The sequence below is a fragment of the Streptomyces polygonati genome, assembly GCF_042650325.1.
Taxonomy (GTDB): domain Bacteria; phylum Actinomycetota; class Actinomycetes; order Streptomycetales; family Streptomycetaceae; genus Actinacidiphila; species Actinacidiphila polygonati.
The window spans coordinates 1-57,292 of the sequence record NZ_JBHSBB010000010.1; the positions used below are offsets into that span (position 1 = coordinate 1).

The 57,292-nt window shown below is 70.7% G+C and carries 49 protein-coding genes and 2 pseudogenes; 27 read left to right on the top strand and 24 right to left on the bottom strand.

Translation table 11 applies throughout. From position 1 onward, the window contains the following. Positions 1-223 precede the first annotated feature (223 nt). Positions 224-1,105 carry a DUF5655 domain-containing protein gene (locus tag ACFO3J_RS12695; RefSeq protein ID WP_386429222.1) on the bottom strand — a complete coding sequence of 294 codons (882 nt, stop codon included), beginning with the start codon at positions 1,103-1,105 and terminating at the stop codon, positions 224-226. Positions 1,106-1,626: 521 nt separating this feature from the next. Next, a complete protein-coding gene (locus ACFO3J_RS12700) occupies positions 1,627-2,694 on the bottom strand; it encodes an integrase core domain-containing protein (protein WP_386429224.1) in 1,068 nt (355 codons plus the stop codon). A gap of 124 nt (positions 2,695-2,818) precedes the next feature. On the opposite strand from ACFO3J_RS12700, the pseudogene ACFO3J_RS12705 reads away from it, so the two are divergent. Beyond that, positions 2,819-3,112: pseudogene (locus tag ACFO3J_RS12705) on the top strand (tyrosine-type recombinase/integrase); the annotation flags it as partial. A gap of 132 nt (positions 3,113-3,244) precedes the next feature. On the opposite strand, the gene ACFO3J_RS12710 reads toward ACFO3J_RS12705, so the two are convergent. Further along, positions 3,245-3,559 (bottom strand): hypothetical protein, encoded by a 315-nt coding sequence (locus ACFO3J_RS12710; RefSeq protein ID WP_386429226.1) that lies wholly within the window; start codon positions 3,557-3,559, stop codon positions 3,245-3,247. Positions 3,560-3,561: 2 nt separating this feature from the next. Next, entirely contained in the window at positions 3,562-10,779 is a 7,218-nt protein-coding gene (locus tag ACFO3J_RS12715; RefSeq protein WP_386429228.1) for a polymorphic toxin-type HINT domain-containing protein, read from the bottom strand. A gap of 840 nt (positions 10,780-11,619) precedes the next feature. Between ACFO3J_RS12715 and ACFO3J_RS12720 the strand changes: the two genes are divergently transcribed. Continuing rightward, complete coding sequence (locus tag ACFO3J_RS12720) at positions 11,620-14,595, top strand: hypothetical protein (RefSeq protein WP_386429229.1); 2,976 nt, start codon at positions 11,620-11,622, stop codon at positions 14,593-14,595. On the opposite strand, the gene ACFO3J_RS12725 is transcribed toward ACFO3J_RS12720, so the two are convergent. From ACFO3J_RS12725 to ACFO3J_RS12735, 3 genes and pseudogenes are all read right to left on the bottom strand, one after another. After that, the gene (locus ACFO3J_RS12725; protein WP_386429231.1) at positions 14,588-14,860 is read right to left on the bottom strand and encodes a hypothetical protein; all 273 of its coding nucleotides are present in this window, start codon (positions 14,858-14,860) and stop codon (positions 14,588-14,590) included. The genes ACFO3J_RS12720 and ACFO3J_RS12725 overlap by 8 nt on opposite strands. A gap of 373 nt (positions 14,861-15,233) precedes the next feature. After that, positions 15,234-15,455 (bottom strand): annotated as a pseudogene (locus tag ACFO3J_RS12730) (IS5/IS1182 family transposase); the annotation flags it as partial. A gap of 73 nt (positions 15,456-15,528) precedes the next feature. Further along, positions 15,529-15,960 carry a hypothetical protein gene (locus ACFO3J_RS12735; protein ID WP_386429232.1) on the bottom strand — a complete coding sequence of 144 codons (432 nt, stop codon included), beginning with the start codon at positions 15,958-15,960 and terminating at the stop codon, positions 15,529-15,531. A 233-nt stretch (positions 15,961-16,193) separates the two neighbouring features. Between ACFO3J_RS12735 and ACFO3J_RS12740 the strand changes: the two genes are divergently transcribed. Then, complete coding sequence (locus ACFO3J_RS12740) at positions 16,194-16,616, top strand: hypothetical protein (protein ID WP_386429234.1); 423 nt, start codon at positions 16,194-16,196, stop codon at positions 16,614-16,616. A gap of 191 nt (positions 16,617-16,807) precedes the next feature. On the opposite strand, the gene ACFO3J_RS12745 is transcribed toward ACFO3J_RS12740, so the two are convergent. Beyond that, positions 16,808-17,581, bottom strand: coding sequence for a DUF5707 domain-containing protein (locus tag ACFO3J_RS12745; protein WP_386429236.1), 774 nt, complete (start codon positions 17,579-17,581; stop codon positions 16,808-16,810). Positions 17,582-17,804: 223 nt separating this feature from the next. Here ACFO3J_RS12745 and ACFO3J_RS12750 point away from each other — a divergent pair, with 223 nt between their 5' ends. Beyond that, on the top strand, positions 17,805-18,188 hold the full coding sequence (locus ACFO3J_RS12750) for a PadR family transcriptional regulator (RefSeq protein WP_386429237.1): 384 nt from the start codon (positions 17,805-17,807) through the stop codon (positions 18,186-18,188). Then, entirely contained in the window at positions 18,185-19,171 is a 987-nt protein-coding gene (locus tag ACFO3J_RS12755; protein WP_386429238.1) for a hypothetical protein, read from the top strand. Before ACFO3J_RS12750 ends, ACFO3J_RS12755 begins: the two co-directional genes overlap by 4 nt. A 102-nt stretch (positions 19,172-19,273) precedes the next feature. On the opposite strand, the gene ACFO3J_RS12760 is transcribed toward ACFO3J_RS12755, so the two are convergent. Then, positions 19,274-20,752 carry an MFS transporter gene (locus ACFO3J_RS12760; protein ID WP_386429240.1) on the bottom strand — a complete coding sequence of 493 codons (1,479 nt, stop codon included), beginning with the start codon at positions 20,750-20,752 and terminating at the stop codon, positions 19,274-19,276. An 89-nt stretch (positions 20,753-20,841) separates the two neighbouring features. Between ACFO3J_RS12760 and ACFO3J_RS12765 the strand changes: the two genes are divergently transcribed. Next, positions 20,842-21,252, top strand: a complete 411-nt coding sequence (locus ACFO3J_RS12765) for an ArsR/SmtB family transcription factor (RefSeq protein WP_386429241.1) — start codon at positions 20,842-20,844, stop codon at positions 21,250-21,252. A gap of 222 nt (positions 21,253-21,474) precedes the next feature. Further along, complete coding sequence (locus ACFO3J_RS12770; protein ID WP_386429242.1) at positions 21,475-21,780, top strand: putative quinol monooxygenase; 306 nt, start codon at positions 21,475-21,477, stop codon at positions 21,778-21,780. 77 nt (positions 21,781-21,857) lie between these two features. Here the strand turns inward: ACFO3J_RS12770 and ACFO3J_RS12775 are convergent, their stop codons facing one another. Together ACFO3J_RS12775 and ACFO3J_RS12780 are read right to left on the bottom strand one after the other, a co-directional pair. Further along, a complete protein-coding gene (locus ACFO3J_RS12775; protein WP_386429244.1) occupies positions 21,858-22,694 on the bottom strand; it encodes an SDR family NAD(P)-dependent oxidoreductase in 837 nt (278 codons plus the stop codon). 275 nt (positions 22,695-22,969) lie between these two features. Continuing rightward, on the bottom strand, positions 22,970-23,851 hold the full coding sequence (locus ACFO3J_RS12780; protein ID WP_386429245.1) for a helix-turn-helix domain-containing protein: 882 nt from the start codon (positions 23,849-23,851) through the stop codon (positions 22,970-22,972). 742 nt (positions 23,852-24,593) lie between these two features. Here ACFO3J_RS12780 and ACFO3J_RS12785 point away from each other — a divergent pair. The 7 genes from ACFO3J_RS12785 (at position 24,594) to ACFO3J_RS12815 (ending at position 30,352) form a co-directional block, all read left to right on the top strand. Beyond that, a complete protein-coding gene (locus ACFO3J_RS12785; protein WP_386429246.1) occupies positions 24,594-25,220 on the top strand; it encodes an FMN-dependent NADH-azoreductase in 627 nt (208 codons plus the stop codon). Positions 25,221-25,433: 213 nt separating this feature from the next. After that, a complete protein-coding gene (locus ACFO3J_RS12790) occupies positions 25,434-26,495 on the top strand; it encodes an AvrD family protein (RefSeq protein ID WP_386429248.1) in 1,062 nt (353 codons plus the stop codon). A gap of 150 nt (positions 26,496-26,645) precedes the next feature. Beyond that, entirely contained in the window at positions 26,646-27,359 is a 714-nt protein-coding gene (locus tag ACFO3J_RS12795) for an AAA family ATPase (protein ID WP_386429250.1), read from the top strand. 100 nt (positions 27,360-27,459) lie between these two features. Continuing rightward, entirely contained in the window at positions 27,460-27,720 is a 261-nt protein-coding gene (locus ACFO3J_RS12800; protein WP_386429251.1) for a phosphopantetheine-binding protein, read from the top strand. Further along, the gene (locus tag ACFO3J_RS12805) at positions 27,717-28,388 is read left to right on the top strand and encodes an HAD-IB family hydrolase (protein WP_386429253.1); all 672 of its coding nucleotides are present in this window, start codon (positions 27,717-27,719) and stop codon (positions 28,386-28,388) included. The genes ACFO3J_RS12800 and ACFO3J_RS12805 overlap by 4 nt, the downstream gene beginning before the upstream one ends. 174 nt (positions 28,389-28,562) lie before the next feature. Continuing rightward, positions 28,563-29,666 carry a sensor histidine kinase gene (locus ACFO3J_RS12810; RefSeq protein ID WP_386429255.1) on the top strand — a complete coding sequence of 368 codons (1,104 nt, stop codon included), beginning with the start codon at positions 28,563-28,565 and terminating at the stop codon, positions 29,664-29,666. Then, a complete protein-coding gene (locus tag ACFO3J_RS12815; RefSeq protein WP_386429257.1) occupies positions 29,663-30,352 on the top strand; it encodes a response regulator in 690 nt (229 codons plus the stop codon). The genes ACFO3J_RS12810 and ACFO3J_RS12815 overlap by 4 nt, the downstream gene beginning before the upstream one ends. A 66-nt stretch (positions 30,353-30,418) precedes the next feature. On the opposite strand, the gene ACFO3J_RS12820 is transcribed toward ACFO3J_RS12815, so the two are convergent. Together ACFO3J_RS12820 and ACFO3J_RS12825 are read right to left on the bottom strand one after the other, a co-directional pair. Then, positions 30,419-31,096, bottom strand: a complete 678-nt coding sequence (locus tag ACFO3J_RS12820) for a response regulator (protein ID WP_386429258.1) — start codon at positions 31,094-31,096, stop codon at positions 30,419-30,421. After that, positions 31,080-32,204, bottom strand: a complete 1,125-nt coding sequence (locus tag ACFO3J_RS12825) for a sensor histidine kinase (protein ID WP_386429260.1) — start codon at positions 32,202-32,204, stop codon at positions 31,080-31,082. Before ACFO3J_RS12825 ends, ACFO3J_RS12820 begins: the two co-directional genes overlap by 17 nt. 859 nt (positions 32,205-33,063) lie before the next feature. On the opposite strand from ACFO3J_RS12825, the gene ACFO3J_RS12830 reads away from it, so the two are divergent. The 4 genes from ACFO3J_RS12830 (at position 33,064) to ACFO3J_RS12845 (ending at position 38,934) form a co-directional block, all read left to right on the top strand. Next, entirely contained in the window at positions 33,064-34,452 is a 1,389-nt protein-coding gene (locus ACFO3J_RS12830; RefSeq protein ID WP_386429262.1) for an MFS transporter, read from the top strand. Positions 34,453-34,820: 368 nt separating this feature from the next. Beyond that, positions 34,821-35,813, top strand: a complete 993-nt coding sequence (locus ACFO3J_RS12835; protein ID WP_386429264.1) for a beta-ketoacyl-ACP synthase III — start codon at positions 34,821-34,823, stop codon at positions 35,811-35,813. 24 nt (positions 35,814-35,837) lie between these two features. After that, positions 35,838-37,469, top strand: coding sequence for an FAD-dependent monooxygenase (locus ACFO3J_RS12840; RefSeq protein WP_386429266.1), 1,632 nt, complete (start codon positions 35,838-35,840; stop codon positions 37,467-37,469). A gap of 442 nt (positions 37,470-37,911) precedes the next feature. After that, positions 37,912-38,934, top strand: coding sequence for a TIGR03571 family LLM class oxidoreductase (locus ACFO3J_RS12845; RefSeq protein WP_386429268.1), 1,023 nt, complete (start codon positions 37,912-37,914; stop codon positions 38,932-38,934). A gap of 119 nt (positions 38,935-39,053) precedes the next feature. Here the strand turns inward: ACFO3J_RS12845 and ACFO3J_RS12850 are convergent, their stop codons facing one another. Continuing rightward, positions 39,054-39,833, bottom strand: coding sequence for an MBL fold metallo-hydrolase (locus tag ACFO3J_RS12850; RefSeq protein ID WP_386429270.1), 780 nt, complete (start codon positions 39,831-39,833; stop codon positions 39,054-39,056). Positions 39,834-39,909: 76 nt separating this feature from the next. Here ACFO3J_RS12850 and ACFO3J_RS12855 point away from each other — a divergent pair, with 76 nt between their 5' ends. Further along, the gene (locus ACFO3J_RS12855) at positions 39,910-40,596 is read left to right on the top strand and encodes a TetR/AcrR family transcriptional regulator (RefSeq protein ID WP_386429272.1); all 687 of its coding nucleotides are present in this window, start codon (positions 39,910-39,912) and stop codon (positions 40,594-40,596) included. Positions 40,597-40,636: 40 nt separating this feature from the next. On the opposite strand, the gene ACFO3J_RS12860 is transcribed toward ACFO3J_RS12855, so the two are convergent. Continuing rightward, positions 40,637-41,587: an NADP-dependent oxidoreductase gene (locus tag ACFO3J_RS12860; protein WP_386429274.1), complete on the bottom strand. Its 951-nt coding sequence runs from the start codon at positions 41,585-41,587 to the stop codon at positions 40,637-40,639. 49 nt (positions 41,588-41,636) lie between these two features. Here ACFO3J_RS12860 and ACFO3J_RS12865 point away from each other — a divergent pair, with 49 nt between their 5' ends. Next, positions 41,637-42,260 carry a TetR/AcrR family transcriptional regulator gene (locus ACFO3J_RS12865; RefSeq protein ID WP_386429276.1) on the top strand — a complete coding sequence of 208 codons (624 nt, stop codon included), beginning with the start codon at positions 41,637-41,639 and terminating at the stop codon, positions 42,258-42,260. Between the two features lie 62 nt (positions 42,261-42,322). On the opposite strand, the gene ACFO3J_RS12870 is transcribed toward ACFO3J_RS12865, so the two are convergent. From ACFO3J_RS12870 to ACFO3J_RS12885, 4 genes are all read right to left on the bottom strand, one after another. Beyond that, entirely contained in the window at positions 42,323-43,195 is an 873-nt protein-coding gene (locus ACFO3J_RS12870) for a TIGR03620 family F420-dependent LLM class oxidoreductase (protein WP_386429278.1), read from the bottom strand. A 40-nt stretch (positions 43,196-43,235) separates the two neighbouring features. After that, a complete protein-coding gene (locus ACFO3J_RS12875) occupies positions 43,236-43,985 on the bottom strand; it encodes an SDR family oxidoreductase (RefSeq protein WP_386429280.1) in 750 nt (249 codons plus the stop codon). A 148-nt stretch (positions 43,986-44,133) separates the two neighbouring features. Next, entirely contained in the window at positions 44,134-44,736 is a 603-nt protein-coding gene (locus ACFO3J_RS12880; RefSeq protein ID WP_386429282.1) for a TetR/AcrR family transcriptional regulator, read from the bottom strand. A 157-nt stretch (positions 44,737-44,893) separates the two neighbouring features. Continuing rightward, positions 44,894-45,358, bottom strand: a complete 465-nt coding sequence (locus tag ACFO3J_RS12885; RefSeq protein ID WP_386429284.1) for a nuclear transport factor 2 family protein — start codon at positions 45,356-45,358, stop codon at positions 44,894-44,896. Between the two features lie 300 nt (positions 45,359-45,658). On the opposite strand from ACFO3J_RS12885, the gene ACFO3J_RS12890 reads away from it, so the two are divergent. The 4 genes from ACFO3J_RS12890 (at position 45,659) to ACFO3J_RS12905 (ending at position 47,760) form a co-directional block, all read left to right on the top strand. After that, the gene (locus tag ACFO3J_RS12890; RefSeq protein ID WP_386429286.1) at positions 45,659-46,048 is read left to right on the top strand and encodes a sortase-dependent protein; all 390 of its coding nucleotides are present in this window, start codon (positions 45,659-45,661) and stop codon (positions 46,046-46,048) included. Continuing rightward, positions 46,045-46,710, top strand: a complete 666-nt coding sequence (locus tag ACFO3J_RS12895) for a class F sortase (RefSeq protein ID WP_386429288.1) — start codon at positions 46,045-46,047, stop codon at positions 46,708-46,710. Before ACFO3J_RS12890 ends, ACFO3J_RS12895 begins: the two co-directional genes overlap by 4 nt. Positions 46,711-46,796: 86 nt before the next feature. After that, complete coding sequence (locus ACFO3J_RS12900; protein ID WP_386429290.1) at positions 46,797-47,285, top strand: RNA polymerase sigma factor; 489 nt, start codon at positions 46,797-46,799, stop codon at positions 47,283-47,285. Continuing rightward, positions 47,269-47,760, top strand: a complete 492-nt coding sequence (locus ACFO3J_RS12905) for a hypothetical protein (RefSeq protein ID WP_386429292.1) — start codon at positions 47,269-47,271, stop codon at positions 47,758-47,760. The genes ACFO3J_RS12900 and ACFO3J_RS12905 overlap by 17 nt, the downstream gene beginning before the upstream one ends. A gap of 12 nt (positions 47,761-47,772) precedes the next feature. Here ACFO3J_RS12905 and ACFO3J_RS12910 read toward each other — a convergent pair whose 3' ends face one another. The 4 genes from ACFO3J_RS12910 to ACFO3J_RS12925 all read right to left on the bottom strand — a co-directional run bounded on the left by ACFO3J_RS12910 (position 47,773) and on the right by ACFO3J_RS12925 (position 52,408). Next, complete coding sequence (locus ACFO3J_RS12910) at positions 47,773-48,915, bottom strand: cytochrome P450 (RefSeq protein ID WP_386429294.1); 1,143 nt, start codon at positions 48,913-48,915, stop codon at positions 47,773-47,775. Positions 48,916-49,136: 221 nt separating this feature from the next. Then, positions 49,137-50,702 carry a Na+/H+ antiporter gene (locus ACFO3J_RS12915; RefSeq protein WP_386429296.1) on the bottom strand — a complete coding sequence of 522 codons (1,566 nt, stop codon included), beginning with the start codon at positions 50,700-50,702 and terminating at the stop codon, positions 49,137-49,139. A gap of 195 nt (positions 50,703-50,897) precedes the next feature. After that, the gene (locus ACFO3J_RS12920; protein WP_386429298.1) at positions 50,898-51,617 is read right to left on the bottom strand and encodes an SDR family NAD(P)-dependent oxidoreductase; all 720 of its coding nucleotides are present in this window, start codon (positions 51,615-51,617) and stop codon (positions 50,898-50,900) included. Between the two features lie 161 nt (positions 51,618-51,778). After that, on the bottom strand, positions 51,779-52,408 hold the full coding sequence (locus tag ACFO3J_RS12925; RefSeq protein WP_386429300.1) for a helix-turn-helix domain-containing protein: 630 nt from the start codon (positions 52,406-52,408) through the stop codon (positions 51,779-51,781). A gap of 136 nt (positions 52,409-52,544) precedes the next feature. Here ACFO3J_RS12925 and ACFO3J_RS12930 point away from each other — a divergent pair, with 136 nt between their 5' ends. The 3 genes from ACFO3J_RS12930 (at position 52,545) to ACFO3J_RS12940 (ending at position 56,348) form a co-directional block, all read left to right on the top strand. Continuing rightward, a complete protein-coding gene (locus tag ACFO3J_RS12930) occupies positions 52,545-53,546 on the top strand; it encodes an aldo/keto reductase (RefSeq protein ID WP_386429302.1) in 1,002 nt (333 codons plus the stop codon). A 220-nt stretch (positions 53,547-53,766) separates the two neighbouring features. Continuing rightward, complete coding sequence (locus ACFO3J_RS12935) at positions 53,767-54,468, top strand: CBS domain-containing protein (protein WP_386429304.1); 702 nt, start codon at positions 53,767-53,769, stop codon at positions 54,466-54,468. Between the two features lie 137 nt (positions 54,469-54,605). Then, entirely contained in the window at positions 54,606-56,348 is a 1,743-nt protein-coding gene (locus ACFO3J_RS12940; protein WP_386429306.1) for a sensor histidine kinase, read from the top strand. Positions 56,349-56,377: 29 nt separating this feature from the next. On the opposite strand, the gene ACFO3J_RS12945 is transcribed toward ACFO3J_RS12940, so the two are convergent. Next, on the bottom strand, positions 56,378-57,088 hold the full coding sequence (locus tag ACFO3J_RS12945) for a response regulator (protein ID WP_386429308.1): 711 nt from the start codon (positions 57,086-57,088) through the stop codon (positions 56,378-56,380). Positions 57,089-57,292 lie beyond the last annotated feature (204 nt).

The following is a 57,292-nucleotide window of genomic DNA, read 5'->3' on the forward strand; positions in this document are numbered from 1 at the left end:
CACAGTTCAAGCCGTCACAGCAACCACGAGCGACGCCGGGTTCGATTTCTGACCATAAAAGACAAGCTGAGAGAAGACTCTCCGCGCTCTTCGCGGCGGAGCGGGCCCCAACCCCGCTGCGCCGGGCGATCGGCCAGAGGGCGGCCGAGTGGGAAAAAGCCGGCTCCGGTGTGGCAGCACCGGAGCCGGCACCCCGCACAACCACCCACGGCATCCGGCCCTGCTACGCCGCTGCGTAGCTGAGCCGCAGCAGATCGCCCGCGCGCTCCAGGTCCTTCTCGGTACGCAGACGCAGCTCCAGGGCCCCCGTTCCATGATGGCCCAGGACGCTCACATCGCGCGTGAAGCCGGGCACGAGGTCAACGATCTTGGGGTCGGCCTTGAGGTAAACGACGACCTCGCTGCGCTGGTCCCGTCCGACGCAGGCGAAGTTCCGCAGCCGCCGGTAGGCCCGGTACTGCTTGCGCTCGATCCGCCGCACGTCCTCGCTCATAGCCACCAGCACGTCGTCCAGGGCTCCTCGCAGCTCACCGATCGCACCGCCGGCGCGCTGCGCCTTCGGCATGCGCCCGGCACGACCGGCGCCCGCACCCGGTCCGCGGTCGCGGGGCGCGGAGGTGACGACCGGCTCAAGGCCGAGCAGGCCGCTGCCGAAGAAGCGGTAGCGGACCAGGTCGATGCAGCGGCGGATCTCGCGGACCGCGTGCCGGTCGTAGCGGGTGAAGTCCTCCGCCACGCAGATCAGCCTGGGCGCGCTCCACAGCACCTGGGACGCGGCCGGAACCCCGAGCCGGTCGCGGACCAGGGCCTCGAACTCCGCCCGGTGATCGGTCAGCCACGCCAGGTAGAACAGCCCCTGGGTGATCACCCCGGGGTCACGCCCGCGCTTGTACTCCACCACCACCGGAGCACCGTTCTCGTCGATCCGCAGCGAATCGATCCGACCGCCGTGCACCGGCCCCGTGCTGTACTCCGACGCCAGGAAGCGCACCCCCAGCAGCGCCTCCATGTTCGCCTCGACCAGCCCCTGCAGATCCCGCTCGTACTCCAGCGCATGCGGCACGATCTCGACAGCGTTCCCGTCACCCAGCGTGAACAGCTTCAAATGCGCCCTCCTGCGATCCTTCACACCGTGATCATCGGCATGATGCAACGCCGCGGGGGTGCACAATTATTTCCAGCGCGAGGTTCGCAGCAGACACCTGATGGGTAGTCATTTTTCAGGTCGGAGCGCGTGGCGCATTTGTGGCGTGGCGGACTCAACGGCCCGTCAGATAGTCATCTGACCTGCGGAAACATCTGGGACTGTCACGGCCTCCGGAGCCGTGTGCGCAGGTTCGAATCCTGCCGGGGGCACTCCGGAATCAAGGCTCTGACCAGCAGAAATGCCGGTCAGAGCCTTTCTTGAACCTGCCAAAAGACACACGGTCTTCCGACCTTTGCTCTTTTCGGCGCGAGAACCTTACAAATCTCCATTGAGCAGACTCGGCGTTGCCATCGCCGCAAATCAAGCGGCCAGCGGTCGCGTGACGACTGTACTTCCTCGTCGCCAGGACGCTCTGCGGACCGCATCCTGTGGGGCTCAAATATAGGATCCGGCCTCTGATCTGCGGGTTCTTGGTGGTGTCAACTGGCGATCTGGTACTCGTTGATGAGTCCGCCGAGAACTGCTGTGCGGTGGACTCGGTGCTCGGCGAGGTCGATGGGGCGTGGTGGTCCGGTTTCGGTTTGTGATGGGCAGAGCTGGTTCAGGGCGCGGTGAGGCCGGTGCTCGTTGTAGTGCTCCAGGTAGCTGGTGAGGGTTCGGCGCAGGTGCCGTTCGTTGAGGATGAGCGTTTGATCGAGGAGTTCGCGGCGTAGGGTGCCGATGAACCGTTCGCAGTGTGCGTTCGCTTTCGGGGCCTGGGGCGGGCTTTTCACGACGCGCAGGCCGACGTCGGTGAAGACGGCGTCGAAGGCGTCGGTGAACTGGCTGCCGCAGTTGCGGATCAGGAACTTCCGGTTCGGGGTGTCCATGTCGGTGTCCATGAGAAAGTTGCGGGCAGCCTGGGTTGTCGATGGCCCGGTGGGGTTGGCGGCGACGCCGAGCAGGTGGGCACGGCGGCTGCGTTGTTCGAGCATGACCAGGGCGTAGATGCGTTTGAGGTTGACGGTGTCGACATGCAAGAAGTCGACGGCGACGATGTGCTGCGCTTGGGCTGTGAGGAACTGCTTCCAGGTCGGTCCGGAACGCCGCGGGGCGGGATCGACGCCGGCCTGGTTCAGGATGTTCCACACGGTGGAGGTCGCTATCCGGTGGCCGAGGCAGGTGAGCTCGCCGTGGATGCGCCGGTGGCCCCATCCCGGGTTGTCGGCAGCCATGCGCAAAACCAGGGCTTTGACCGCGGGGTCCGTCGGAGGGCGTCCGGGTCGGCGTCGCTGACTGTAGTCCCATTTCTTCGCTACGAGTGTGCGGTGCCAGGCCAGCAGAGTGGCGGGGGTCATCGGGAAGACCTGGGCCCAGCGGCGGCGCGGCATCAGGTGCGAGAGCGCGGCGAACCACATGCGGTCGGCGGGTTCGTAGCGCACGCGCGGAACCTGCCGGCGCAGGACCGCGTTCTCATGCCGCAGCACCAACAACTCCGCGTCCTTGGCAATGTCACGCCGCAGCAGCAACGCCGACAGCGACAGCAGACGGCGGGTGACGGCGTACACCGTGGACAAGATCACGCAACATGATCCCAGACGAGGAAGAACCGCTGCTCAGGGACCTGGGCTCTGGGTTCCTCACAGCGACGGGCTACAGAACCAGGCGACGATTCGTGTTTTTGAGCCCCACAGGCACTTCAACACCCTGCTCCGCAAGGCCGGGCTCCGCCGCATCCGCTTCCATGATCTGCGGCACTCGGCCGCCGCCCTTCTCCTCGAACCAGGGTGTCGAACTCGTCGTCATCAAGGAACTGCTCGGCCACGCCCACATCAACGTGACCGCAACGGTTTCGCCCACGTCCGGCTCCGCCTCCAGCGCGACGCCATCGATCTCCTCAGCGACGCCCTCCGCGATCCCGCCCAGCCCGTTATCCGACCCGACGACGGCGACGAACCACCACTTCGTGCAGCACCCGTCCGCTGATGCTGCCGTCAACTACTGCCGTCAGATATGCCAGCAGCCCCACCGAAGGTCCTCTTCGGTGGGGCTGCTCCTTTCCGCGAGAAAGGCCCTGCCCGTGAAAAGTGATCACGAACCGAGTGCTTAGTACCGCAGTTACTCGACTCGCCTGAGGGATATTTCATGGTCGCCGTTAGCAACCATTTCCCGCACTGCTGCGAGCATTTCACGGACTCCCGGACGGCGAGTCAACACCAAATCAGGGCAGGCGAAGTACGATCCGTTAAGACATTCACCAGTCGCCTGCCACCTATCCAGGATGCGCCCCAACTCTAGGTACGTCAAGAAGGTCACAGACCACCTTTCCCCACCAGGGAGCACGATCCAACCATCGGCGTTCTCGACCTCGTCTGGCGCATCCTCACCCAGTTCCACCTGGAGAGTCATGCCTTCTTCGCTGATCTCGTACATACCTAGTTTCCGTACATATCCATGAGGCGACTGATGACCTTGGACTCATTCGATTTATCGGCCTTGCCGACGATCTGCATGCCACTATCGGTGTTCCGGAAGAAGACGCGTCCACCATTGCGTCCTCGCAGATAGGAAATGTCCGTTCCGGCAAGGGACTTATTGCCGAGGCCAGGGTTCGTGTTGCCACCCCGGAACTGCACGACCAGTTCGTCCATTTCCTTCTGGATTCGCTGATTCTTTCCGGCCGCTTCCGCCGCCTTCACGAGATACGGGTCATCGTGAATAGCAGAGGTTACTCCACAAAGCCCATTCGAGTTATGGACGAGGACCGGAGTGTCACCGGCGAGTACATAGTACGTGTGGAGTTGGTTGACGGTGAGGTTGTACCTGTTGGCCGCGCCGGGGATGGTGTGGACGGCTTTGACGTAGACGTGGGTGTTGCTGGCGGTTTCGAGGGCGTGGCCGGGGGTGAGGTGGGCGGCGGGGACCCAGGTGTGGGTGGTGTCGTCCCAGAAGGGGTGTTCGGTGGTGGTGTGCAGGATGCTCAGATGGCCGGAGGTGGTTTTCACCATGACGTCGGTGAGGTTGTTGTCGTGGTTGACGATGGTCGCGGTGACGGTGCGGCTGCCGGCGTTCCGGCCGGTCTCGGGGTCGGCTGATTCGACTTTGTCGCCCTGCTGGATCTTGCTGATGGGCTTGGTCTTGCCGTTGCCGAGGAGGACGGGGGTGTCGGGGGCGAAGCTGTTCTTGCACAGGATTTTGGCGGCGTCTTCGGCTGCGGTCTTCTCGGCGATGGTGTCGGCTTCGCGGGCTGCGACGATTTCGAGTTCGGCTTCGCCGCCTGTGCCTACGACGGCCAGCACGGTGAATCCGGCGGCGGCGCATCCGCCGACGGTCGGACCCGTCAGGCAGCCGACAACGTCGGAGGCGCCGCTGAGGTGGTATGCGGTTTTGCCGACCCTGCCGGCTCCGTTGACTGTTGCCTGCACGGCGTGGCGGACGAATCCTGGTACCAAGCTGCTTCCGCCGCCGCTGTGTTTGTGGGAAGAGCCGGTGTTCGTGCTGCTACCGCTGTCACTGCCGTTGTCGCTGTTGTTGTTATTGGGGTCTTCGACGAGGCCTTGGCGGGGGTCGCCGTCGCATTGGCTGTGGCAAGTTGAGCCGTCGGCGTGCGTGACCGCGGTGCCGCAGCTGCTGTCGTCGCCGGTGCCGGCGCCGCATTCGAGGCCGAGCCCGGTGGGGTCGGAGCCGTCGATGGGGGTGTTGTCGGCGTAGGCGTAACCGTTGAGGGACTGGGTGTCGGTGATGTCGAGTTGGGGGTCGACGGACAGGAAGCGGCCGAGGGTGGGGTCGTATTCGCGGGCGCCGAGGTTGGTCAGGCCGGTGGTGGGGTCGGGGGTGCCGCCGACGTAGCCCTGGTCGCCTGGCCAGGTGGCGGGGTTGCCGCCGGTGGTGCGGTCCTGGCCGAAGGGAGTGTAGGCGCGGCGGGTGACCGTTGTGTTGTCGGCCGTGATGTCGGTGGTCGCGGTGCCGTTCGGGTCGGAGGCCTCGAAGTGCAGCGGGGTTGCCGAGCTGCCGGTGGTGGCGGTGCGGACCGCGGTTGGGGCGCCGTCGATGTCGTAGTAGCGGGTGTCCGCGGTCGGGGTACCGGTGGAGTCCAGGGTGAGCTGGTCGTCGCCGAGGAACAGCGTGGTGGTGCTGGTGCCGGTGTCCACGTCGGTGCGGGCGAGGAGCGTGCCGGCGGCGTCGTAGTGGTAGGTCGTGGTGGCCGTGCCGCTGGTGCCGGGCTGGGTGGACGTGACCAGGCGCCCGTTGTCGTCGTAGGCGAATGTGATGTCGTCGGCTGCCCGGCTGGCGGTGAACGTCGGTGTCTTCCACTGGGACACCGAGCTGGTGTTGAAGACGATGAGCTGGCCGTCGTCCTGCAGCTGGGCGAATGATCCGGCTGCCGAGGTACCGGTCGACCACAGGACAGTGCCGGTGGCGGTGTGGACGGTGAGGTTGCCGTCGGTGCCCATGGTGGCGACCGCGCCAGGGTGGCCGGCTGTGTTGCTGGCCCACAGCGCCTGGCCCGACTTCAGCGAGTACATGACGAGGTTGCCGTCGGTCTGCATGGTCAGCCGGACGCTGTCGCTGACCATGCTCGCGCCGGAGGCCAGGGTGGCGCCGGAGGCCAGGACCTTGTTGCCCGAGTCCTGCTTGATCTCCGTGGTGTTGCCCACGGCGTCATAGCTGAAGGTCTGCTTGCCGCCCCCGTTGCCGGTGGTGGTGGCGGTGGTCACGGCGTGCGGGTGGGCCGCGCCGGAGGTGGTCGGATAGGCCTCGGTGGTGGTGGTGTCCTGGCTGGTGCCGCCGGTCGGCGAGTGGTCGGTGGCGGTGACGCGGTTGCCGGTGGCGTCGTAGCCGAAGGCCTGCCAGTACGGGTCCGGGCCCCCGAGGTTCGCGGTGGTGGGTGTGGTGTGGTTGCAGCCGCCCTGGCCCTGGATGGAGGGCAGCGGCGCGGTGGTGGTGCCGCCGGTGTCGGTCCATGCCTGGGTGATGCGCTGCAGGTAGTCGTAGGTGAAGCACTGGGTGTCGGTCTTCGCGGTGCCCCCGGCGTCCTGGACGTCGCTGATGGAGGTGGTCTGCCCGGCGGGGTTGTAGGTGTAGCTGGTGCTGTCGACCGGAGTGGCGCCGGTCTGCATGTCCAGCGCGTCGTTGAGCAGCCGCCCGGTGGACGCTTCCCAGTTGTATGTCTCGTCGATCTGGGTGGGGGTCACGCCCATGTGGGCGCGCAGCGGCTGCCCCAGGTGCGTGTACTCCATCGCCGCCAGATAGGTGTCCTTGCCGCCGACGCTGAGGGTCAGGCCGTTGTCGTCGTAGCTGTGGCCGATGTTCTCCGCGGCCATCGGGCCGGCGGCGGGCAGCGAGGTGGTGTCGGGGTTGCGGGTGACCGGCGTATACGTGGCACCGGTGGTGTAGGCGATGGCGGCGCTGTTGCCGACCGCCCCGGCCGGGATGGTCGTGGTCGATCCGGTGGGCAGGTAGTCCGCTGTGTATCCGGTGACGGCCTGCGTCCACTTGCGGCCCGCGCTGTCGTAACTGATGGTGTCGGCGACCTGGCCGAGCGCGCCGGAGGGATCGTAGTCGGTTTGCGTCAGGTGGACGGAGGTGCCACCCGCGGCCGGTATCGCGTAGGTGTTGGTGACCCGGCCGAGGTCGTCGTAGCTGGTGGTGATGCCGCCGGACGGCGCGTGCAGGGCATCGGTGGTCTCGGCGACTTCCTTGTCATCGTCGTAGGCGGTGAGCGTTGTGCCGGTGTCCGGGTCGGTGGTCCTGACCGCGTCGCCGAGCTGGTCGTAGCTCCTCGTCCAGGTGTTGGCCGAGGAGTCGGTCAGGGCGGTCTGCCGGCCGGCCGCGTCATACGCGTAGTGCGTCGCGTCGTAGGCACCGGCCGGGGTGGCCGCGTGGAACTGCCGGACCTCGGTGTTCTGCCCTCTCGCGTCGGTGATCGTCGCGGTCGGAGTACCGCCGGTGGGCGGGGTGACGTCGGTCTCGTTGCCCGCCGGGTACGCGGTCGTGGTGGTGCTCTGCGGGACGGAGTTGTATTCCTGCGTCGCCGTGGTCACCCGGCCCATGCCGTCGTACGCGGTCAGCATCTCGCTGGGCACCTGCGCGTCAACGGGCAGGACGAAGGTGGAACTGGGCGCGGCACCGGCGTTGAAGAAGGAGGCGTCGGCTGCGACCGTGCGTCCGAGCGAGTCGTAGAAGGTCGCCGAGATCAACCGTGCGCCGGCAGTGTCGTCCGCGGTGGTGGTCTGCTCCTCGCGCAGCTGCAGCAGCGAGTCGTAGATCTTGTAGTCGGGCTGGTAGGTCAGGGCCTCACGCAAGGTCTGGGTCTCCACCCACGATGGCCCGGTGGCGGAGACGTTGTACGTGTACTGCACGTTCGGCGTGGAGGCGTTCGCGGACTTGGGGTGCTGCGCCGACCAGCTCTGGGTCAGCCGCCCGAGGCCGTCGGAGGTCTGAGTGGCGACCTTGTTGTTCGGATCGAACTCGCTGCGTGCGATGCCCCGGGCGACGTCGATGGTGGTGCTCGACTGCCAGCCCAGGGGGTTGGTGACCGTGATCAGGGTGGGCAGGGCGATGGAGTTCGCCGGCAGGTAAGCCGTACTGCTGGTGCGCTTCATCGCGTCGGTCGCGGAGGTGATGCGGCCGTAGCTGTCGTAGACGGTGTCGGTCAGCGCTGTCCACTGGGCTGCGCCGCCTGTGCCGAGGAAGTTCTTCAACGCCTTGACCCCGGTGGCGTCTCCCGCTGCCGGTACCTGCCCCAGGGTGGCGGAGTGGTCGTAGTACGTCCGGACGTCGGAGACCGTGTGCGCGGCGTCCACAGCGCTGCCGCACCCGCCGGTGACGTCGACCACCTCCGCAGGCAGTCCGGTGGCGCCACCGGAGGGTGTGGTCGCGTAGGTAGTGCGGGTGCACTTCTCCGGGGTGGTGCCGCCCGTCACCGGCTGGTCTGAGGAGTCGATCTCGCCGCGGTCGTCGTCGGTCTTGACCAGTCCGGTCGCGTCGTCGAAGGTGCTGAAGGTGCCGGCGGTTCGCCACGTCGAGCCGCTGATCCAGGTCATGGTGTAGGTGGCGGCGGTGTCCGTGTAGTAGGCGTCCTGTTCAGGCAGGCCGCCGGCGCGGGTGTGGCTGGCCGTGGCCGGCGAGATCCAGGGGACAGTGACGACGCGACTGCGCGGATCGCCCCCGTCGTGGTCGTAGGTGACGGTCTGGTACGCGTCACCGGACCAAGCGTCGCGGTCGACGATGGCAGCGCCCCGGGCAGGGGTGACACTGACGGACTTGTGGGTGCCGTCGGCGTTGAGGTCACCGTCCATGCCCTGCAAATACGAGGTGGTGGACTCGGTGATCGGGTCGGGAGTGGCCCCGGTGTGCGTGGTGACCTGTGAGTAACCCCGCCACTGGTCCCAGGTGCGGTACTTGGCGGCGATGATCTCGTCGTCGTCGTGATGCCAGGCCGCCCCGTTTTGCAGGTAGTCGTACGTGGTCACCTGGGGCGGCGACTTGGTGGTGGAGTTGTCGGAGACGTCGACCTCACCAACCAGGTATTTGTTGAACCAGTCAAGAATCGGTGCGGCATACCCGGTGGGCGTCCAGCGCACCGGATAGCAGGTGGTGTGGTCGTTGTCCTCCGACGGCGGACTGGTACGGCTGCAGCTGTCGTTCTTGTACGAGACCGCGATGCTGGCGCCGGTCTGGGTGACGATCACCGTCATCCGCCGCCGAGTGAGTGGCGTGACAGCCGGCTGGATCAGCCCCGGCACCCGGTTGGCGTAGAAGGCGCCCCCGAACTTCACCGGGTTCTCCGTGACAGCGGCCCCGCCGCCGCCGGTGTCGTTTCCGGTGTGCACGATGTTGGCCAGCCACATCGCCTTGGGCGTGGCGGAGTTGTTGACGCCGGTGGTGCCGTCACCCGGGTCGGGGAAGTCCGCGTTGCTCAGCGCGTAGGTGTCCACCGGCCGGTAGCCCGGCGTGCTCAGGCCGCTGTCCCACACCTGGGTGCTGATGGTGATGAGCCGGTCGTTGGTCCAGAAACTCGGCGCGTAGTTGGAGCACGAGGCGGAGCCGCAGTTCTGGTCGAACGGGACGTCGGGCCAGTGTCCCGCGTTGGCCGTGGACAAGGTGGCGCCAGCGCAGGTGAAGCCGGTGGGGTCACAGCGGCCATCAGGCGCCAAGGCGAAGTTGACCTTCGCAGCCGGATTGTGGCCGGCGGTGTAGTCGCTGACGTGCTGACCGTAGGTGATCGACGTGAGCGAGCCGCCGCGGGTGTATGCCTTGGGGGTGTGCGCGGTGCCACGGCCGTAGTAGTTGGTCTCGGCCGCGTAGTTGTAGACGGTGATGTTCTGGTGGGGATCGATGGTGAAGTCGAGGTTCCACTGCCAGCCCGTGGTGCAGTAGGAGGCGTCCAGAGTGCTGGCATGGCAGGGCTCGCCCGCGTCATTGCCGTAGACCGGGGCGCCCCAGGCGCTTTGCGTGGAGGCGTCGGTGCCGGTGCCGCCCTGGGCGGCGGGCAGGTGATCGGCGCCGAACAGGAAGACGGTGCCAGTGCGGTCGGTGACCTGCCAGTAGGTGCCGAAGATGACGCCGTTGTCGGCGTGCTGGACCTCCTGGACGGTCGAGCCGTCATCGTCGGCGAACCGCCAGTTGGCAACGAGGCCGTTGGCATCCGGGGCGCTGACGGGAACCAGTTCGTGGCTGGCGCCGTTCAAGGTGATGCTGGCATTGTCACCGGCCCAGCACTGCTCCTGATCCGTGCTGGCCTCGCCGTCGTCCGCGCACGTGCGGTAGGAGCGGGTCACCGATCCCGACCACAGGGTCCACCCGTCACCCGCCCAGGAACCCTGATTGTTGGTCTGCGAGGTACGCCCGTCGGCGTCCTGCGAGTTGTACGTGAGGGCCAGGTTCGGCGCAGCCCCGCCCAGGGCGGGCGGCACGGCGATCGGGTAGGAGTAGGTGAACGCGCCCGTTGAACCCGAAGCGCCCCACTTCGCCGACGACGACAGCGGGGTTGCCGCGAAGCTGCCGGAGGAGCCCGACGCGTCCGGTGTCGCCGCCAGCACCACAACGGCCGAAGCCGCAGCGGCCTTCCCTGAGGCCGGCGCGGTGCCGGCCGCGTCCGGCAGGTCCGCCGGAGCTGCGGTCGGCGGGAGGGCGACATCGCCGACCAGTTGCTGGTGGGCCGTGTCATTGGCGGAGGCGGGCACCGGGGTGCCGGTCCGGCACGACGCCACCTGGGGGGTGGTCAGGATGCAGCCCGGATACGCCGTCAGGCGCAGCCGCTCACCGTAGCCCGCGCCGAAAGCGTCCTTGATCTGCGAATAGTCCACGGCTACGGACACCCGCTCGGCGCGGCCGCTGGCGTCGGTGCGGGACAGCGATACCAGCAGGCCGTCAACACCCGCGCGCTGGGCTACTGCGTGTGAGGCGACCGCGGCATGCACCGCCTGGGGGGTCGCCGCCGCCGTGTTGGCGGTACGGGCGGCGCGAACGGCCGCTGTCGGCGGCAGGACTTTTCCGTCCAAGCTTCCGGCGGGGCCGATGGTGACCGGCAGGCCGGCTGCGTGAGCCGGCGTGGTCGCCGCGGCCTGGGGTGCGGTGACCGGACCGCTGGTGGTCAGGCGGCTGCTCGTGCGGGACACCATCGAGGACCCGGGCAAGTCAGTGGTCACTGCGGCATGCGTGAGCTGGATGTCTCCGGCCGCGGCGCTGGGCCAGACGACAGGAGCCGGTGCCGAGTGCGCGGCGGGCTTGGCCGCCAGGGCCGCGCGCAGAGCCGCGGGCTGCTGCACCGGGGCTGTCGCAGCACTGGGCTGGACGACCGCGACCGACGGCTGAGCCGGCAGCGGGCCCGGAGACCACAGCGGCGGCTGTACCTCCGCCACGGCACCAGTAGTCCCCAGCATCGCCGAAATCACCGCCAGAACGACGGCACAGGAAACATGTTTCAAACATCTGGCGACACGCTGATGGCGACTCATCGCAAACCCTCCACCGACCGCGTTTCCACGCGGTCCTCCCACCCCAATGGCGAGCTGACGCTAAGGCCTCCAGCCTCTGTGCAGAGCCATGAAAAAGCAAAGAATCCGTATGGGGAGATTGATTCCACAGCAATGTATCCACAAAAATCGTGGAGATCACCTTTGGAATGATCACGACCCTTATTATGGCAAATGCCCGCAATATTCCATTGACCGTTGGAAGAACCACCTTGTCGCCGCTCCTGACGGCGAACTACCGTCCGGGGGGCTCTTGTCCGCCTCTGGATCGAAAACGGAACCGTGACCCTCATGAACCCACCACGCAGCCGGCGCATGCGCTGGCTGACCGGCGTCATCACCGCAACCGGAATGACGGCCTCGCTTTTCGCAGCCGCAATTCCAGCACAAGCCGACGACGCGCCAGCCGTATCACCCGGGCCTCTGCAAACCGCGGAAATAACGGCTGGCACACAAGCCAAGTCGACCGGCCAGCCCGTACAGGTGGATTACGCGACCGATCCCTATTCCCTGTTGACAGCGAATCCGGACGGCACCTTCACCCAGGACATCAGCGCTTCCCCGCAGCGAGTGCAGAAAGACGGATCCTGGATTCCCCTGGATCCGACATTGCACCGCAACACCGACGGCACCTATTCGACCGCGGCCACCAGCGCGACGCTCACACTGTCCGGCGGCGGGACCGTGCCGCTGGCCGCGATGGACGACGCGGGCAAGCAACTCGCCTTCTCCTGGCCGACGTTGCTGCCCACTCCAACGGTGACCGGTTCGACCGCCTTGTACACCAACGTCCTGCCAGACGTGGATCTCTCGGTCCAGGCCGACGCACAGGGCGGATTCAGCGACACGATCATCGTCAAAACCGCCCAGGGCGCCCAGAACCCCGCCCTGCAGACCCTCAACCTGGCAACCACCAGCACGGGGGTGACACTGTCCGCCGACAGTGCCGGCAATCTGTCCGCCACTGATGACAACGGCACCCTGATATTCCACGCCCCCGCACCGGTCATGTGGGATTCCACCAACAGCGCAAACACTCCGCAGTCGCTCAAGGGCGGTGCCCTGGCAACGGAAACGGAAGCGTCTCCGGCCGACGACGGTCCCGCCTCGGGCGCCCAGGTCGCCCCGGTGGCCGTCCGCGTCGCGGACAACAGCGTGCAGCTCACCCCGTCCGCCAGCCTGCTCAACAGCGCCGACACCACGTTCCCGGTGTACATCGACCCCGACACCACACCGACCTGGATATACGGCTCCCGCAACAGCGCCGACTACACCTACATCCAGTCCGGCCACGCCGGCACCTCCAACTTCGACGCGAACACCACTTACGACTCCCAGGGCACCGGCGTCGGCTACCAGGGCTACGAGTCGCCGACCGGCATCGAACGCAGCATCTACCAGTTCAACGTCGGCACCGCGCTCGACTCCAAGATCATCCACAACGCGGTCCTCAGCCTGGATGAGACCTTCGTCGCCAGCCTCGGCTGCGAGACCCACGCCGTGCAGGCATACTCCACCGCTCCCCACATCGATTCCGGCACCACCTGGAACAACTACTCCGGCGCCACCGCCAACTTCCTCGACACCCAGTACATCGGCGGCGCCTACAACACCGGCTGCGCCGGCGCCACCCCCACCACCTTCGACGTCACCCCCGCAGTGACCGCCGACGGCGACGGCACCATCACCCTCGAACTCCGAGGCGACGAGAACACCAGCGCCGCCTTCAAGCGCTTCGCCAAAACCGCGAAACTCAGCTACCTGTACGACACAGCCCCCAGCATCCCCGACCACATCGGATCCACCCCCATCCCCCAGGACGCTCCCGGCCAGCCCAACTACGGGTGCAACACCACCGGCGACTGGGGCTGGATCTCCAACGGCGGCTCCGGCGGCAACGTCATCCTGTCCGGCGTCATCAGCGACCCCGATGCCACCAACGGCGTCTCCAACGACCAAGTGCTTTACGGCCAGTTCGCCCTGTGGGACGCCGACGGCACCGACCTCATCGTCATGGGCGCGGCCGCCAATCCCAGCGCCGGAACCCTGGACAGCAACGCCGACACCAACTGGCAAGCCTCCGGCAGCACCGCCCTCAAACGCGTACCCGTGAGCAAACTCATCAACGGCCACACCTACGGCTACGAGCTGCGCGGCAACGACGGCCTCGCCGTCTCCGCCCCCAGCTACTCCTGCCACTTCCGCTACGACGCCCAAGCCCCCACTGGCGTGTCCATCAACGGCACCGGCACCACCGGCGGCTCCTGCACCGACGGCGGCACTCTGGCCCAGGCCGGCACCGCCGACCACCTCACCCTGCGGGCCACCGACAGCGGCAGCGGCCTGGACCACTTCGACTGGACCCTCGGCGCCGCCTCCGACCTCGCCGGGGACGGCGGCACCCACCTCTCCTCCGCCGGAGCTCTGACCATCACACCCACCAGCTGGGGCAGCTACTTCCTCAACATCGCGGCCGTCGACCAGGCAGGCAACGAATCCGGAGCCGTCTGCTACAGCTTCTACATCCCAGACAACCCCAGCGCCCACGTCACACCAGGTGACATCAACGGAGTGGACGGACTGCCCGACATCGCCGGCGTACCCGCCGCGGGCTCCTACCCCAGCAACCCGGGCCTGCGCTACTACACCACCAACACCACCAGCCCGGCCGGCGCCATCGCCTCCAACAGCACGGACGGCCCCAACACCGACGGCTCCTGGACCGGCGCCATCACCGCCCACCGCTCCACACTCCAACGCTCGGCATCCGGCACCAAAACCGACGATCTGTGGGCCCTGGGCACCAACCACCAGCTCTATCTCTACTTCAACAACTTCAACACCCTCGTCGGCACCGCCGGCCACGACAACCAGTACTACTCCGCGGACAACCGGGCCACCTTCACCCGCCCGGTCTGCAGCACCACCGTCACCACCTGCACCGGATACGCGAGCAACTGGTCCTCGGTCCGGCAACTGCTCGCCCCCGGCGATATGAACGACGACGGCCTTCCCGACCTCGTCACCGAAGAGACCGGGAACCAGCTCTGGTTCTTCCCCGGCACCAGTACCTCCGGCCAACTCGGCACACCCCAGCTCCTCGGCAGCAGTGGATGGGACAGCAGCACCGTCATCACCCCCGGCAACACCCCCGCCGACAACGGCCTCGCCCCCCTGTGGGCACGCAACAACACCACCGGAAGCCTCAGCTCCTACGCCACCACCCTCAACACCACGACCGGCAAAGTCGCACTCGCCACCCCCACCCAGATCGGCGCCAACTACCCGGCCAGTACGTACCCGCTGATCATCAGCGTCGGCGACATCAGCGGCGGCGGCGCACCCGACCTCATCGCCGTCACCACCACCGGGTCCCTCGTCGACCAACTCGGCAGCACCACCCCCAGCACCACTGAATTCGACGGCACGGCCGGAAAACCCGCGACGATCGCCACCGGCGGCTGGGACCAGCTCAGCAACATCAGCTGAGCCACGACCGAACCCGGGAAACCTTCCGGGGGTGGGCATGCTGTCCCGCCCCCGCCCCCGGAAGAGCCGGGACCGCATGCCCGGCCGACAGCAGACTCGCCCCCGGCGCCCGCGCCCGCTCCGCACCGAACTCCCCCGCCACCGCAGTCACACCCCGGTCGCGATCCACCGGCACGTCATGCCGGAACTGACGCTGCTGCTGGCGGCCGATCACCAGCCCGCCACCCGCCCCAGCCAACCCGCCCTGCACCAGCTGCTGCACCATGCCCATTCCCCTCACATCGAGGAGGCAGGACTTCCCACCACCCGCAGCCGCCATCCACACCACCCCCCGAACGGCCCAACCCCGACCCGCCGGTGTCCCCCTGCTGCCAGCGGAAACCAAGGTCACCCAGCGCAACCGGAAAGCACGTGTGCCCGACCGCACACCTTCACGCCCCCAACGCCGGCCCAGGCCAGGGACTGCCAGAGCACTGGCAGGGGTACGAATACCGGGTGACTGAACGACACTGAGCAACCTGACAGCACCTCAGATTTCGGCTCGGAGCGAGCGGCGTATTTGTGACGCAGAGCGCATGATGAAGCGTCAGAAAACGCTCTGACCTGCCGAAATTCCGGAAAGAGCTCCGGACCGTGTCCTATGTGGCGAGTCGGACGAGTCGCTTGTAGCAGCAGAGGGAAGCAGCGAGACCGAGGAAGGCCAGGTAGTTGCAGGGGTGGCGTTCGTAGCGGTGGTTGAGACGGCGGTAGCCGGTCAGCGAGGACATGGTGCGTTCGATGACCCGACGTCGACGCCCTAACTGATCGCTGGACTCGACTCTCTTGCGGGCGATGCGGACGCCGATGCGATTGCCCCGTAGCCCGATCTCTGGACGACGCGCGGAGTGCGATCGCGTGGGGCCCGAGGGCCACCGGGCCGATCGGCGGGCGTCGCTAGAGCTCGTAGTCCTGGGCCAGTTGCTCCCAGTGGATGCTGCGAAGCGCCGGATCGGTGTGCTCGCCCGACGGGACTTCCGGGACGGGCTGGAACCAGATCACGGTGAGGGCTGAGCGGTGCAGCACCGGGTCGAGTTCGGGGGCGACCGCTGTCGAGACGAAGACACCGATGCATGCGACGGGCGGCAGCACCTCGACCGGGCCGAAGACGCCGGCCGTCTGGTCCGGGTACTCGCGGGAGGGCGGGACGAGGTGAACCGGCCGGGAAGGAAAGGCACGTTCGGCCTCCTGCTGGAGGCCGCCGACCTTCATGTCGTTGATGCGCTTGGACGGGTAGCCCGCCAGCATCCCCCCGTAGGTCGAGGACATCCGCAGCTCGGTGAGGTCGATGGAACGACCGGACGAGAGAACCACATGACTCAGCGGCATGCCCACACCCTATGCAGATCATCCGCTTCCCCTACATGCGCCGGCGGATGGGAACGGCCGCCGTGCGGTCAGCAACTGCCGGGGCCTCGCGTAGGCACTCGCCGAGTTGGGCCGTCCGGGCGGTTTAGGGTTCGCATTTCCTTCCGAGCGGCCGGGGGACTCTCAATACGTCCTAGCCTCGCGTATGGGAAATAACTTCCCGTAGTGGACATGCCCCTTGGGAGGAATACACCATGATTCGTGCATTCGGCCACCGGGTGCGGCGCGGGATCGCCGTCGGCGCGGTGTCGGCCGCGCTGCTCGCCGGCGGCGGCGTCGGCGCGGCGGCGACCGCCCACGCGACCGCCGGCCCGGCCGCCCACCACAACGCCCAGGCCGCGACCAACAACCTCCAGGTGACGCCCATCAGGATTCAGGTGGGCAAGAACGTCACCTACTCCGGCAGCACTTCGGGTCTCACCACCGGCACGACGGTGCAGCTCCAGCAGCTCATCGGCGGCACCTGGCAGAACGTGGCCGGGAAGACCGTCAAGACCAAGGCCAACGGCACTTACGGGCCGCTTCTCGACTCCTTCAGGTACACGGGCGAGAAGACTATGCGCACCAACGCCGGCGGCGTCCTGTCCAACCAGGTCCACCTCACCGTCGTCAACTAACCTCCGGCCGGCGGCCCGGCTGCGGCCCGGGCCCCGTCGAAGAATGCCCGGATCCGTGGCGCGACAGTCCCCTTGGCTGGCAGCCTCGCCTCACTCACCCGGGTCCGACTTCCTGGCGAACAAGCCGACAGGCGGCGGGCGGCCTCCGGAGAGGTGCCCGCCGCCTGCCGGCGGTCGTCCTGCGGGGGCGGCTACTTGACCGCGACACCGTCGACGGCGGCGGTGGACGGCGCGACGAGGCTGTTGCCGGCGTAGACGTAGCGGAAGAAGCCGGAGGCGGTCGCCTTGACCGTGGTCTTCAGCTCACCGGTGGACGACGTCTTGACCGACTTGAGCGTCGTGTAGGCGGTGGCCGTGGACGCGCGGAACTGGAGCTGTACGGTCTGCGCTCCGTAGCGGCGCCACGCACCCGTGGACCAGTCGGCGAGGCTGAGGTGACCGGTGACGGTGAGGGTGGCGTTCTTCTTCACCGGCTCGGGGGCGGCGTCCACCGTCACCACGCTCTGGCGGCGGAAGGAGAAGGAGGTGGCCTTCGCGTTGAAGGTGGTGGTGCCGTCCTTGGCGGTCACCAGGACGGCGGCGTACCAGCCGCCGGCCGCGGCGTTGTCCGCCAAGTCGGTGTGCGCGTTGAGCGGTTCGCTGTCGGTGCACACCGAGGTGGTCGCGGAGGACGCCTTGCAGGTCACCTTCGGGTTGGACGGGTCCTTGACGTCGGCCGCCGCCGGCGTGTAGCCCAACTCGGTCTCCAGGAACTTCGGCCAGGGCAGCAGCTGGACGCTCTTGATGCCGGAAGCGCTGGAGACCGTCGAGGAGAAGGTGAAGGTGTCGGTCCCCTGCGGGCTGAAGACCAGCGAGGGGACGGACACCTTGTCGATCGTCGGCGCGGCGCCGGCCGCGAAGGCCGCCGGTGCGGCCAGTGCGCCCAGAGCCAGGGCACCGACGAGGACCGGTGCCGTGATGCGCATTCTCATGATGCTCCATCATTTGGACCGCACAGGACTGAGCGGTTCTTGTGAGAATCATTTATATGACCCGTGAATGACCTGGCTGCACTCAGGGTGCTTCAGAAGCCCACCGACGGCCCCGCCGGTGGAGGGGCGGACATGGATGCCTCGCCCGCCCCGCCCCGCCCCGCCGCTCCCGCCCGGACCGCTTCACATACTTCGACAGTCGATATATGGTCGAGGCGTGAGAAGACGACGGAGCGTGATGAGCGAGGCCACCTACTTCATCCTCGCGGCGCTGCTGGACGGGCCGTTGCACGGCTATGCGGTCATCAAGCGGACGCAGGAGCAGTCCGGGGGCCGGGTCGACCTCGCCGTCGGCACCCTGTACGGGGCGTTGGACAGGATGACGGACGGCGGGCTGATCGAGGTCGACCGCGAGGAGGTCGTCGCGGGTCGGCCGCGGCGCTACTTCCGGATCACGGCTCTGGGACGCGCGTCTGTCGAGGAGGAGGCCGGGCGGCTGGCCGCCGCCGCGGCTGTGGTGACGGGGCGGACAGCGGCGTCGAAGCGCCCGGTGCGCGGCACCGGACCGGCTGCGGCCGCGGGGGGAGCGGTGATCGCATGACGGACTGTCAGCCGGACGGGCGGGACTGGACGGAGCGGTGGTACCGGGTGATGCTGCTCGGCTATCCCGCGCCGTACCGCGAGCGCCACGGCGGCGAACTGATCGGCACGCTGCTGGAGGCGTACCCGTCGCGGCGGCTGCCGTCACTGCGCGAGTCCGCCGGCCTGCTGGACGCCGGGCTGGTCACCCGCCTGCGCACCCGGCTGGACCCGGTCCCGGCGTGGGCGGCCGGTCTGCGGCTCGGCGTCCTGCTGCTGGCCCTGATGCAGGCCGGGTCGCAACTGGCCGTCCAGTGGTCGTGGCTGATGCAGCTGGCCCCCGTGCTGATCGTGGTTTCGCTACTGCTCGGCCGGATGGGCGCTGCGGCGGTGCTGGCGGCGGTTCAGGGGGCGGTCGTGACGTCTCAGGCGTGGGTGGTGAACATGGGCACGGCCTATTTCGGTGAGGAGATGTTCTCCTCCGCAGTGGTCGGGGTCCAGGCGAGGTCGGGGGGCGGCGACTGCTGGATCTGGCCGGGTGTGTTGGAGACCTGGGTGATCGCGGTGGGTGCCGCGGTCCTCGCCGTGACCGGGCGGACCCGCGGTCCGCTGCGCCGGCGGTCGTGGTGGTGGCTCACGATCTCGCTGCTCCAGGCCGCGTTCACCGCCTGCACCAGGGCGCTGGAGCCCACTTGGCCGCAGCCGGGCCATCAGCACATCACCGCCCCCGCCGCGCTCACCGCCCTGTCGGTGTTGCCGGTCGTCGCCGCGGTGGGCTTCCTGCTGTTCGCGCTACGGGCCACGGTGGCGATCGGCGACTCACGGTGGACGATCGCGGCCGGGGTCTACCTGGTCCCCACCGGCATCCTCGCGGCCGCACTCGCCGTCACCGAGCCTTCCGCCGTCCTGACGCTCGACAGCACACTGCCGGCCGTGCTGCTGGCCGCCGCCTGCGCCGTCGCCCTGCTGCGCGGAACCCGGCCCCGGGCCGACCAGCGACCTTGACGGAAGCCCACTGACCCCTGGCCCGCAGGCGGCGCCATTCACACGCTCCAGCCGGGAGCGGCCTTACGCGGTGGGCAGGTGAAGGCCGCGCAGCCCCTGGTTTCAGCGGCGCGCTCTCGCCGACACGGCCTTCCGGGTGTCGGGCGCGGCCTGCGCCCGCTCCGTCCCGTGCTTTTGCCCGGACGCCGAGGGGAGCGCGAAGGCAAGCAGCATCCCCGCTACCAGGCCGAGGCCGGCGATGAGGAAGGCCAGCGCGTAGCCGTCGGTCAGGGCGCGGGGGATGCCGGCGGAGGCGGTGTGCCGGCTCGTCACGCTCGACGCCGCGGTGGCCATGGCAGCGAGGCCGATCGCTCCGCCGACCTGCCGGGTGGCGTTGATCAGTCCGGAGGCCAGTCCGGCCTGGTCCGGCGGTACTCCTTGGGTGGCGCCCATGGCCATCGGGGTGAAGGACAGACCGATCCCGCCGCCGAACAGGATCAGCGGAATGAGCAGGTTCCCCAGGTAGGACTGCCCGGGCGCGACCGTCGCGGCGATCCAGATGAGGCCGGACGCCGCCACGGCGGTGCCGAGGATGAGCTGGTTGCGGACCCCGAGGCGGACGACCAGCCGGGTGCCGATCAGCGCGCCGGTGAAGGCGCTGAGGCCGACGGGCAGGAAGTCGAGTCCGGCCTGGAGCGGGGAGTATTTCTGGACCTGCTGGAGGTAGAGCGAGAGGAAGTAGTAGGTGCCGAAGTTGGCGGCGCCGATGGACAGGGTCACCGCGTTCACGACGGTGAGTGAGCGCCGTTTGAAGACGGAGAAGGGTACGAGCGGGTTTGCCGCGATCCGGGTCTCGGTGATCGCGAACACGGTGAGCAGCGCCGCTCCCACCGCCAGGGTGATCAGGGTCTGCGCCGAGCCCCAGGGGTGGCTGGTGGTGCCGACTATGCCGTAGACGAGGACCGCGAGGCCCGAGGTGACGGTCAGGGCGCCGAGGACGTCGAGTCGCGGCTTGGCCCCGTCCGGGCGGGATTCGGCCATCGCCAGCAGCGCCAGGGCCACCACCGCTGCCCCGATCGGGACGTTGACGAACAGGACCCAGCGCCAGTCCAGCAGGTCGGTGAGTATGCCTCCCACCAGGACTCCGACGGCCGCGCCGCTGGCGGAGGTGATGGACCAGGCGCCGAGGGCCCTGCGCCGTTCGTGCGGGTCGGTGAATCGGCTGGTCAGCAGGGAAAGGGTGGCGGGCGCGAGGATGGCGCCGCCGATCCCCTGCGCGGCGCGGGCGGTGATGAGCCAGGCGCCGTTCTGGGCCAGGCCCCCTATCAGGCTGCAGACGGTGAACAGGACCAGGCCGATCAGGAAGATCCGCCGCCGGCCCCACAGGTCGGCCGCTCGGCCGCCCAGCATCAGGAAGCCGGCGAAGGTCAGCGTGTAGGCGTTGACGACCCACTGCAGTCCGTTGGTGCTCAGGCCCAGGGCGTCGCGCATCTGCGGCAGCGCGACGTTCACGATCGTCACATCCAGGATGACCATGAACTGGGCCGTGCAGCAGGCCACCAGTACGGCCCAGGGCGGTGCGGAACGTAGTTTCAGCGACACGATCGGTGGTCTCCCCAGAAGAGCATGTTCGGAGTTTCCGAACATAGCAGATGTTCGGAAACTCCGAACATGCTGGGTACACTGATGGCATGGCCAGCCGCACGGCGAACGAACTCGTCCACCCCGAACGCGACCACCTGGACTTCACCACCGTGCTCGCCGCGCTCAGCGATCCGGTCCGGCTGGCCATCGTCGCCCGACTCGCCGAGGTCGGGCGGAGCGGCGAACCCGCCTGCGTGAGCTTCGCGCTCCCGGTCAGCAAGTCCACCCAGAGCGCCCACTTCAAGGTGCTCAGGGAAGCCGGCGTGATCCGCCAGCGCGACGAAGGCACCCGGCGGCTGAACCGCCTGCGCCGGGACGACCTCGACGCCCGCTTCCCGGGACTGCTCGACCTCGTCGTCGCGCAGGCGCCCGAGTCGCTGCCGGAGCCGACCCATCGCTCCGTGGCGCCGGCGGACGCGGCGGGCACCGCCACCGTCCCGGGACAGACTCCTTCCTGAATTCCGCCGAGCCCGGTCGGGATTCACGCGAGGCGGGCGCCGGAACAGATCCGAAGTGCCGTGCCGATTGGATCCGGGCGCGGTTGCGGTCGGCGCGGGTGCTTGGGAGAGTCATAAGGCGATCTGCTCGGCCGATTCCCCCTGGCGAACTGGCTCGTTTCACCTTTTCGGCGGGCGATGAAGCCGGTGACCTCTTCATCTTTCACACGATGGGTCCACGCCATGTACCAGATTCTGGTTTCCTTCACCGTCCGGGCCGAGCACCGCGACGACTTCGTTCGGGCGGCGCGGAAGACGGCGCGCGATTCCCTGGCGAACGAGCCCGGCTCCGCGCGATTCGAGGTCATCAAAGATGAGAACGATCCGAATATTCTGTATCTGAACGAGGTCTTCGCGGACGTCGACGCCTTCAACACACACGCCGGCGGCCCCTATTTCGGGGCGTTCTTCGCCGAAGTCGGCAAATACAGCGAAGGCCCTACCTGGCTCATGAAGGGAAACCTGGTCGGCGACAGCGGGGCGGCCTGACGCACGGTCGGCGACGGCACGACGCGGGACCGTACGCGACCGCACGGGATCGACGGCTCAGCAGCGCGCCGCCGGCCTCACCTCTCGGCCGCGGCGGGGGTGAGGGAGAGGGATTCCCAGCGTTCCAGCTCGGCCAGGCGTGAGCGGAGCGAGGCCCGTATGCCTTCGACGGCGTCCGCCCCGACGGCCAGGCGCAGCGGCGGCTCATCCATGGCCGAGACCGTCATGATCGCTTCGGCCACGGCGTTCGGATCGCCGAAGGCCTCGGGCGGCAGGGCGGAGAAGTCAGTGAGGAACTTGCCGACGGTCGGGGCGTAGACGTCGCTGGGCACCACGACGTGCAGGCTGGTGGCGAACCCGGTCGCGAAGGTGCCCGGTTCGATGATCGTGACCTTGACGCCGGTGGGTGCGAGTTCGTGCGCGAGGGCTTCGCTGATCAGTTCCACGGCGCCCTTGGACGCCGCGTACAGGCCGGACGAGGGCCAGGCGAACTGGCCGATGAGCGAGGAGGTCTGGAGGACCCGGCCGTGCGACGCCCGCAGTGCCGGGAGGACGGCCCGCAGGACGGTGAGATTCGCCAGTACGTTGGTGTCGAAGATCGCGCGCGCCTCGCCCGCGCCGATCTCCTCGACGGACCCGAACAACCCGTAGCCGGCGTTGTTCACCAGAACGTCCAGGCCCCCCGCGGCCCGCACGGCGCCGGCCAGGATGTCCTGGGCGTCGGGATCGGTGACGTCCAGCGCGATCGGGGTGAGGCGCCCCAGCGGGGCCCTCCCGGCGCGTTCCGACAGCTCGCCGAGCCGGTCGAGGCGGCGCCCGACGGCGATCACATGGGCACCGGTGGCCAAGGCGCGCTCGGTCACGAGGCGACCGAATCCGGAGGTCGCACCGGTGATGAGCCAGGTGGAAGGCATGGAACTGCTCCCTGCGGTGAGCCGTGCGGCAGGCGCACAGGCGGAGGGGAATCGGACACCGGATGGCGTCCTGTGCTCCAGCCAACCCTGGGAGGGGGCCCGGAAGGAGGCGCCGACTGGCCTGCCCGGTCCTGGGATGCGGAGGACCACCTTCGCCGCCGAACCGCCCGCCCCGAGGAGGTCCTTCAGGAGAAGGCCCCCCGGCGATCAGTGATCTTCGCCCAGGGCCAAGCACAGGCCCAGGCGCCTGGCGCTGCCGCGTAGGGGACGCCGGCTCATTCGTACGGCGCGGTACGGGCCGGTTTCCGGCTGCCGTCGCCGCTGTGGTCCGCTGCCCAGGCGGACAGCAGTGTCAGGGCCTCGTCCGAGGGTGAGCCGGGGTCGGCGAGGAAGGTCAGGAGGGTCTGGTCCGGGTCGCCGGGGAAGGCCAGCGCCTCGGTGCGGAGGGTGAGCCGGCCGACGACCGGGTGGTGCAGGGTCTTGGTCTGATGGCTGAACTGCACCACCTTCTGCCCCGCCCACCAGCGGCGGAAGCGCTCACTGCGCATGGACAGCTCGCCCACCAGCTCCGCCGTCCGCGTGTCGTCGGGGTGGCGGGCGGCGTCCATCCGCAGGGTCCCCACGAACTCGGAGGCGACCTTCTCCCAGCCGTCGCCGAACAGTGAGCGCGCGGCTTCGTCGAGCACGATCCAGCGCGCGGCGTTGCGGTCCCGGGCGGGCATCGCGTCGAAGTCGGCGAGCAGTGCGCGGGCCATCCGGTTGGTCATCAGGATGTCCGCGCGGCGTCCCAGCACCAGGGCGGGGGTCCCCTCCAGCCGGGCGACGAGCGCGTGGATCCCCGGGCGTACCTTCTGCGCCGGGGCGCGACGGCGGCCGGCGGCCGGCGGACGCGCCACCGCGCGCAGATAGCTGCGTTCCGCCGCGTCGAGTTGCAGCGCGTTGGCCAGCGCCTCCAGCACGGAGTCCGAAGGGGTGATAGGCCTCCCCTGCTCCAGCCGCGTGTAGTAGTCCACACTGACCCCCGCCAGCGCGGCGAGCTCCTCCCGCCGCAGCCCGGGTACCCGCCGCGGCGCCGCGTCCCGTAGACCGAGCCGCTCCGGATCCATCGCCGCGCGCCGGGCACGCAGGAACTCACTGAGCCCTTCGTTCCGCTCCATGGCCCCATCGTCCCTCCTGTGGGGGCAGCGCACCGTGGCAGGAGTGGCCCTCGGAATCCCAGGGAGGAGGCGAGCCTGTTTCCCGGGCCGGGGAAGCACGGCTGAGGCGTCGGGCGGGCGATCCGGAGCGACCGGGCCGGGCCCTCGCCGTCTGGCAGCGAGCCCAGCCCACCTTCCGCGGCAAAGTGTCCTCGGCCCCCACTTCGAAGACCACTGCCGCGAATGGGCGCGTTGGCACGCCGCGCCCGGAACGTAGGGCGGCCACCCCGTCCGCGTCACCGCCGGCACCGTCAACGACCCGGCGGCCAGGACCAGTCACGAAGTCGACGTAGCCGTCCACGGCTATGACGACGTCCGCCCCGACCGCGAAGTCCTCACCGCCCGCGGCGTCGCCACGCCCCAGCAGACCCGCCTCATGTGCTTCAGCGGAGCAGGCTTCACCGACGAACTCCGCAAGGCCGTCGCCCACGACCACACCGCTCAACTCATCGACCTGGAACGCCTGTACGGCGGCGAGTAGCAGGTTCGCCAAGGACATCAGGTTGCGCCCTCTCATCGCGCCCTCCGATGCGGGTACCGGCGCCCGCCGCACGGTGATCGGTGGGGGTCCGGTACGGGGGGGGACGCGCGCTACCTCTTTCGATACCCGGGAGTGGACCTAAGTGACAGCGGGGTTGAAGGGCGGCGGGGGCCGGCGTTGCATGACGGGTGTCGCGCTGGACTTTCAGGAGGGGCATCCGGCATGAGCCAATTGCTGCATGTGAACGCTTCGCCGAGGCGGGCGGCGAGTCAGTCGCTCGCGATCGCCGAGGCGTTTGTCACGTCGTACAAAGAGCGCAAGCCGGAGACGGAGGTGGACACGCTCCATCTGTTCGAGGAGACGCTGCCCGCATTCGGGACGGTCGCGGCCGATGCGAAGATGGCCGCATTCTCGGGAGGGGAGCAGACTCCGGAGCAGGTCGCCGTCTGGAGTCAGGCGCGTGCCGTGTTCGACCGGTTCGCCGCCGCGGACGAGTATGTGTTCAACGTTCCCATGTGGAACGGCGGCGTGCCGTATGTGCTGAAGCAGTGGATCGACATCATCACCCAGCCCGGGTGGACCTTCGGATTCGATCCCGGGGCCGGCTACCAGGGACTGGTGACCGGCAAGCGGGCGGTCGTCGTCTTCACCGCCGGTGTGTACAGCCCCGGCACGCCGATGGAGTTCGGTGTCGACTTCCACAGCACCTTCTTCGTCGACTGGCTGCGCTTCATCGGTGTCACCGACGTCGAGGAGCTGCGTTTCCAGGGAAACGCCCTGCTCGCGGACGGCGAGAAGGACTTCCGGGAGATTCTTTCCGGCGCCGGAGAACTCGCCGCCCGGTTCTGACTTTTCCGCACCTCATGGCTGTCTTCCCACCGGAGCGGTGGGGAGACAGCCATTTTGCGTTCGCCACGGTCGGCGCGCCCGGTCCGCCGTATAGCACTTTCGAAACAGTGGGTGCCGATTAAGAGGCACTCCATTCGGCCCCGCCGAGCCGGCGCGGCTACCGTGAGAGCGGTAATCGATCCGCCCGGCTTTCCCAGCGAACGGGGCAACAAGATGACTGTGGACAGCGGCAGAAGGCTTTTCCTCGATTCCGTCGACGACTATCTGGGACCGTCGGAAAGCCGTTTCTTCGGCTCCGGGTACCGGCGCGTCGGATACACGATCAGCGACACCGTTCTCGTCGGGACCGGCGGGACCGGCGGGACCGGCGCGAGCGGCGCGAGCGGCGCCAGCGGCGGGGCCGGGCCGAGTGTGCGGGCGCGGGCCGGGATCTCCTATCCCCCGGACTGGTCGACCAAGGCCGAGGGCGACGAACTGCGGCCGCACCTGTCCACGATCGACGCGCTGATCCTGGCCGTACGGTTCGCGGAGTTCCTCGCCCGGCACACCCACGGGCTGGGCGAACGCCAGCGGTCCGAGGTCCGCCTGCACCGGGTGGACATCAAGGCCGGTTCCTCGGCGGTCGAGGACGGTCTCGGTGACCTGCCGGTCTCGGCGGCGGCCTCGGGCAGCGCCGCCTCGGCCGACCACCCCGGCACGGTGATCTCCACGTACGACTGCCGGGTCTCGGGCATGAAGATCCGCGTCGAGCTGATCCACGAGGCCGGCCTTCCGGTGCCTGCCGGGCCCCACGTGGACGCCCAGCTCGGCAGCGGCTATCCGGGCCTGTACGGCAGTGGCTTCCAGCGGACGCGGCAGCTCATCCGGGATGTCGCCGTCGACGTGGCCGCGGGCTCGGCGGACGCCACGGTCGACGTCGTGCCGCCGGACGCCCGGGAGTTCGTCGCCGGGGGCCTGGAGGCCGCCTACGGTCCGGCGGTCTCGCTGATCGACTCCTTCGTCGTCGCGCTTCAGCTCGGTCAGATCCTGCTCTACGAGACCGACGGGATGAAGCGCGGCGAGAGCAACACGCTGTGGATGCGGCGCACGACGCTGACGGCCGGACCCGCCGAACTGCGGCCGGCCGGTGGTTCCTCCCGGGAGACGACATCCCTGGAGGACGCCGCCCTGGTGCCGGCGCAGGGCGGGCTCTGGCGCACCGCGACCATCGTCGGCGACGTCCGGGGCGTACGGACGCGGTGTGTGGTCACGCACCGCCTGCCGGACCGGGCCTGAGCGGCCCGAGCGGGCCCGAGCGGGCTGGGACCGGCCTCAGCGGGCCGGGCCGAAAGCGCCCGCCTCGGCAGCCCTCCGCCTCCCCGTACTTTCCCGTAGTTTCCCGCACCTTCCCGAGCAACTCCCCCAACACCGAAGGCGGTAGTTCGCATGCGGATCGGTATATCCGGAACCTATTCGTCCGGAAAGACGATCACTGCCATGGCGCTGTCCCACTACACCGGAATTCCGCGCACCCGGGCGAAGACGATGCGGGAGATCCTGCCGGAAGCGGCGCCGGGAAAGACGCTCGACCAGTGCACGGCGTCCGAGCTGATCCAGATGATCGTGGTCCGGCACGTGGACCGCGCCGTGCACGAGAGCAGGCGGTGGGACGGATTCATCTCGGACGGCGCCTCGCTGCAGGAATGGATCTACGGCTCGGTACGGGTCACCGTCGGCATCAACCCCAACGCGTCGATCCACCTCAAGGACCTCGACTCCGTGGAGAAGACGCCCGAGCTGATCTTCTTCGAAGACGTCATGCAGCAGCTGGGCCACGCGATGAAGCGGCATGTGAAGGCCACCTTCGACACCTTCATCCACCTTCCCAACGAACTCCCGCTCGCCGAGGACGGCCACCGGCCGGTGAACGAGCGCTTCCGGTCGATGTCCGACGAGTTCCTCATGAAGACGCTCACCGAGCTGGAGATTCCGTACCACATCGTCGGCGGCTCGATGCCGGAGCGGCTGACGAAGATCGTCGGCGTCCTGGGCCTGCCCACGGTGACGGACGTCGAGAAGGCGATCCGCGCGGCGCAGGACGAGTACGCGGCGATGGACGTACGCGACGAGACGGAGCGGGCCGAGGCGGCCAGCGCCTGAACACCCCTGACGGCGGGGTACGGCCGGGCCGCGCGCCCGCCCGCCGTACCCCGCCCGCCCCACCACCTTCCCGCAGCTGAAGATGAAGGAGAGCCCGACAATGAGCACCTCACAAACCACCGTCGACGTCATTCGCGAGCTGCTGATGAAGACCTTCGACGTGTTCGGCACCGAGGAGATCGATCTCGGCGCGACCTTCGAGTCGCTCGACGTCGACTCGCTGGTCCTGGTCGAGTTGGCGGTGGTCCTGGAACGCCGCTTCGGCGTGCGGGTGCCCGAGGGGGAGCTGAGCGCCGAGCAGACGATCGGTGAGGCGGCGGCTCTGGTGGACGCCAAGCGGGGCCGGGAGCTCACCACGTGAATTCCGCGGCGTTCTTCGACGTGGACGACACCCTGATCACGGTGACGAGCATCTTCCGCTTCCTGGAGTTCCACCTGGCGGCGGCCGGGCGACCGCCCGCCGAGTACCGGGCGGTCAGGCAGCGGCTGCGCGCGATGGGCGCCGCCGGCGCTCAGCGTGCGGAGCTGCTCGCGGAGTACTACCGGGTGTTCGAGGGCGAGGAGGAGGCAGCGGTGGCCGCGAGCGGGAGGCGCTGGTTCGCGGCCGAGCTGGCGGCCGGCGGCCTCTTCCACCCGCGGGCGGTCGAATGCTTCCGGAGCCATGCGGCGGCCGGCCACCGTACGGTCCTGGTCTCGGGCGCCTTCCCGCCGTGCCTGGACCCGCTCGCCGCCCATCTCGGGGCCGACGCCGTGCTCTGCTCCCGGCCGCTGGTCGAGGACGGGCGGTACACCGGAACCATCGGCGCCCCGATGATCGGCGCGGTCAAGGCGGCGGCGCTGCGGGCCGAGGCGGCGGCCCACGGGATCGACCTGGCGGTCTCGGCCGCCTACGGCGATCACGTCAGCGACCTGCCGATGCTGGAACTGGTCGGTGACCCGGCGGTCGTCGGCGACGATCCGGTGCTCGCCGCGCACGCGGCACGGCGCGGCTGGCGGCATCTGGTGGCGCATCAGCGGCAACCGGCGTGATCCTGCCGTGGTCCGGGTCCGGCAATGGGCCCGGACCACCCCGGACCGCCCCGGACCACCGCCGGAGCGCCTCCGGATCAACTCCGTTGTCGCTGATAGTATTTTCGGGGACGCGCTGGGTTATAGTGACGGACTCACGTCCATGCCCGCGTCCTTCCGGCGACCGGAGGTTCCATGCGGCACGATGCCCCGACGACCGGGCTGTCGGTGGGTGAGTTGCTCGGTTCCCGCCGCGGCGCCATCCTCGAGCACCTCGAACACCGGCTGCGCGACACCGGCAGTTCGCTCGGCAAGGACCCGGCGGTCCTGCCGGCCTGCATCGCGCGGGCGGACGCCCTGCTGACCGCGACCATGCTGGAACTGGACCAGCTCCAGCGCCCGGTGGCGCCGTCGGACCAGGCGCCCGCGGCCGACGGCACATCGCAGGGGGACACCCCGCCCGGCGGGTCCGGGCTGCTGATGGACGTCGTGCTCAAGGAGTTGCTGTACCTGGCGGTGGAGCAGCCCGAGCTGCTTCCGGAGGTCTCGGTGGCGCTGACGGTGCTGCACGCCAATCTCACCTCGTCGAGGCAGTCACCGGGGGATTCGTACGACGCCTACATCCTGCGCAGCGCCGAGGAGGCGCGGCGGCGGGAGCGGCGTCATATGGCCCAGGAGGTGCACGACGAGCTGGGCCACGAGCTGAGTATCGCCCTGCACCAGCTGGAGCTGAGCGAGCTGTACCGCGAGCAGGCCCCCGAGACGGCGGTCGCCCGGGTCGGCACCGCGCGGGAGCACCTGTCGTCGGCGCTGGCGATCGTGCGCCGGCTCATCGTCGAGTTCGCGGAGCGGCCCTCGGTGGACCTGACGAAGGAGATCGTCTCCTTCGCGGACGCGGCCGGCGCGTTGCGCACGGCCGTTCATGTCCGGGTCACCGGGAATCAGCTGCTCATCCCGGGCGGCCATCGGCACGAGCTGTTCCTGATCATCCGGGAGGCGCTGCTGAACGTCTTCGCCCACGCGGCGGCGGAACGGGCGATCGTCTTCGTCGACGTCACCTCGGAGGGCATCACCGCGGTGGTGGAGGACGACGGCGTCGGCTTCTCCCCGGCGCGGGGGGATGCCAGCGGGAGCGGGGCGACGGGAGCGAGCGCGGACGCCGGCGGCGCACGCGACGGCCGGCGGCGCGGCTTCGGGCTGACCTCCATGCGCGAACGCGCGATGTCGCTCGGCGGCACGGTCACGATCGAGGGCTCGGACGAGGGCACCCGGGTCGAGATCCGGCTCCCGCTGTCGTGAGCGGCGCCCCGGACCGGGACCGGATCACCATCATGCTGGTGGACGACCATGTGATCCTTCGGGAGACGCTGCGCGAATCACTCGACGCCGAGCCCGGATTCGAGGTGGTGGCGGATGTCGGCGACGGCAGCCGGGCGGTCGCCGCCGCGGGCGAGCTCCATCCCGATCTCGTACTGCTGGACATCGACATGCCGGGCATCCCCGCCGCGCTCACCGTGCAGCGGCTGCGGGAGGTCTCGCCGTCGACGCGGGTGGTGATCCTCAGCATGTACGACTCGTCGGGCTTCGTACAGGATCTGCTGAGCCTCGGCGTGCGCGGCTATCTGAGCAAGGGGGTCAGCCGTCAGCACCTGGTGTCGGTGATCCGCAGCACGATGCAGGACGATCTGTCGGTGCTCATCTCGGTCTCCGCGCCGCCGGTGGGCGGGGACGGCGCCCCGGGCGGGACGCCGCCGCTGTCCAGCCGTGAGCGCGATCTGCTCGAACTGGTCGCCCAGGCGCTGAGCAACCGGCAGATCGCCGCACGTCTCGACATCACCGAGGGCACCGTCAAGCGCCATCTGCACAACATCTTCGGCAAGCTGGACGCGGTCTCCCGGCTCGACGCGGTGAACAAGGCGTTCGACGCCGGCCTGATCAGCCCGGCGCCGTCCACCCGCGCGAGCGACCGCCGCACCCGCCGCTGACCCCGGGCCGCGCGGCCGGCCAAGGGCGGGCCGGCCGCCGCCGCCCGGGGCGGGGACAGTTCCGGCTCACCTGACGTGCCGGCCGCTCGACACGCTCGGCGGGACGATCAGCGCGTCCGCCACCGCCTTGTTGACCGCGTCGATGCGCGAGACCGCGCCGAGCTTGCCGAAGATATTCCGCATGTGACGCTTGACGGTGCCTTCGGTGATCCCCAGCTTCCCCGCGATCTGCCGGTTGCTCATCGCGTCGGCGACCAGGACCAGGATCTCGTGCTCCCTGGGCGACAGCTGGGAGTCGCTCTCGGCGGGCGCCGGCAGCACGCTCGGAGCGGCCGAGATGACCACCTGGCCGTGGTCCCGGCGGCTTATGCCGCGAATCGCCGACGCCAGCTCCTGGCGGCTGACGCTCTTGTGCAAGTACCCCCGTACGCCCCGGTCCAGCAGTTCCTGGATCAGCCGGCGCTCGGTGAACATGCTGACGATGATGATCGCGGTGTCCGGGGCGATCTCCTTGAGTCTGCGCACCGTCAGACCGGGCGGGTTGCCCGGCATGCCGACGTCGAGCAGTACGACGTCGGGCTGGAGGCTCCGGGCCAGCAGTACGGCGGACTCGCCGTCGGCCGCCTCGCCGACCACCTGGAAGCCCTCTTCCATCCGCAGCATGTCGCAGACGGCTTCGCGCAGCAGGGTGTGGTCGTCCGCGATCAGGATCCGGATCATCGCGCCGTCACCCCGCCTGCTCATACAGGGCTTCCATCAGCGGTACCGACATCTGGACGCGGGTGCCCACGCCCGGCCGGCTCAGGACGGCCAGTTCGCCGCCGAGGGCGTCGACCCGTTCCGCCATGGACGCCAGCCCGTGGCCGTCCTTGGGGGATGTCGTGTCGAAGCCGCGGCCGTCGTCCTGGACCTCGACCCGCACGTCGTCCCGCGAGGCCTCGATCCGCACCGTGACCCGGGAGGCGTGCGCGTGCTTGAAGGCGTTGCGCAGGCATTCGCGGATGACCATGAACACCTCGCTGCCGACCTCGTCCGGTATCCACCGCTCGTCGCCCTCGATCTGCAGGTCCACCGAGGTCTCCAGCAGGTCCATGGACTCCACGAAACACTTGACGGCCTCGCCGACCCGCGCCGAGGGGAGTTGCACCCGCATGTCGGAGACGAGGCGGCGGATGCTCTCCAGCAGTTCGGTCACCACGCCGCGCGCCTGGGTCACTTTGTGGTGCGCCGTCGCGGCGTCCTGGCTGTGCAGCACGTCGTAGAGCTCCAGATGCCGGTGGACCAGGCTCGCCCCGTTCCCCACGTGGTCGTGGATGTCCCGGGCGATACGGCGGCGGTAGGCGAGGTCCGCCCATTCGATCCGGTCGGAGAGCAGCACGTCGTACGAGCGGGCCATCCGCTGCTCGCCGGCGGCGACGGCCCGGTCGAGCGCCAGCACCGCTTCCGTCATGAGGCCCAGCGGATCCTGGGATCCGGCCACCGCGCCGCGCAGCAGCCGCACCGTCAGTTCCTTGAGCAGGTCGCCGGCCCGCAGCAGTTCGGTCATCTGGACGCCATGATGCGGGATCGGCACCGCGGCCGACACGGCGGGCGACTGAGCGCCGCCGCGGCCCCGGCCGCCGCCGCGCAGGCTCAGCGCGCACTCGGCGAGCACCGCGGCGGCCTGCCGGCGGAAGTCCTCCCAGGTCGGGGTGTCCTTCACCAGCGTCGATCCCTGGGCCCGCAGCCCTGTCTCGTAGTCGGCGAGCAGGGTGTTGACACCGGCGGTGAATATCTCCTCCGGCGAGGCGTCGCGATAGGTGGAAGCGCCCCAGACGCGTATCGCCGCCTGGATCGCGGCGCCACGGGCCAAAGCGCGCTCCCCCGCGCCGCGGTGCTCGGAACACTCCGGCCGCCGTCTTCGGCGCCCTCCCGAAAAGAAGTGCGGCATGCGGAGTTCGCTGTTTCGACGCTCGATGGAGAACCCTCGGGTACCCATGCCCTCTTCCACGTGTGCCGTCGGAACCGGGTGCGCCGGGCCGCGGTCGTGCGCCGGGCGCTCTTGTCATCGTTCTCGATGCCTACCTCAAAGGGCCCGCCCGTATGCGAGATTTTTGGCCAGGGGCGAGCATGGAGACCGTCGCTGTGCCTGCGGAGCGGAATGCCGGTCAAGTCGTCGGTGACTCGGCGCCGTGACAACAAGAATCCACGTGCGGAGTATATCCAGGGCCGCTCACACTGACGGCGGTCTCCGACACCGTGGAAGGATTTGAGATTAACCAACCCACCTGGTGAAGTCAACCGAGCAATCACCTGCTGAGAAGCCTTTCCGGCGGGCGCAAGATCCATTCCCCGGCGCGGCCGGCCATTCGCCGATAACCGCGACCGGGAAGGGCTTCGGCGCGTCGGCTCAGACGTCACTCCAGTAACAACTCCGCAAACGGTCCACTCGGCTCCCAGGGCGGATCATCGTATGCGGCGAAGTATTCAATTGCCCGGCTGTCACTTTGGTTGTACTGCGCGAAACCTTGGGTGTAGCGGCGGCTCGGGCGGCGCGGCGCGGGTTCTAAGCTTCGGGCGGAGCGTTCTCAGAACCTCGACCCATACGTGACCAGCAGCCCCACCCGATGAAATGAGAGGCTCACCACATGTCGACACTCGATGAAGTGTCCGCCACGAAGAATAGCCGGTCGCCCGCATACATGACAGGGCGGCAGAAGACCATCCTCGCGGTGTTGCTCAGCGCTCAGTTCATCGTATCGGCCGACTTCTCGATCCTCAACGTGGCTATTCCGGTGATCGGCAAGGATCTCGGGTTCGCGCTGGCCAATTACCAGTGGATCGCCACCGCCTTCGCGCTGGCCTCGGCGAGTTTCACCCTGGTGTTCGGCAAGATCGCCGACCAGCTCGGCCGGCGCAGGATGCTGCTGATCGGTATGGCGGTCCTGGTCGCCGCCTCGTTACTCGGAGGCCTGGCCGACTCGCCGGCCACGCTCCTCGGCGCGCGTATTCTCCAGGGCCTGGCCACCGGCATCGTGATCCCTTCGGCGATGTCCCTGCTGACCACGTCCTTCCCCGAAGGCCCGCTGCGCGAGCGGGCGATGGGCCTCAACGGCGCGCTGCTGTCGGCCGGCTTCACCATCGGAGCCGTGCTCGGCGGCGTGCTGACCGGCGTGGTGAGCTGGCGCTGGGCGTTCCTGATCAATGTGCCGATCGGCCTGATCGTGCTCGCGGTCCTGCCGCTGGTGGTCAAGGAGAGCCGGGCCGAGCGATCGTCCAAACTCGACCTGCCGGGCGCGGTGACCGTGAGCCTGGGGCTGGCCTCGCTGATCTACGGCATCTCCACGCTCGGTGAGAAGGGCTGGGGCAACACACCGGGCCTGATCGCCATCGCGGTGGGCGTCCTGCTGCTCGGGGCCTTCGTCGCCATCGAGCTGCGCGTCGAATCCCCGCTCGCCCCGCTGCGCTTCCTGTCCCGCGCCACGGTGAGCTGGGGCAATCTCGGCGGTCTGATCAGCTTCACCATGGAGACCTCGGCGATCTTCCTGATGACGCTGTACCTGCAGGAGACGCTCGGCTACTCGGCGCTGACCGCCGGTCTGGTCTTCACCGTCATGGGCGTCACCTCGCTGCTGGGCGGCATCGCCGCGCCCCGGATCATCCGCCGGATGGGCAGCCGCAGTTCGCTGCCGGCCGGCCTGCTGGTGCAGGGCCTGGCGACCGCGGCGCTCTTCCTGGTGGGCCACAGCGGGAGCAGCGTGATCACCGTGATCGTCGCCACGTCCATCGGCGGATTCGGCCACATGGTCGCCATCGTGTCGTACATGGTCACCGCGACCTCGGGGCTGTCCAACGACGAGCAGGGCCTGGCCACCGGTCTGACCTCGATGACCCAGCAGGTCGGCATCACCGCCGGCATCCCGGTGCTCAGCGCCATCGCCAACAGCCGGATCTCGGCGCTGCGGAGCCATGAGTCGTCCGCCGACGCGTTCCTCGACGGGGTGACGCTCGCGGTGCTGATCGACGCGGGGGTCGTGCTGGGCGGGGCGCTGCTGGTCTATCTGCTGCTGCGCCAGGGGCGCGCGGCGCTGGCCTCGCCGGCGCGGGCCCTGACCGACTGACACCGGCACCGGACACACGGGCGGTCGAGGGGGCTCCTCCGGGAGCCCCCTCCCGTCGTTTCCGGCCCGGAATCCGGCGCGGGGGTTCACGGCACGGATTCACGGCGCAGGTCCACGGCACGGATTCGGCGTACGGATTCGCGTGCGGATTCACCTACGGAAATGCCGGCTACCACTTTCGGCGCGGGCGCCGCTCCTTGGAAGTATCCGGCCCTTCGCGCACCGGACCCCGGCATAGATTTCGGCTGTCGGCTCGCCTCTTGCCGCGAGCGCGAAGGTCGATTCACCCCGGATTCCACAGGAGCCACTGACATGCTGACGAGTACGCGTACCGAAAGAGCGGAACCACCGGAAATCCGGAGCCCGCGGTGACCCGGGCGGCCGTGGTCCAGGGCCTCGGCGCGATGGTGCCACCGGGAATCGTCACCAACGCGATGCTCGCCGAGCGCCTCGACACCAGCGACGAATGGATCCGGACCAGGACCGGGATCGCCCAGCGGCACATGGTCGAGCCCGGTGTGGCCACCAGCGACCTGGCGGTCGTGGCGGGCGAGCGGGCGCTGAAGGCGGCCGGCACCGACCGGGTGGACCTGGTGGTGCTGGCCACGACCACCCCGGACCACCCCTGCCCGGCGACCGCGCCCTCGGTCGCCGCGCGGCTGGGCCTGGCGGGTGTCGCGTCGTACGACGTGAGCGCGGTGTGCACCGGGTTCATCTACGGGCTGTACGCCGGAGCGGGCGCGATAGCCGCCGGACTGGCGGACTCGGCCCTGGTGATCGGCGCGGAGACCTACAGCTCGATCCTCAACCCGGAGGACCGCACCACCTCGGTGATCTTCGGCGACGGCGCGGGCGCCGTGGTGCTGCGGGCCGGCGGCGCCGACGAACCCGGCGCGCTGCTGGGATTCGACCTCGGCAGCGACGGCAGCCTGGCCGACCTCATCATGATCCCGGCCGGCGGCTCCCGGCAGCGCACTCCCGTGGAGCCCGCGGACGCCTACTTCACCATGAACGGCAAGCAGGTCTTCCGCCACGCCGTGGAACGCATGGAGGGCGCCGCCCGCAGCGTTCTGGCCAAGACCGGCTGGCGCGCGGACGACGTCGACTGCTTTGTCGGCCACCAGGCGAACATCCGCATCCTGCGCACGGTTGCCCTCCAACTCGGCCTGCCCGAGGACCGGTTGGCGGTCAATCTGGACCGGGTCGGCAACACCTCGGCGGCGTCGATCCCGCTGGCCCTGGCCGACGCCGCCCGCGACGGCGTGCTGAAGCCGGGGGACCGCGTCGTCCTCACCGCGTTCGGCGGTGGCGTCACCTGGGGGGCCACCGGACTGATCTGGCCCGACATCAGCGTCTTCTGAGAATGTGTGGAGGGTGTGGCAGAGATGGCCGAGCAAACGAACCAGGACAGCGGCGAGCCCGGGGTTCTCATCGTCGGCGCCGGCGCGGCGGGCCTGATGCTGGCCTGCGATCTACTTCAACAAGGCGTGGACGTCAGGGTGGTGGACCGCAGGGAATTACTGGACAACGGCGATCCGCACTCCCGTGCCGTACTGATCTGGCCGCGGATGCTGGAGCTGCTGCACCGCATCGGCATCGTGGACGAGCTGGTCGGCCTGGGCTTCCGGATCACCGGCGTCTCGTACTTCTCCAGCGGGCGGCGGCTGGGCACCGTACCGATGGACACGCTGGGCACCGCCCGTCCGTACACGCTCTCGCTGCCGCAGCGGGAGATCGAGCGGGTGCTGCGCAAGCGCCACGAGGAACTCGGCGGCCGCATCGAACTGGGGCTCACCCTGGAGGAGCTGGACAACAGCGGGCCGCTGCCCGTCGCTCTGCTGCGGCACTCTTCGGGGGCCGCCGAGATCGTCCGGCCGCAGTGGCTGGTCGGCGCCGACGGCGTGGGCAGTGCCACCCGCCGGCTGCTCGGTATCGGCTACCCCGGCAACTCCTTCGAACTGGGCATCTCCATCGGGGACTTCCCGGTCTCCGGCCCGAACGGCACCCATGTCGAGTACCACTATTCGCGCTTCGGCCTGCTGCCGGTGATCCCCATGGGCAGTGGAGTGGGGCGGCTGGCCTCCATCGTGCCGCCGGTCGGGGACGGCTGGCAGTCGCTGAGCCGCGACCAGCTCCAGGCGATCGTCGACAAGCGCGCCAGCCTGCCGTACACGATCGGCGAGCCCAAGTGGATACGCACCTTCCAGCCGCGGCCCGGCATCGCCGAGCGGTTCCGGGACGGCCGCTGCCTGCTGGTCGGTGACTCGGCGCACTGCCTGGTCCCGCTCGGCGGCCAGGGCCTGAACCTCGGCATCCAGGACGTGTTCAATGTGAGCTGGAAGCTGGCCGGTGTGATCCAGGGGCGGCTGCGCGACTCGGTGCTGGACAGCTACGACACCGAACGGCGGGTGGCGGCGCGGCAGGTGACCGCGGTCGTCGATAAGCAGATCCTGGCGGCCCGGCAGGTCAAGCGGTGGCCCAGCCTGCTGCGGGACACCGTGATGACCCTCGGCCGGTGGGCGGGGCTGGGCCGGCGGCTCGCCGCGCCGCTCATCAGCCAAGTGGGCCTGGCCTACGGCGAGCCGCAGACCCGCTCCCTGCTCCGGCCGCAGCCCCGGCGGGCCCGGCCGGGCCAGCGGGTGCCCTTCTATCCGCCCTCCTCCCCCGCCACCGCCCGGCCCGCGCTGGACCTGTCCCGGCACATGGTGCTGCTCTGGCCCGGCCGCCGGGTCCGGGCCGACTGGGGGTCGGTGCGGGCGGCGGTGAGCGGCGCGGTCGGCGGGCGGGCACCGGTGCACGACCTGGCCGAACTGCCGGCCGGGGAGCGGCGGCAGTTGCTCGCCACCTTCGGCGGTCGCCCGGTCCTCGCGGTGGTCCGGCCGGACGGTCACCTCGCGGAGCTCAGCCCGGTGTCCCGGCCGGGCGCGGTGGCGGACTTCCTGCGGTCGCTGGCGCCCGAGGCCGTCAACGCGCGGTCCACCTCGGCCGCCGGCCCGACGTCGCTCGCCTCCGCCTGACGGGCGGTTTCGCGGGGGTGTGCCGCCGGGCGCGTCGGGGCCAGGCCGGCGTCGTACGGAGGTCGTCCGCCGGTCGTACGACGGGCGGGTGTCCGCCGGTCGTCGCGGCTCCGGCCCGGGCTAGGCCGTGTCTGACAAATCCCGCCTGTCCCGCGACGCCTGGCACGCGCGCTCGCTGCGTTGTCGGGGTCGTCCGAGTAGCCCACTACGAGGACGACCCTCCGCCTTGCGATCACACGCGCCAGACGCCGCGGGACCCGCCCTACGGGCGGACGGCGCTATCTGTCAGACACGGCCTCGCGGGCCCGGGCCGGAGCTCGCCCGGCGCGGCTCGTGCACCCTTGGATCCAGGTCGCGAACTTCGGATGCAATGGCGGCCGCGGGAGGTTTTCCCCGCAGTACGGTTCCTCCCAGTTCCCGCGAAACCCCGGAGGAATCTGCTGTGACCTCGCCGAGCGCTCTGCGTCGACTCGACCGTGAGGGGGGCCCGCTCACGATCGGTATCGATCTGCCCCTGGACAACGACCTGACGCCGCACGGCGGGGCCGCGAACCGGACGAACGGTGTTCCCGACCTGACCGGTCACGCCGAGAAGGCGGCGCTGGCCGACCGGCTCGGCTTCGCGGCCCTGTGGGTCCGGGACGTGCCACTGTACGACCCGGTGCGGTTCGGCGACGCCGGCACGGTCTTCGAGACCTTCACCCACCTCGGACATCTCGCGGCCACCACCCGCGACGTCGTACTCGGCACCGCCGCCGTCGTACTGCCGCTGCGCGCTCCCCTGCTGACCGCCAAGGCCGCCGCGACGGTGGACGCGCTGTCCGGCGGGCGGTTCGTGCTCGGTGTCGCCAGCGGCGACCGGCCGGTGGAGTATCCGATGTTCGGCCTGGACTTCGACCGCCGGGGCGCGGCCTTCCGCGACGCCGTGCTGACCCTGCGCTCGGCCTGGGCGACGCCGCCGGCCGGACAGGGCGTGGCCGTGCCGTCGCTCGACCTGTCCGAGCAGCTCCAGCTCGATGTGCTGCCGAAGCCGGCCGGCGGCACCGTGCCGATCGTGGTGGCCGGGCGGGCGCAGCAGACGGTGGAGTGGGTCGCCGACCACGCGGACGGCTGGTTCAACTACCCGCGCGACCTGGCCGGTCTGGCCGCGCAGATGGGACAGTGGCGCCGCCTCACCCTGGAGCGCGGCCGTCGGCTGCCGTACCTGATGCCGATGATGCTCGATCTGAGCGAGGACCCCCGTACCCGGGCGACCCCGATCTTCCACGGCATCCGCGCCGGCCGCCACGAGCTGCTCGACCATCTGCACCGGCTGGACGAACTCGGCGTCAGTCACCTCTCGCTGAGCCTGCGCTGCAGCACGCGCCCGGTCGAGGAGGTCCTGCACGAACTGGCCGAGACCGTATTACCCGACTTCCCGAGCCAGCCCGCCGCCCCGGCCCTCGGCCACGCCACCGCCGGATAGGACGCGGGACCGCCGGAGGCCGGGGGCTGCCCCCGGCCGGGATCGGCCCCGTGCCAGCCGTCGCCGGAGGTGATGAGGTCGAACTGCCTCCCGGCGTGGTCCCAGGTCGCACCCGCCGCTCAGCGCACGCCGGTCCGCCGTGCCTGGCGGGCGGCGGCCTGCGGGGTGCCGGTGAAGGGGCGGCCGTGGCCGGGGAGCAGTACGGTCGCGGCCAGTTCGTCCAGCCGGTCGAGGGCGGTGAGGGCGGCGGCGCTGTCGTGGGTGAAGCCGCGGCAGACCAGGGCGGGGCCCTCGTGCCCGGTCAGGCCGTCCGCGGTGACCAGGGCGTCGCCGGTGAAGAGCAGGCCCCGGTCGGCGAACAGATACGCGGTGCTGCCCGGGGTGTGGCCGGGCAGCAGCACGGCCTGCGGGGCGCCGGGGACCTCCGCCAGCGCCCGGTCGGCGCCGAAGGTCCGCGCGTCGGATACCGCCCGGGCGGTGAAGGCGCCCTTGCGGGCCAGATGCAGCGGGGTCGCGATCGCGGCCGGCCGGCGCAGCAGGTACGGCAGTATGGAGCGCTCCGGTTCGGCGTGCCGCATGGCGCTGCGCGGCCCGTCCGTGAGGATCGCGGCGTCCCGTTCGTGGACCCAGATGTCGGCGCCGGCCTGCTGGAGGGCACGCGCCAGACCGGTGTGGTCGGGGTGGGCGTGGGTGAGGAGAACGGCGCGCACGTCGCCGAGGGAGTTCCCCGACCGGGCCAGGCTCGCGAGCAGTTGCCGGAGGTGGCCCGGCAGCCCCGCGTCCACGAGGACCAGCCCGTCGGGATGATGGAGCAGGTAGAAGTTGACGACGCGGTCGCCCAGGCGCTCGACTCCCGGAGCGACGCTTCGACCGGTCGGGTGGTGGGCACGACGGGACACGGGTTCCTCCGGCAGCCGGGCGGGGACGCACTTTCGATACTGTTGACTGTAATGGATTGAGGAGGAACCCTCCGCCGTGCCGCCCGACACCCAGCCCGATGCCCGGCCCGATGCCGCGCCCGACACCCCCCGCAGGCCCTACGACGCCCGCCGCCGCCAGGACGCCGCCCGGCGCAATCGCGCCGCCGTGCTCGCCGCGTGCCGGGAGCTGCTGCTGCGCGACGGTTATCAGGCCACCACCATCCGCGCGGTGGCCGAGTCCGCGGGAGTCTCCCCCGAAACGGTCTACAAGGCCTTCGGCGGCAAGCCCGGCCTGGTCAAGGCGCTGTGGGACATCACGCTCGCCGGTGACGACGAACCCCTCACCATGGCCGAGCGCCCCGTCCTCCGCGAGATCTGGAGCACCCCCGATCCGCGGACCAAACTGCGGAAGTACGCCGCCTTCGTCCGCGGTGTCAATGAACGGCTCGCCGCGCTCTTCGCGCTGCTGACCCAGGCGGGCCCCGACGTGGGCCAGGTGCTCGCCATCAGCGAGGGCGAGCGGCTGACCGGGCTCACCGCGTTCGTCGCCCACCTCGCCGACGCGGGCGCCCTGCCCGCCGGGACGGACCTGGCGTACGCGGCGGACGCCTGCTGGGCGCTGACCGGGCCGCACCTCTTCACCCAGCTCACCAGCGGCCGCGGCTGGTCCGCCGACACCTACCAGGACTGGCTGGCCGACATGCTCGCCGGCACCCTGCTGGGGGCGCACCGAAAGGTGTGATCATCCTTGGGCGCCCCCAGGACCGGACACCGGCGTCGGATCAGTGCACCAGCACGATCTTCCCGCGGGCGTGGCGGGTCTCGCTCAGTGCGTGCGCGGCCGCGGCCTCGGCGAGCGGGAAGGCCGCAGCGACCGGTACGCGCAGCCGGCCCTCGCCGGCGAGGGTGACCGCGAGGGAGAGGCCGTGCAGTGCCATCGGGTCGGCGGAGGCCCCCAGGGCCGTGCCGGTGTCGTCGGCCGGGGCGCCGTGCGAGAGGTGTACGCCGTGGGCCGCCGCGGTCAGGTCGGCGATCGTCACCACGCGGGCCGGGTCGCCGGCGATGGCGACGAGGTCGGGCAGCGCCCCTCCGGCGCAGTCGAACACCGCGTCCACTCCGGCCGGTGCCAGCGCGCGGATCCGTTCGGCCAGCCCCGTCCCGTACGTCGTCGGCTCGGCGCCGAGGGAGCGCAGGAAATCGTGGTTGGCCTCGCTCGCCGTACCGATGACGATGGCGCCGCGGGCGACCGCGAGCTGGACGGCGACGGTGCCCACCCCGCCGGCCGCGCCCTGTACGAGCACGGTCCGCCCGGCGCCGACCGCGAGCCGGTCGAGGACCCGGGTGGCCGTCTCGACGGCGCCCGCGGCACCGCCCGCCTCCTCCCAGCTCCAGGCGGCCGGCTTGGGCGCCCAGGCGGCCAGGACCACGAAGTCGGCGTTGGCGCCGCGGGCGGCCGTGGTCGTCATACCGAACACCTCGTCGCCGACGCCCACGTCCGTGACGCCCTCGCCGACCTCGTCCACCACGCCCGCGGCGTCGAATCCGGTCCGGTACGGGAAGGCCAGCGGCACCACGTCGCGCATCTCCCCGGAGCGGATCCGGATCTCCCCGGGCGAGATCCCGGAGGCCCGTACCGCGACGCGGATCGCGCCCGCTCCGGCGTGCGGTGCCGCCACCTCGGCGACGTGCACAACGCCGGGCGGGCCGTACTCGGTGAATTGAATCGCTCTCATGCGCCGGACCGTAACGGAGCACCCCGTCCGTTTGGCTAAAGTGAGAGAGGTGACGGCCCAAGTGATAACGAAGCTCCGCTCGGACGCCCGCGACAACCGCGGCCGCATCCTCGCGGTCGCCCGCGCGGCCTTCGCCACCGAGGGCCTCGATGTGCCGATCCGGGAGATCGCCCGGCGCGCCGAGGTCGGTGTCGCGACCGTCTACCGGCACTTCCGCACCAAGGAAGCGCTGCTGACCGAGGCGTTCGCCGAGCAGCTGGCCTCCTGCTCCGCGGTCGTGGCGGAGGGCCTGGCGGCGGAGGATCCGTGGCGCGGGTTCCGGCTGGTGATCGAGAGGCTCATGGAGATGCACGCCCTCGACCGGGGCTTCGCCCGCGCCTTCACCTCGCAGCTCCCCCACGCGGACGACTTCGTCGCGGACCGCGACCGCACCCTGCGCATGCTGCACGAACTCGTGCGGCGCGCGAAGGTGGCGGGCCCCCTGCGGGAGGACTTCGTGCTGGAGGACATCAGCCTGGCGCTGATGGCGAACGAAGGTATCCGCGCCGAGTCCCCCGCGATGAGGGTGGCGGCCTCCCGCCGCTTCGCGGCCCTGATGCTCCAGTCGTTCCAGGCGAACCCGGTCCCGGCGCCGCTACCGCCGGCCGTCCGGCTGCCGCTGTCCCGAGCCTGACGGACACTCCGGGCCGGGCAAGCGCCCCAGACCTGCTGATGGTCCGGCCGCAACGCGGCCGGTCAGGAACCGGCCCGCACGAGCGGGGCCAGCTCGCGCCATACGGACCGGGGCATGGCCGAGCCCGCGCCCACCACGTGCAGGCAGACATGGTCGGCGCCGGCCTGGTGGTGGGCGCGGACGCGCTTGCCGATCGTCTCCGCGTCCCCCCAGGCCACCACGCTGTCGATGAGGCGGTCGCTCCCCCCGCCCGCGAGGTCCTCTTCGGTGAATCCCTGCCGGAACAGGCTTCGGGCGTAGTGGTCCATGCCGAGGAACACGTCCAGGAACTCACGGGCCGCGGTGCGCGCCTTGCCGGCCTCGCCTTCGAGGACGACGGCCTGGTAGGGCGCGATGAGGGGGCCGTCGCCCAGCCGCTCCCGGGCCGCGGCCGAGTACTCCGGGGTGACCATGAACGGATGGACGCCGGCGGTCCGACGTCCCGCGAGTTCGGTCATCTTCGGGCCGAGGGCCGCCATGAACCGCTCCTCGGGCGGTACCGGTACGGGCGCCCGGTCGAGTACGTCGAGGTAGGCGCCCATGTCGGCGAGCGGCCGGTACGGACGCCCCGCGCCGCGCGCCGCCGCGGGATCGCTGACACCGAGACCCAGCAGGTGCCGACGGCCGAAGGCGTTCTGCAGGCGGGTGTGCCCGGCGGCCGTCTCGGCCGGCTGATGCCGCCAGATGCTCGCGACGCCGACGGCCACCTTCGCGGTGCGCGTGGCGCGCAGCAGCCGCGCCGAGTCGCCGAGGACGTCGCCGCCGCCCAGGCCCGGTATCCACAGGGTGCCCCAGCCCAGTTCGTCGAGTTCGGCCGCGGCGTCGGAGATCTCGTGCGGGTCCCCCGTCCGCAGTTCGATGCTCCAGATCCCGATCGGTCCCAGTCCCCGTCGCATTGTTTCTCGCCCCTCCGTATAGGTGTCGCGTACGCCGCGGTCAGATCTGGTTGCGACCGCCGTCGACGAAGAGCTCGATGCCGGTGATGAAGCTGCTCTGGTCCGAGGCGAGGAAGAGGACGGTGCTCGCGACCTCGTCGGGGCGCCCGATCCGGCCCATCGGGATCGTGCCGGCCATGTACGACTTCAGCTGGTCGGCCTGCTCCTGGTCGGGGGCGAGACCGTCGATACCGGGGGTGTCGATGGTGCCGGGGCTGATCGCGTTGACCCGGATGGCACGGCCCCTGAGCTCGGCGGCCCAGGTGCGGGCGAAGGAGCGCACCGCCGCCTTGGAGGCCGCGTAGACACCGAAGGCCTCGTTGCCGAGGGTAGCCGCGTTGGAGGCCGTCAGGATGACGGAAGCGCCGTCGTTCAGCAGCGGCAGGGCCTTCTGGACGGTGAACAGCATTCCCTTGGTGTTGCCGCCGAAGGTCTCGTCGAAGTGCTTCTCGGTGACCTGCTCCAGCGTGGAGAACTCACCGCCGCCCGCGTTGGCGAAGAGCACGTCGATCCGCCGGCCCTGCTCGGCCACGGTCGCGTAGAGGCGGTCCAGGTCGGCCAGCACGGCCACGTCGCCGCGCACACCGGTCGCGTTGCGGCCGATCCTGGCCACGGCGGCGTCGAGTGCGTCCTGGCGGCGGCCGGTGACGAAGACATGCGCGCCCTCGGCGGCGAAACGCTCCGCGGTGGCCAGGCCGATTCCGGTGGTGCCTCCGGTCACGATGACCGTCTTGCCGTCGAACTGTCCCATGGTGGTGCCCCTTGCTCGTGGTGACCTGCGTTTTTTATCGATCACTAAAAAACTAGGACGCAGTGCGGCCGGTGTCAAACGCGGGAAGGGGCGGATCACCGCCACGGGCCCGCCGGACGCGGCCGGTGACAGGCCCGCGGCGGAGCGATCAGGCGTCGGCCGGCCGCGGCCAGACCGTCATGGCGGTGTCCACGATCTGGTGGAGCTGCTCCCGGGTGGCGCCGCCGGCCGCCTGGACGGCCACCCCCTGGTAAATGGTGGTGAAATAGCGCGCCAGACCGTCGGGATCAGCGCCGGCCGGGAGTTCCCCGTCCTTGCCGGCCTGCTGCAGGCGTTCCCGCAGGGCCGCCTCGCCGGCCGCCCTGCGGGCCGTCAGTTCGGCGCGCGCGGTCTCGGCGCCCGGCGAGCACGCCAGTGCGCCCTGCACCGTAATGCAGCCGCGCGGATGATCGGGGTGGGTCGTCGCGTCGGCGGCGCCGTGCAGGAGTGTTTCCACGGCGGCCCGCGCCGTCGGCTCGCCGAACGCCTCGCGGATATAGCGGGCCGGGCCGTCCGCATAGCGGTCGAGCACCTTGCGGAAGAGCTGCTCCTTGTTTCCGAAGGCGTTGTAGAGGCTGGGCGCGTTGTTGATACCCATCGCCTTGGTGAGATCCGAGATCCCGGTGCCTTCATAACCCTGGCGCCAGAACACCTCCAGCGCCCGGTCCAGCGCCGTGTCGCTGTCAAAGGTGCGCGGTCGTCCTCCCGCCATGGTCGCCTCCGGTTCCCAGCGGAATTTGTAGTCACCGCTAAAGTACACCGGTCCGCAGCGATGCGACGAGGACGGCGGTACGGGCCGGGACTGCCCACGGCGCCACCGCCGTCCGCCTGAGGTCAGGCACCCGCCCGGGTCCCGGGAGGGCCGGAGGTCAGAAACCGAGGTCGCTCAGCCCGGGGTGGTCGTCGGGGCGGCGGCCGAGCGGCCAGTGGTATTTGCGATCCGATTCCTTGATGGGGAGATCGTTGATGCAGGCGTGCCGGACGCTCATCAGACCGTTGTCCTCGAACTCCCAGTTCTCGTTCCCGTAGGAGCGGAACCAGTTTCCCGAGTCGTCGTGGGACTCGTACGCGAACCTGACGGCGATATGATTCCCGGTGAACGCCCAGAGCTCCTTGATAAGCCGGTACTCGTGCTCGCGGTTCCACTTCCGGGTGAGGAAGTCGACGATTTCCTTCCTACCATTGATGAATTCGGCACGATTGCGCCAGCGGGAATCCGGGGTATAGACGAGGGAGACTTTCTCCGAATTCCGCGAGTTCCATCCGTCCTCGCCGAGTCTGACCTTCTCGATGGCGGACTCGCGGGTGAATGGCGGGAGCGGCGGCGTGGTCATCCAGGTCTCCTGTCGTCATGCGTTCCCCGGTCAACGCGAAATCGATCGCACGCGATGATCGCGCGACCGTCGCACGATATTCCGGGGACGAGTGCCGTGCCGCCGCGGACACGCGGGCAGACGGATGACGGGCGGCCCGGTCGGTGTCCGACCGGGCCGCCCGGCGGTCGGTGCCGCCGGTCCCGCCGGGGCTTTGCCCGCTCTTTACAATGTGCTTCCCCGCTGCCTCGTCTCTTCTGTCGATCCACCACCCAGCCCGCCGGGCCCAAGCGCGGGCGGACCGACGAAAGAGAGCGACTCATGCGCCGAACTGTCCTCAGCGCCATGGCACTCACGTGCACCGCCGTACTGGCGAGCGCCGTGCCGGCCTTCGCCGACGGGGGGACCCCGACTCCGGCCCCGACGGCGAGCGCCGCACCGACCGGGGTCCCGACCCCGGTCCCGGCCCCGACCCGGAGTTCGGCCCCCGCTCCGGTGCCGAGCGCCGCACCCGCCACGGCCGCACCCGCCACGGCCGCGCCGGGCGAGGTCGCCGTCGTACCGAAGGGAGCGCCCGACACCGGTCTGGCACCGGTCCAGGCGGAGTCCGGCGGCAAGGGCGGGCTGATCGGCGGGAGCGCCGCCGCGGTGTTCGCGCTCGGCGGCGCGACGGTCCTCGTCGTACGCCGCCGGCGGGCGACCGGGGCATGACCTCGCCCTCCAGGCGCGCGTTCGTCACCGCGGCGCTGGCCTCGGTGCTGGTGGGATGCGGCAGCCACCGGACCGGCCGGGCCGATCGGGGCCACCCGGACGGTCCGGCCGGCGCCGCGCTCCCGCCGAGCCCGCCGAGCCCGCCGGCCGCCCCGCGTCCCGCCGCGAAGACCGCGCGCGCCCTGCGGCGTTCGGTCCCGGTCGCCCTGCGGATCCCGGCCATCGGGGTCGACACCCCGGTGATGCGGCTGGGGCTGGCCCCGGACGGCAGCGTGCAGGTCCCGCCGATCACCGCGCACGACCGGGCGGGCTGGTACGAGGGCTCGCCGACACCGGGTCAGGTCGGCCCGTCGGTGATCCTCGCCCATGTCACGACCGGCGCCTACGGGGACGGGGTGTTCCGTCACCTCGCCCGGTTGCGGATCGGCGACCGGATCGTGGCGCGCCTGGAGAACGGCACGGCGGCGGTCTTCGCCGTCAGCGCCGTACGGACCGTCGCCAAGGCGGACTTCCCGACGGACGCGGTCTACGGCGACGTGGACCGTCCGGAACTGCGGCTCATCACCTGCGGCGGGCCCCGCAGCGGTGACGGATACCTCGACAACGTGATCGTCTTCGCCGCGCTGAGCCCGACGAGCCCGACGAGCCCGACGAGCCCCTGACCGGCCACCCGGATCCCGGGCCGCCGACCCTGTGAGCGGGCGGCCCGGGGTCCGTCCCCACCCCTGCGTCACGACCCTGGAGAGCGTTGAAACGGTCCCGCGAGAAGGCAGCGACCGAGCTGTTCGCCGCCGTCTACCCGCGCCTCGCCGGCTGGTGCCGCCGTCTTGTCGACGACGAGACGGCGCACGAGATCGCCTCGGAGGCGTTCACCCGGCTCTGGGCGCGCTGGACGGCCGTGGCGGAGCCGCGGGGCTTCCTCTATGTCACCGCGGCCAATCTCGTCCGGGACCACTGGCGCAAGCAGGAGCGCGAACGCGGGGCGGTCCGCCGGGTCACCGCCGAGGCGGCCGTCCGCCCGCAGACCGAGCAGGCCGACCCGTCGGTGCGCCTGCTCGTGCAGTCGCTGCCGGAGCGGCTGCGCGTCCCGATCCTGCTGCACTACTACGCCGACATGCCGATCCGCGAGGTGTCCCTGCTGACCGGGCGCAAGGAGGGGACGATCATGTCCGACCTCCACACCGCCCGGGAACTGCTCCGCGCCCATCTGAGGAGAAGCCTTGATCACACACTCTGACGACGGTCCGGACTTCGAACCCGACGATCCCCTCGCCGTCATCCTGCGGCCCGCCGACGACTACTTCGGCGCGCCGCCCGGCCGTTACGAGGCGATCCGCCGGGGCGCGCTGCGCCGCCGGCTGCTCCGCGTCGCGGCCGGGGTCGGCCTGTCGTGCGCGGTCGCCGCCCTCGTGGCGCTGCCACTGCACCTGACGACGGATCGGGCGCCGGCGTCCCCGGCGGCCCCGCCCGCGCCGCCGCCCGCGAGCAGCCCCACCGCCGTCAGCGGTCCGCCGACCGCGCCCACCCGGCCGCCCACCCCCGAAGCCGTCACCCCGCGCCCGACCGAGGAGGCACCCACCGACAGCCCCGCCCCGCTGATCGACCCGGCCGTCCCCAGCCCCACCGGGCCGCCGCCGACATCGACGTCGACATCGACATCGGCGGCCCGGGAATCGGCGTATCCCATCCCCACGAGCGGCGCCCGGCGGTAGGGCCGGCCGTGCTCAGAGCTGCCAGCGGACCGCGAGGGTGGGGGGCTTGCGGAAGACGAGGCCGCGCGGCGCGCTCGGGTGGCGGTCGTCGAGGCGGAGGCCGGGGAGCCGTTCGAAGCAGGCGCGCAGCGCGGTGCGGGCCTCCAGGCGGGCCAGATGGGCGCCGACGCAGTAGTGCGGCCCGTGCGCGAAGGCCAGCTGGAGGCGGGCGTTGGGGCGGTGGACGTCGAAACGGTCGGGGTCGGTGAAGACGGCGGGATCGCGGTTGGCGCCGGCCAGCGAGACCGTGACCAGGTCGCCCGCGTGGATACGTATCCCGGCCAGGTCGGTGTCGCGGGTGGCGTAGCGGTCGACGACGGCCGCGCCGGGCTCCAGGCGCAGCGACTCCTCGATCGCGTTGTCCAACAGGTCGGGGTCGGCGAGGAGTCGGTCCGCGGTTCCCGGCTCGGCCATGATGTGCAGCAGCGCGTTGGCGATCATCGCCTCGGTGGTCTCGATGCCGCCGAAGAGCAGCACGGCGGCGTTCGAGGCCAGTTCGGGCAGACCGAGCCGGCCGTCGGCGGCGGCGCGGACCAGCAGGGAGCCGGCCGCGCGCGCGTCGAGGGTGCCGGCGACCGCCGCGCGCAGGGCCGCGTAGGCGGCCGGGCCCTCGGTTCCCGCCTCGTCGCCGTGGGTCAGCCGGTCGACGGCCCGCACGATGGCGTCGTACCAGGCCAGGATCTCCGGCACGGGTACGTCCGCCAGCCCCAGCACCTCGGCCATCACGGCTGTCGCGAGCGGGCCGGCGAAGTCGCGGCGCAACTCGGCGGCGCCGTACGGCAGCAGGCCGTCGAGCAGCCGGTCGGTCTCGCGCCGGACGGTGTCCCCGAACGAGGCGTGCACCGCCCTGGGCCGGAAGGGTTCGAGGAACGGCTCCCGGTGGCGGGTGTGCTCGGCGCCGTCGAGCGAGAGCATGCTCGCGCCGACGACCCGCGCCGTGGTGAACCGCGGATCGTCCACGGTGAAGGCGGCGGCGTCCCGCATGACCTCCAGGGCGAGTTCGCGCCCGGTGACCATCCAGCCGCCGAGTGCGGGCACCCACACCACGGGCGCCTGCGCCCGCAGTTCCGCCAGGTGCGGATGGGGATCTTCGGCGAGCTCGGCGAGGGTGACCACCCGACGAGCGTAGGCGCTCTCCCGGCGGCCCGGTCAGGGGCCTCGGGCTTCGGTGACGAGGTCCCGCGCCGGCATCCCTGACCCGGTCGGCTGCCCGGCACGCTCATCCGCTTCGCCGCCGCGCCCCGGGAGTACGGGCCGACGGTTCACGACGGCGGGACGTCGGCCCGTGGTGCGGCCGCAGGCTGGCCGGGCCGGCACGGGCGACAAGACGGTCCCGCTCAGTCGGTGAGGCCGGTCTCCTCCAGATCCAGGGCCCGCTGGATGCGGCGGCGGGTGGTGTCGCTGATCTGCCGGTCGTCGCTGAGCCGCCGCAGTTCGCGGGATTCGACCCCTATGACCGCGCGGCGCAGTTCGCGGTAGGTGGCGGCGGCCTCGGCCAGTGCCTTGCCGGGCCGGCCGTCCGGGCCGCTGTCCTCGGGGTCCAGGCGCGCTTCCAGGTCGCGGCGGAGCCGGACCATGACGGGCTCGGGCGCGGCTTCGAGGTCGGCGAGCCGGTCGAGGTAGAGCAGGCCGGCCCGGGCGATGCTGTCGCGGGCCCGGGTCTCCTCCCGGGCGGTGTGCTCCGGTTCGAGGGCTATGCCGGAGCGGCGGACGACGGGGGCGAGCGTGAAGCCCTGCACGACGAGGGTGAGGACGACGACGCCGGTGGTGAGGGTGAGTACCAGCGGGCGCCCCGGCAGCAGCGCGCCGGTGTCCGTGGTCAGCGGGATGGACAGGGCCGCGGCCAGCGGCATGACGCCCCGGGTGCCGGCCCAGGAGGTCACCGCCGGGACGCGCCAGGAGACACGGCCGCCGGTCCCGCGCTGCTGGGTGAGCGCCGACAGCGGGAAGACCCAGATCAGGCGTACGGCGATCACGGTGCCGGCCACGGCGAGGGCCACGATCGGCCAGCGGTTCTCACCCGGGGCCAGTTCGCGGACCATGGCGGGGAGCTCCAGGCCGATCAGGGCGAAGACGACGCTCTCCAGCAGGAAGACCACCGTCCCGTAGACGGCCTCCACCTGGAGGCGGATCGGCGCGCTGGTCAGCTGCTGGCCGGCGCCGCCGAGGACGACCCCGGCGACGACGACCGCGGTCACTCCCGAGACGTGCAGATCCTCGGCCAGCACATAGGCGGCGTACGGGGTGACGAGGGCGACGACCGTCTCCAGCACCGGGTCCTCGGTGCGGCGCCGGATGAGGGCCACCAGGCCCGCGACCACCCCGCCGATGAGCGCGCCCCCGCCGCCCAGCACCAGGAACCTGCCCGCCGCGCCCGGCACGGACAGTGCGCCGGCGGTCGCCGCGGTGCCGACCGCCACCTTGAAGAGCACCAGGCTCGTCGCGTCGTTGAACAGGCTCTCGGCCTGGACCATGACCCGCACCCGGGACGGCAGGGACAGGCGGCGGCCCAGCGCGGTCACCGCGACCGGATCGGTGCTGGCCAGGACCGCGCCGAGGACGAAGGCCATCGGCGCGGAGAGCGGGGTCAGCGCGGCGGCCACCGCGGCCACCGCCGCGGCGGAGGCCAGCACGAGGCCGAAGACGAGGACGGTGACCGGACGCCAGACGGCCCGCAGTTCCCTGCCGGGGATCTCCTCGGCGGAGGCGTACAGCAGCGGCGGCAGGACGAGGACGCTGATCACTTCGGGCTGGACGTGGACCGCCGGTACCCACGGCAGCAGCCCCGCGCCGAGGCCGACGACGACGAGGAGGGACGGCGCGGGAACCCGCCAGTGCCGGGCCCCGGTGGCCACCGCGGTGGCGAGGACGACCAGGAGGAGCACGGCGGTCAGGACGGTCATCGTGGTCCCCCGGAGGCATGTCGGTGTGTTTGGGGACGTTCCCCCGCCGACCAGACTTCCCGGCACTCCGCCGTCGAACGTACCCGATGCCTGGCCCGGCACGACAGGGGGGCTCGGGGGAACTCGGGGGCTCGCCGGGGCCGCCGCCCGTCGCACCCGGTCCGGCGGTCCGGCTCAGGACCGGTGGGCCCGCGGTCAGTGGCCCGCGCTCTGCCCGCCGTCCACGTGGAGGATCTCGCCGGTGACGAAGGAGGCGTTCTCCAGGAAGACGACCGCTTCGACGATGTCGCCCGCCTCGCCCATCCGGCCCACCGGCGTCATCGAGGCGAGCGTGGCATGCGTCGCCTCGGGGTTCAGCGGGGTCTTGACGAAGCCCGGGGACACGGCGTTGGCCCGGATGCCGCGGGCGGCGTACTCGATGGCCAGGGATTTCGTGGCGGCCTGGAGGCCGCCCTTGGTGAGGGAGGCGAGCACCGAGGGGATGCCGGAGTGGGGGTGGTCGACCAGGCTCGTGGTGACGTTCACGATGTGGCCCGCGCCGGCCGCGAGCATGTGCGGGATCACCAGCTGGGTGATGCGGAAGAACCCGGCGAGGTTCACCGCGACGACGTGGGTGAAGTCCTCCTCGGCGTAGTCGGTGAAGGGCTTGGCCACGAAGACACCGGCGTTGTTGACCAGGGTGTCGACGCGCCCGAAGCGCTCCACGCCCTCCGCGACGACCCGCTCGGCGGTCCGGGGGTCGGCGATGTCGCCCTGGACGGTCAGCACCCCCGGGTCGTCGGACGGGCCGATGCCGCGCGACGTGGCGACCACGCCGTAGCCGAGCTCGCGGTAGGCGGCGACGATCCCGGCGCCGATGCCCTGCGAGGCGCCGGTGACCACGGCCACCTTCTGTCCCTGGACGGTGCTGCTCATGGTGCTCTCCCTGCGGGGTGCCGTACGACCGGACGAGCCGACCGGTCTACTGTCCGAAGCTAGGCGACCGGTCGGCTCGCGAGGCCCACCAGCACGCCGGCCAGCGGAACTGCGGCAGCGTCTCCGGGCGCATGTTCGGCGATCTCACGCCGGAGCGGCTGTCAGGCGCCGCCGGTCGCCGGATCGGCGGGCGCGGCGGCCGGTGCCGGGGCGGCGCCGGGCGGGGCGGTGGCGACCGCGTCGAGGGCCGCGCGCAGATAGGGCACGAGCTGCTCGACGTCCGGCTGGTTCAGCAGCGTGCTGCCCAGCAGCATCCTGCTGAGCAGGACCCCGGAGCAGATGGCGACGAGCAGGGCCGAGCGGCCGTCGGCGTCGCGACCGGGCAGCGCGTCGGCGAGTCTGCGCTGGTAGTTGCGTTCGATGCTGTCCCGCATGATGGCGGCGGCGCGCGCGTTGGAGGCCGAGCGGAGCGTGAGCAGCAGCCCGTCGGAGGCGGCCTCGTCCGGCTCCGTCAGCAGGGCGCGCGCGGCCTGGGCGTTCACCTCCGGCGTCATCATCAGCGACTTCTCGTAGGCGAGGTCCACCACCTCGGCGAACAGACCCTCCTTCGAGCCGAAATACCGGCCGATCAGGCGGGCGTCCACCGCCGCGGCGCGGGCGATCTCGCGGACGCCCGCCCCCTCGTAGCCGAGCCGGGTGAAAGCCTCGCGGGCCGCCCGCAGGATGGCCGCCCGGGTCGCCGTCGCGTCCCTGCGGCGGGGCGCGGCGGCGGGAAGCTCGTCCTCGTTCATCCCGTAAGGGTAAGGGGTCACGGGCACGCCGCCGGCGGATCACATTTACATGTCCACGCGCGAGGACATATCATGTCCACAGTTGTGGACATGACTGTTCCCGCAGTCCGGTACGACAGAATCCCGAGGCTTTCCCATGCCCATCCCCCAGCGCGTACTCGGCACCAACGGCCCCCGGGTCGGCGCCATCGGCTACGGCGCCATGAGCTTCGCCCAGCCCTACGGGCAGAGCGACACCGACATCAGCGGCACCGCGGACGGCCTGATCGGCCGGGCCGTCGAGCTGGGCACCACGCTCATCGACACCGCCGATGTGTACGGGCCCAGCCAGGAACTCATCGGCAAGGCCCTCGCGGGACGCCGGGACAAGGTCGTCCTGGCCACCAAATTCGGCATCGTCCAGGTGCCGGCCGACGGCCGCCCGCCGATCGTCAACGGCACGGCCGGCTACGTCCGCGCGTCCATCGAGAAGTCGCTGACGGCGCTGGGCACCGACCATGTCGACCTCTACTACCAGCACCGCGTCGACCCCGACGTCCCCATCGAGGAGACCGTCGGCGCCATGGCGGAACTCGTGGCCCAGGGCAAGGTCCGCCACCTCGGCCTCAGCGAGGCCGCCCCCGACACCATCCGCCGCGCGCACGCGGTGCACCCCATCGCCGCGGTGCAGACCGAGTGGTCCCTGTGGTCCCGCGACATCGAGGACGAGGTCTTCCCGCTCTGCCGGGAGCTCGGCATCGCGGTCGTGCCCTACAGCCCGCTGGGCAAGGGCATGCTCACCGGCAAGGTCACCTCGCGCGACGAGCTGTCCGAGGGCGACTACCGGCGTGGGATGCCGCGCTTCGCCCAGGACGTGTTCGACGCCAACCTCGCCACGGTCGAGACCGTACGGGAGGTGGCGCGGGCCCACGGGGCCGCGCCGGGGCAGGTCGCCCTGGCCTGGCTGCTCGCCAAGGCCCCCGGCGTCGTCCCGATCCCCGGCACCGTCCGCGTCTCCCGCCTGGAGGAGAACACCGCCGCCGCCGAACTCGTCCTCACCGCCGAGGAGATCGCCCGCCTCGACGCGCTGCCGGTCAGCGGACAGCGCGACATCGAACTCGGTCACAATTGGTCGTACGGCGTCACTCCCCAGGCCTGAGAGCTGATGGGAACCGGCGGACCGGGACCGGCGGACGGCAACCGGCGGACCGCGACCGCCGGAGGGCTCCGCCCGGTACGCCCACCGGCGGGGACGCGGCCCCGCCGGGGCCATCGCGGGGCCATAGGTCCCGGCGCCCTGCCCCGAACGGCCCTGCCCCGCGCGGAGCCGCCCGCCGAGAGTGGGGGAAGACACCGCGACGGGCAAAGGAGACACCGCCATGAGGCAGCACCGCACCGTAAGTGACCTGATGACCAGATTCGTCATACGGGTGCATGCCGACGCCGGCTTCAAGGACATCGTCAAGCTGCTGTCCGACAACGACGTCACCGCCGTACCCGTCGTGGACGACGAGGGCCGTCCGGTCGGCGTCGTCTCCGAGGGGGACCTGCTCCGTACGGCGGCGGGGCAGCCCGATCTCACCGGGCTGCTGCCCGCGCCGCGCCGGGACGCCCCCTCGGCGGCCCGGAAGGCCGATACGACCGCGGCCGGGCTGATGACGAGCCCCGCCGTCGTGGCCCACCCGGAGTGGACGGTCGTCCAGGCCGCCCGCGTCATGGAGGCCCGCGGGGTCAAGCGGCTTCCCGTGGTGGACGAGAGGGACGAACTCGTCGGCATCGTCAGCCGGGCGGACCTGCTGCGGGTCTTCCTGCGCCACGACCACGCGATCCGCGAGGAGATCAGCCGGGACGTCCTGGACCGCACGCTCGGCATCACCCCCGCCGATGTGGTCGTCGGTGTGCGCGAAGGGCGGGTCACCCTGCGCGGCGTCGTCGAACGCAGCAGCCTGATCCCGATCGCCGTACGGCTGTGCCAGAGCGTGGACGGCGTCGTGGAGGTCACCGAGGCACTCGGCTTCCGCAGCGACGACGCCCCGGGGCAGGCGGGCGCCGAGCCGTCACGCCGGCCCCAGCCCGCGTAACCGGATGCCGACGGACGCCGGCCGGCGGGCCGCTGCCGGGAAGATCCATCGAACAGACAGCCGTACGCGGGGCCGCAGCGGATATCGTGTGGCCCCGGAGCGGACGCACTGCCGCCTCGGTGCTGATGGAGGACCCGTTGAGCGAGGACCAGGGCAGAACGGGCAGGCAACTGCCCCGACTGCGGCTCGACGACCTGCTGGAGGAGTTGCAGGTCCGGATCGACGCGGTGCGGGGCACCCGGGACCGGGTGCACAGCCTGCTCGAAGCCGTGCTGTCGGTGGGACAGGAACTGGACCTCTCCCAGGTGCTGCGGCGCATCGTGGAGACCGCCGTCACGCTGGTGGACGCCGAGTTCGGCGCTCTCGGCGTGATCGGTGAGGACGCGGGGCTGTCGGAGTTCATCACGGTGGGCGTCTCCGAGGAGCGGGCCGAGGCGATCGGACCGCTGCCCTCCGGTCACGGGATCCTGGGCGAACTCATCCGCCACCCGCGGCCGTTGCGGCTGCCGGAGCTGTCCGCCCATCCGGCGTCCTACGGATTCCCGGCGAACCATCCGCCGATGGAGTCCTTCCTCGGCGTCCCGATCCGGGTACGCGAGGAGGTCTTCGGCAATATCTACCTCACCGAGAAGCGCGGCGGCCGGGAGTTCGACGGCGAGGACGAGACCCTGCTGGCCACGCTGGCGGTCGCGGCCGGTGTCGCGATCGAGAACGCGCGGCTCTACCAGGCCGCCCGCGAGGGCCAGTTGTGGATGGCGGCCAACGCCGAGGTCGTCGGCAAACTGCTGTCCGGAGCCGACGAGATGGACGTGCTCCGGCTGATCGCCGAGCACGGCCGCGGCATCCTGTCCGCCGATCTGGCCGTGGTGGCGCTGCCGCTGGCCGGCACCACCGACCTCCAGGTGATGATCGCGGTGGGCAGCGACGCCGACGCCCACCGCGGACTGGTGCTGCCGCGCGAGGGCACCTTCATGGGCGCGGCCATGGAAGCGGGGCAGCCGATCACCACCCCGCAGGTCGCCAAGGACGCGCGCGTCACGGTCGGGCCGCCCCGGTGGGACGGTCTGGGTCCGGCCGTCGCGGTGCCGATGGTCACCGACAAGGCGGGGCGCGGGGTTCTGCTGCTGGCCCGGGCCGAGCGGTCACCCGTTTTCACCGGGGCCGAGACGGCGCCGCTGCTCGTGTTCGCCGGCCAGGCGGCGCTCGCGCTCGAACTGGCCGACCAGCGGCGCCGCGCCGAACAGATCGCCCTGCTGGAGGACCGGGACCGGATAGCCCGCGACCTGCACGACCTCGCCATCCAGCGGCTCTTCGCGACCGGGATGACGCTGCAGAGCGCGCAGCGTTTCATCCAGCACCCCGAGGCCAGCGAGCGCCTGCTGCGCGCGGTGGACGACCTGGACGAGACGATCAAGATCATCCGGTCGACGATCTTCGGCCTGCGGGCCCGCGATCCGGGCCGGCCGGGCCGCGGCCTGCGCGCCCTCGCGTCGGCCGCCGTCGAGGACGCCGCCCGCACGCTCGGCTTCACCCCGGCGCTGCGCATGGAGGGCCTGATCGACACCGATGTGCCGGCCGCGGTCGCCGAGGACGTACTCGCCGTGGTCACCGAGGCACTGTCCAATGTCGCGCGCCACGCGCACGCCGCCTCCGCCGAGGTCTCCCTCGTGGTGGGGTCCGGCGTCCTCACCGTCACGGTCACCGATGACGGCGGCGGGCTGCCGGACGGCGGGCGCCGCAGCGGGCTGCTCAATCTCGCCGAACGGGCCGAAGGCCTGGGCGGCGAACTCACCCTCGGCCGGGGACCGCGCGGCGGCACCCGGCTGACCTGGCGGGTGCCGGCCGCCCCGCCGTCGGCCGGACCCGGCGGCCGTTCCTGAGCGGCGCGCTGTCGCGGCGCCCGGGTCCGTCAGCGTGAACGGCGGGCGAGATCGGCTTCGTCGGCCTGCCCCGCGCCCTGTGTGGCGATGACGGCGGCCTGGACACGGCGTTCCACCCCGAGTTTCGCCAGCAGCCTGGAGACGTTGTTCTTGACGGTCTTCTCCGACAGATACAGCCGCTTGCCGATCTGCCCGTTGGTCAGCCCCTCACCGATCAGGTCGAGGATCTCGCGTTCGCGCGGCGACAGGGCGGACAGGGCCTGGGCCTCGGGGCCGGGCGCGCTGTCGTCGCCCCGCAGGCTGTTCATCAGACGGGTGGTGGTGGCCGGGTCGAGCATCGACTGGCCGGTGGCGACGGTGCGCACCGCCTCGACCAGGTCGGAACCCTTGATCTGCTTGAGCACATAGCCGGCCGCGCCGGCCATGATCGCGTCCAGCAGGGCGTCGTCGTCGTCGAAGGACGTCAGCATCAGACAGGCCAGGGCCGGCATCTGCGAGCGCAGTTCGCGGCACACGGTGATGCCGTCGCCGTCGGGCAGCCGGACGTCCAGCACGGCGACGTCCGGTCGCAGCGCCGGCCCGCGCGCCAGGGCCTGGTCGGCGCTCGCCGCCTCCCCGATCACCTCGATGTCGGGCTCGGCGTCCAGCAGATCGTGGACCCCGCGCCGGACGACCTCGTGGTCGTCCAGCAGGAAGACCCTGATCGGCGCCTGCGCTGAGAACTGTCGTACGTCGGTCATTTCCGCCGGTCCTTCGCCCTGTGATGTGCCCGCCCGGATCTCCGAGCATGCCCGCAGGGCCGGTCCCGTACTAGGGCCGAACGGTCCCCAGTGCGCACCGGCAGCACCGGGCGCACCGGGGCGGCTTCCCCTTCCGCGCCGGGGCGTGCCGGTCCGGCGGGGTCACCGCGCCAGGGCCGGACGACCCTGCCGGAGGGGCTCGGA

Excerpts from the sequence above, each read along its gene's own strand:
- ACFO3J_RS12930 (WP_386429302.1), top strand. The coding sequence starts at position 52,545 with ATGCCCATCCCCCAGCGCGTACTCGGCACCAACGGCCCCCGGGTCGGC.
- ACFO3J_RS12945 (WP_386429308.1), bottom strand. The coding sequence starts at position 57,088 with ATGACCGACGTACGACAGTTCTCAGCGCAGGCGCCGATCAGGGTCTTC.
- ACFO3J_RS12755 (WP_386429238.1), top strand. The coding sequence starts at position 18,185 with ATGACGGACTGTCAGCCGGACGGGCGGGACTGGACGGAGCGGTGGTAC.
- ACFO3J_RS12785 (WP_386429246.1), top strand. The coding sequence starts at position 24,594 with ATGAGCCAATTGCTGCATGTGAACGCTTCGCCGAGGCGGGCGGCGAGT.
- ACFO3J_RS12935 (WP_386429304.1), top strand. The coding sequence starts at position 53,767 with ATGAGGCAGCACCGCACCGTAAGTGACCTGATGACCAGATTCGTCATA.
- ACFO3J_RS12895 (WP_386429288.1), top strand. The coding sequence starts at position 46,045 with ATGACCTCGCCCTCCAGGCGCGCGTTCGTCACCGCGGCGCTGGCCTCG.
- ACFO3J_RS12890 (WP_386429286.1), top strand. The coding sequence starts at position 45,659 with ATGCGCCGAACTGTCCTCAGCGCCATGGCACTCACGTGCACCGCCGTA.
- ACFO3J_RS12915 (WP_386429296.1), bottom strand. The coding sequence starts at position 50,702 with ATGACCGTCCTGACCGCCGTGCTCCTCCTGGTCGTCCTCGCCACCGCG.
- ACFO3J_RS12775 (WP_386429244.1), bottom strand. The coding sequence starts at position 22,694 with ATGCCTTCCACCTGGCTCATCACCGGTGCGACCTCCGGATTCGGTCGC.
- ACFO3J_RS12875 (WP_386429280.1), bottom strand. The coding sequence starts at position 43,985 with ATGGGACAGTTCGACGGCAAGACGGTCATCGTGACCGGAGGCACCACC.
- ACFO3J_RS12770 (WP_386429242.1), top strand. The coding sequence starts at position 21,475 with ATGTACCAGATTCTGGTTTCCTTCACCGTCCGGGCCGAGCACCGCGAC.
- ACFO3J_RS12920 (WP_386429298.1), bottom strand. The coding sequence starts at position 51,617 with ATGAGCAGCACCGTCCAGGGACAGAAGGTGGCCGTGGTCACCGGCGCC.
- ACFO3J_RS12765 (WP_386429241.1), top strand. The coding sequence starts at position 20,842 with ATGGCCAGCCGCACGGCGAACGAACTCGTCCACCCCGAACGCGACCAC.
- ACFO3J_RS12820 (WP_386429258.1), bottom strand. The coding sequence starts at position 31,096 with ATGAGCAGGCGGGGTGACGGCGCGATGATCCGGATCCTGATCGCGGAC.
- ACFO3J_RS12880 (WP_386429282.1), bottom strand. The coding sequence starts at position 44,736 with ATGGCGGGAGGACGACCGCGCACCTTTGACAGCGACACGGCGCTGGAC.
- ACFO3J_RS12795 (WP_386429250.1), top strand. The coding sequence starts at position 26,646 with ATGCGGATCGGTATATCCGGAACCTATTCGTCCGGAAAGACGATCACT.
- ACFO3J_RS12710 (WP_386429226.1), bottom strand. The coding sequence starts at position 3,559 with ATGTACGAGATCAGCGAAGAAGGCATGACTCTCCAGGTGGAACTGGGT.
- ACFO3J_RS12870 (WP_386429278.1), bottom strand. The coding sequence starts at position 43,195 with ATGCGACGGGGACTGGGACCGATCGGGATCTGGAGCATCGAACTGCGG.
- ACFO3J_RS12810 (WP_386429255.1), top strand. The coding sequence starts at position 28,563 with ATGCGGCACGATGCCCCGACGACCGGGCTGTCGGTGGGTGAGTTGCTC.
- ACFO3J_RS12790 (WP_386429248.1), top strand. The coding sequence starts at position 25,434 with ATGACTGTGGACAGCGGCAGAAGGCTTTTCCTCGATTCCGTCGACGAC.
- ACFO3J_RS12740 (WP_386429234.1), top strand. The coding sequence starts at position 16,194 with ATGATTCGTGCATTCGGCCACCGGGTGCGGCGCGGGATCGCCGTCGGC.
- ACFO3J_RS12735 (WP_386429232.1), bottom strand. The coding sequence starts at position 15,960 with ATGCCGCTGAGTCATGTGGTTCTCTCGTCCGGTCGTTCCATCGACCTC.
- ACFO3J_RS12860 (WP_386429274.1), bottom strand. The coding sequence starts at position 41,587 with ATGAGAGCGATTCAATTCACCGAGTACGGCCCGCCCGGCGTTGTGCAC.
- ACFO3J_RS12885 (WP_386429284.1), bottom strand. The coding sequence starts at position 45,358 with ATGACCACGCCGCCGCTCCCGCCATTCACCCGCGAGTCCGCCATCGAG.
- ACFO3J_RS12925 (WP_386429300.1), bottom strand. The coding sequence starts at position 52,408 with ATGAACGAGGACGAGCTTCCCGCCGCCGCGCCCCGCCGCAGGGACGCG.
- ACFO3J_RS12800 (WP_386429251.1), top strand. The coding sequence starts at position 27,460 with ATGAGCACCTCACAAACCACCGTCGACGTCATTCGCGAGCTGCTGATG.
- ACFO3J_RS12725 (WP_386429231.1), bottom strand. The coding sequence starts at position 14,860 with ATGGTGCAGCAGCTGGTGCAGGGCGGGTTGGCTGGGGCGGGTGGCGGG.
- ACFO3J_RS12780 (WP_386429245.1), bottom strand. The coding sequence starts at position 23,851 with ATGGAGCGGAACGAAGGGCTCAGTGAGTTCCTGCGTGCCCGGCGCGCG.
- ACFO3J_RS12840 (WP_386429266.1), top strand. The coding sequence starts at position 35,838 with ATGGCCGAGCAAACGAACCAGGACAGCGGCGAGCCCGGGGTTCTCATC.
- ACFO3J_RS12745 (WP_386429236.1), bottom strand. The coding sequence starts at position 17,581 with ATGCGCATCACGGCACCGGTCCTCGTCGGTGCCCTGGCTCTGGGCGCA.